The 57,116-nt window shown below is 73.5% G+C and carries 50 protein-coding genes (1 of these 50 running past the window's edge); 36 read left to right on the top strand and 14 right to left on the bottom strand.

Going from position 1 to position 57,116, the window contains the following annotated elements:
* Positions 1–146 precede the first annotated feature (146 nt).
* From AC069X_RS07560 to AC069X_RS07570, 3 genes are all read right to left on the bottom strand, one after another.
* Positions 147–1,067: an NADP-dependent oxidoreductase gene (locus AC069X_RS07560; RefSeq protein WP_478726117.1), complete on the bottom strand. Its 921-nt coding sequence runs from the start codon at positions 1,065–1,067 to the stop codon at positions 147–149.
* A 63-nt stretch (positions 1,068–1,130) separates the two neighbouring features.
* Positions 1,131–1,868 carry a DUF2470 domain-containing protein gene (locus tag AC069X_RS07565; RefSeq protein ID WP_478726119.1) on the bottom strand — a complete coding sequence of 246 codons (738 nt, stop codon included), beginning with the start codon at positions 1,866–1,868 and terminating at the stop codon, positions 1,131–1,133.
* 43 nt (positions 1,869–1,911) lie between these two features.
* Positions 1,912–2,577, bottom strand: a complete 666-nt coding sequence (locus tag AC069X_RS07570) for a TetR/AcrR family transcriptional regulator (RefSeq protein ID WP_478726121.1) — start codon at positions 2,575–2,577, stop codon at positions 1,912–1,914.
* Between the two features lie 98 nt (positions 2,578–2,675).
* Here AC069X_RS07570 and AC069X_RS07575 point away from each other — a divergent pair, with 98 nt between their 5' ends.
* The 4 genes from AC069X_RS07575 (at position 2,676) to AC069X_RS07590 (ending at position 5,577) form a co-directional block, all read left to right on the top strand.
* A complete protein-coding gene (locus AC069X_RS07575) occupies positions 2,676–3,071 on the top strand; it encodes a cell division protein SepF (RefSeq protein ID WP_478726123.1) in 396 nt (131 codons plus the stop codon).
* Positions 3,072–3,137: 66 nt separating this feature from the next.
* A complete protein-coding gene (locus AC069X_RS07580) occupies positions 3,138–4,547 on the top strand; it encodes an AAA family ATPase (protein WP_478726125.1) in 1,410 nt (469 codons plus the stop codon).
* A 77-nt stretch (positions 4,548–4,624) separates the two neighbouring features.
* Positions 4,625–4,966, top strand: coding sequence for a nucleotide pyrophosphohydrolase (locus tag AC069X_RS07585; protein ID WP_478726366.1), 342 nt, complete (start codon positions 4,625–4,627; stop codon positions 4,964–4,966).
* A gap of 122 nt (positions 4,967–5,088) precedes the next feature.
* A complete protein-coding gene (locus tag AC069X_RS07590; RefSeq protein WP_478726127.1) occupies positions 5,089–5,577 on the top strand; it encodes a DUF6099 family protein in 489 nt (162 codons plus the stop codon).
* A 107-nt stretch (positions 5,578–5,684) separates the two neighbouring features.
* Here AC069X_RS07590 and AC069X_RS07595 read toward each other — a convergent pair whose 3' ends face one another.
* Positions 5,685–5,966: a hypothetical protein gene (locus tag AC069X_RS07595; protein ID WP_478726129.1), complete on the bottom strand. Its 282-nt coding sequence runs from the start codon at positions 5,964–5,966 to the stop codon at positions 5,685–5,687.
* 203 nt (positions 5,967–6,169) lie between these two features.
* Between AC069X_RS07595 and AC069X_RS07600 the strand changes: the two genes are divergently transcribed.
* The 9 genes from AC069X_RS07600 (at position 6,170) to argF (ending at position 16,487) form a co-directional block, all read left to right on the top strand.
* Positions 6,170–7,093, top strand: coding sequence for an LLM class F420-dependent oxidoreductase (locus tag AC069X_RS07600; protein ID WP_478726131.1), 924 nt, complete (start codon positions 6,170–6,172; stop codon positions 7,091–7,093).
* Positions 7,094–7,106: 13 nt separating this feature from the next.
* Positions 7,107–7,973 carry a homocysteine S-methyltransferase gene (gene mmuM / locus AC069X_RS07605; protein WP_478726132.1) on the top strand — a complete coding sequence of 289 codons (867 nt, stop codon included), beginning with the start codon at positions 7,107–7,109 and terminating at the stop codon, positions 7,971–7,973.
* Between the two features lie 107 nt (positions 7,974–8,080).
* Entirely contained in the window at positions 8,081–8,311 is a 231-nt protein-coding gene (locus AC069X_RS07610) for a hypothetical protein (RefSeq protein WP_478726134.1), read from the top strand.
* Between the two features lie 129 nt (positions 8,312–8,440).
* The gene (locus AC069X_RS07615; protein WP_478726135.1) at positions 8,441–9,184 is read left to right on the top strand and encodes a hypothetical protein; all 744 of its coding nucleotides are present in this window, start codon (positions 8,441–8,443) and stop codon (positions 9,182–9,184) included.
* A 90-nt stretch (positions 9,185–9,274) separates the two neighbouring features.
* Positions 9,275–10,789 (top strand): 3' terminal RNA ribose 2'-O-methyltransferase Hen1, encoded by a 1,515-nt coding sequence (locus AC069X_RS07620; RefSeq protein WP_478726137.1) that lies wholly within the window; start codon positions 9,275–9,277, stop codon positions 10,787–10,789.
* Positions 10,786–13,368 carry a polynucleotide kinase-phosphatase gene (locus AC069X_RS07625; RefSeq protein ID WP_478726139.1) on the top strand — a complete coding sequence of 861 codons (2,583 nt, stop codon included), beginning with the start codon at positions 10,786–10,788 and terminating at the stop codon, positions 13,366–13,368. Before AC069X_RS07620 ends, AC069X_RS07625 begins: the two co-directional genes overlap by 4 nt.
* 276 nt (positions 13,369–13,644) lie before the next feature.
* On the top strand, positions 13,645–14,112 hold the full coding sequence (locus AC069X_RS07630; protein WP_478726141.1) for a hypothetical protein: 468 nt from the start codon (positions 13,645–13,647) through the stop codon (positions 14,110–14,112).
* Positions 14,113–14,167: 55 nt separating this feature from the next.
* Positions 14,168–15,394, top strand: a complete 1,227-nt coding sequence (locus AC069X_RS07635) for an arginine deiminase (RefSeq protein WP_478726143.1) — start codon at positions 14,168–14,170, stop codon at positions 15,392–15,394.
* Positions 15,395–15,476: 82 nt separating this feature from the next.
* Positions 15,477–16,487, top strand: coding sequence for an ornithine carbamoyltransferase (argF, locus tag AC069X_RS07640; protein ID WP_478726145.1), 1,011 nt, complete (start codon positions 15,477–15,479; stop codon positions 16,485–16,487).
* A gap of 75 nt (positions 16,488–16,562) precedes the next feature.
* Here argF and AC069X_RS07645 read toward each other — a convergent pair whose 3' ends face one another.
* Positions 16,563–16,988, bottom strand: a complete 426-nt coding sequence (locus AC069X_RS07645) for an ATP-binding protein (RefSeq protein ID WP_478726147.1) — start codon at positions 16,986–16,988, stop codon at positions 16,563–16,565.
* A gap of 220 nt (positions 16,989–17,208) precedes the next feature.
* Here AC069X_RS07645 and AC069X_RS07650 point away from each other — a divergent pair, with 220 nt between their 5' ends.
* Both AC069X_RS07650 and AC069X_RS07655 read left to right on the top strand, forming a co-directional pair.
* Positions 17,209–18,036 (top strand): enoyl-CoA hydratase family protein, encoded by an 828-nt coding sequence (locus AC069X_RS07650; protein WP_478726148.1) that lies wholly within the window; start codon positions 17,209–17,211, stop codon positions 18,034–18,036.
* A gap of 4 nt (positions 18,037–18,040) precedes the next feature.
* Positions 18,041–20,302 carry a bifunctional salicylyl-CoA 5-hydroxylase/oxidoreductase gene (locus AC069X_RS07655; RefSeq protein WP_478726150.1) on the top strand — a complete coding sequence of 754 codons (2,262 nt, stop codon included), beginning with the start codon at positions 18,041–18,043 and terminating at the stop codon, positions 20,300–20,302.
* 82 nt (positions 20,303–20,384) lie between these two features.
* On the opposite strand, the gene AC069X_RS07660 is transcribed toward AC069X_RS07655, so the two are convergent.
* The 3 genes from AC069X_RS07660 to AC069X_RS07670 form a co-directional block, all read right to left on the bottom strand.
* Complete coding sequence (locus tag AC069X_RS07660; protein ID WP_478726152.1) at positions 20,385–21,224, bottom strand: GNAT family N-acetyltransferase; 840 nt, start codon at positions 21,222–21,224, stop codon at positions 20,385–20,387.
* Positions 21,225–21,496: 272 nt separating this feature from the next.
* The gene (locus AC069X_RS07665; RefSeq protein WP_478726154.1) at positions 21,497–22,297 is read right to left on the bottom strand and encodes a PaaX family transcriptional regulator; all 801 of its coding nucleotides are present in this window, start codon (positions 22,295–22,297) and stop codon (positions 21,497–21,499) included.
* 4 nt (positions 22,298–22,301) lie between these two features.
* Positions 22,302–23,921, bottom strand: a complete 1,620-nt coding sequence (locus AC069X_RS07670; RefSeq protein WP_478726155.1) for an AMP-binding protein — start codon at positions 23,919–23,921, stop codon at positions 22,302–22,304.
* Between the two features lie 135 nt (positions 23,922–24,056).
* Here AC069X_RS07670 and AC069X_RS07675 point away from each other — a divergent pair, with 135 nt between their 5' ends.
* Positions 24,057–25,181: an acyl-CoA dehydrogenase family protein gene (locus AC069X_RS07675; RefSeq protein ID WP_478726157.1), complete on the top strand. Its 1,125-nt coding sequence runs from the start codon at positions 24,057–24,059 to the stop codon at positions 25,179–25,181.
* Positions 25,178–25,576: a RidA family protein gene (locus tag AC069X_RS07680; RefSeq protein WP_478726159.1), complete on the top strand. Its 399-nt coding sequence runs from the start codon at positions 25,178–25,180 to the stop codon at positions 25,574–25,576. The genes AC069X_RS07675 and AC069X_RS07680 overlap by 4 nt, the downstream gene beginning before the upstream one ends.
* Positions 25,577–25,579: 3 nt before the next feature.
* On the opposite strand, the gene AC069X_RS07685 is transcribed toward AC069X_RS07680, so the two are convergent.
* On the bottom strand, positions 25,580–25,789 hold the full coding sequence (locus AC069X_RS07685) for a tautomerase family protein (RefSeq protein WP_478726161.1): 210 nt from the start codon (positions 25,787–25,789) through the stop codon (positions 25,580–25,582).
* Positions 25,790–25,824: 35 nt separating this feature from the next.
* Positions 25,825–26,571: an SDR family NAD(P)-dependent oxidoreductase gene (locus AC069X_RS07690; RefSeq protein ID WP_478726163.1), complete on the bottom strand. Its 747-nt coding sequence runs from the start codon at positions 26,569–26,571 to the stop codon at positions 25,825–25,827.
* A gap of 115 nt (positions 26,572–26,686) precedes the next feature.
* Here AC069X_RS07690 and AC069X_RS07695 point away from each other — a divergent pair, with 115 nt between their 5' ends.
* The 15 genes from AC069X_RS07695 to AC069X_RS07765 all read left to right on the top strand — a co-directional run bounded on the left by AC069X_RS07695 (position 26,687) and on the right by AC069X_RS07765 (position 44,427).
* Positions 26,687–27,595 (top strand): LysR family transcriptional regulator, encoded by a 909-nt coding sequence (locus tag AC069X_RS07695; protein WP_478726165.1) that lies wholly within the window; start codon positions 26,687–26,689, stop codon positions 27,593–27,595.
* Between the two features lie 222 nt (positions 27,596–27,817).
* The gene (locus AC069X_RS07700; protein WP_478726167.1) at positions 27,818–30,214 is read left to right on the top strand and encodes a collagenase; all 2,397 of its coding nucleotides are present in this window, start codon (positions 27,818–27,820) and stop codon (positions 30,212–30,214) included.
* Positions 30,215–30,307: 93 nt separating this feature from the next.
* Positions 30,308–31,462: an NAD(P)/FAD-dependent oxidoreductase gene (locus tag AC069X_RS07705; RefSeq protein ID WP_478726168.1), complete on the top strand. Its 1,155-nt coding sequence runs from the start codon at positions 30,308–30,310 to the stop codon at positions 31,460–31,462.
* A 330-nt stretch (positions 31,463–31,792) separates the two neighbouring features.
* A complete protein-coding gene (locus tag AC069X_RS07710) occupies positions 31,793–32,107 on the top strand; it encodes a (2Fe-2S)-binding protein (protein WP_478726367.1) in 315 nt (104 codons plus the stop codon).
* Complete coding sequence (locus tag AC069X_RS07715; RefSeq protein ID WP_478726170.1) at positions 32,088–33,587, top strand: FAD/NAD(P)-dependent oxidoreductase; 1,500 nt, start codon at positions 32,088–32,090, stop codon at positions 33,585–33,587. The genes AC069X_RS07710 and AC069X_RS07715 overlap by 20 nt, the downstream gene beginning before the upstream one ends.
* 75 nt (positions 33,588–33,662) lie before the next feature.
* Complete coding sequence (locus AC069X_RS07720) at positions 33,663–34,595, top strand: dihydrodipicolinate synthase family protein (RefSeq protein WP_478726172.1); 933 nt, start codon at positions 33,663–33,665, stop codon at positions 34,593–34,595.
* A gap of 16 nt (positions 34,596–34,611) precedes the next feature.
* Positions 34,612–35,616: a proline racemase family protein gene (locus tag AC069X_RS07725; protein WP_478726174.1), complete on the top strand. Its 1,005-nt coding sequence runs from the start codon at positions 34,612–34,614 to the stop codon at positions 35,614–35,616.
* The gene (locus AC069X_RS07730) at positions 35,613–36,632 is read left to right on the top strand and encodes a proline racemase family protein (RefSeq protein WP_478726176.1); all 1,020 of its coding nucleotides are present in this window, start codon (positions 35,613–35,615) and stop codon (positions 36,630–36,632) included. Before AC069X_RS07725 ends, AC069X_RS07730 begins: the two co-directional genes overlap by 4 nt.
* Positions 36,629–37,615 (top strand): ornithine cyclodeaminase family protein, encoded by a 987-nt coding sequence (locus tag AC069X_RS07735; RefSeq protein ID WP_478726178.1) that lies wholly within the window; start codon positions 36,629–36,631, stop codon positions 37,613–37,615. The genes AC069X_RS07730 and AC069X_RS07735 overlap by 4 nt, the downstream gene beginning before the upstream one ends.
* A 56-nt stretch (positions 37,616–37,671) precedes the next feature.
* Entirely contained in the window at positions 37,672–38,382 is a 711-nt protein-coding gene (locus AC069X_RS07740; protein WP_478726180.1) for a GntR family transcriptional regulator, read from the top strand.
* A gap of 266 nt (positions 38,383–38,648) precedes the next feature.
* Positions 38,649–40,394 (top strand): ABC transporter substrate-binding protein, encoded by a 1,746-nt coding sequence (locus AC069X_RS07745; protein WP_478726181.1) that lies wholly within the window; start codon positions 38,649–38,651, stop codon positions 40,392–40,394.
* A 22-nt stretch (positions 40,395–40,416) separates the two neighbouring features.
* The gene (locus tag AC069X_RS07750; protein WP_478726183.1) at positions 40,417–41,406 is read left to right on the top strand and encodes an ABC transporter permease; all 990 of its coding nucleotides are present in this window, start codon (positions 40,417–40,419) and stop codon (positions 41,404–41,406) included.
* Positions 41,403–42,389 carry an ABC transporter permease gene (locus AC069X_RS07755; protein ID WP_478726185.1) on the top strand — a complete coding sequence of 329 codons (987 nt, stop codon included), beginning with the start codon at positions 41,403–41,405 and terminating at the stop codon, positions 42,387–42,389. The genes AC069X_RS07750 and AC069X_RS07755 overlap by 4 nt, the downstream gene beginning before the upstream one ends.
* On the top strand, positions 42,389–43,417 hold the full coding sequence (locus AC069X_RS07760; RefSeq protein ID WP_478726186.1) for an ABC transporter ATP-binding protein: 1,029 nt from the start codon (positions 42,389–42,391) through the stop codon (positions 43,415–43,417). The genes AC069X_RS07755 and AC069X_RS07760 overlap by 1 nt, the downstream gene beginning before the upstream one ends.
* On the top strand, positions 43,414–44,427 hold the full coding sequence (locus AC069X_RS07765) for an ABC transporter ATP-binding protein (protein WP_478726188.1): 1,014 nt from the start codon (positions 43,414–43,416) through the stop codon (positions 44,425–44,427). The genes AC069X_RS07760 and AC069X_RS07765 overlap by 4 nt, the downstream gene beginning before the upstream one ends.
* A gap of 94 nt (positions 44,428–44,521) precedes the next feature.
* Here the strand turns inward: AC069X_RS07765 and AC069X_RS07770 are convergent, their stop codons facing one another.
* On the bottom strand, positions 44,522–46,582 hold the full coding sequence (locus tag AC069X_RS07770; RefSeq protein WP_478726190.1) for a S9 family peptidase: 2,061 nt from the start codon (positions 46,580–46,582) through the stop codon (positions 44,522–44,524).
* Positions 46,583–46,763: 181 nt separating this feature from the next.
* Between AC069X_RS07770 and AC069X_RS07775 the strand changes: the two genes are divergently transcribed.
* Together AC069X_RS07775 and AC069X_RS07780 are read left to right on the top strand one after the other, a co-directional pair.
* A complete protein-coding gene (locus AC069X_RS07775) occupies positions 46,764–48,230 on the top strand; it encodes an MFS transporter (RefSeq protein WP_478726369.1) in 1,467 nt (488 codons plus the stop codon).
* A gap of 35 nt (positions 48,231–48,265) precedes the next feature.
* Positions 48,266–48,832: a hypothetical protein gene (locus AC069X_RS07780; RefSeq protein WP_478726192.1), complete on the top strand. Its 567-nt coding sequence runs from the start codon at positions 48,266–48,268 to the stop codon at positions 48,830–48,832.
* Positions 48,833–48,851: 19 nt separating this feature from the next.
* Here AC069X_RS07780 and AC069X_RS07785 read toward each other — a convergent pair whose 3' ends face one another.
* The 3 genes from AC069X_RS07785 to AC069X_RS07795 all read right to left on the bottom strand — a co-directional run bounded on the left by AC069X_RS07785 (position 48,852) and on the right by AC069X_RS07795 (position 52,614).
* Positions 48,852–50,222 carry a cytochrome P450 gene (locus AC069X_RS07785; protein ID WP_478726193.1) on the bottom strand — a complete coding sequence of 457 codons (1,371 nt, stop codon included), beginning with the start codon at positions 50,220–50,222 and terminating at the stop codon, positions 48,852–48,854.
* A gap of 106 nt (positions 50,223–50,328) precedes the next feature.
* Positions 50,329–51,000: an excalibur calcium-binding domain-containing protein gene (locus AC069X_RS07790; protein ID WP_478726195.1), complete on the bottom strand. Its 672-nt coding sequence runs from the start codon at positions 50,998–51,000 to the stop codon at positions 50,329–50,331.
* Positions 51,001–51,084: 84 nt separating this feature from the next.
* Positions 51,085–52,614, bottom strand: a complete 1,530-nt coding sequence (locus AC069X_RS07795) for a helix-turn-helix domain-containing protein (protein WP_478726197.1) — start codon at positions 52,612–52,614, stop codon at positions 51,085–51,087.
* A gap of 510 nt (positions 52,615–53,124) precedes the next feature.
* Here AC069X_RS07795 and acnA point away from each other — a divergent pair.
* A complete protein-coding gene (acnA, locus tag AC069X_RS07800; RefSeq protein ID WP_478726198.1) occupies positions 53,125–55,839 on the top strand; it encodes an aconitate hydratase AcnA in 2,715 nt (904 codons plus the stop codon).
* 321 nt (positions 55,840–56,160) lie between these two features.
* Positions 56,161–57,116: the 5' portion of an N-acetylglucosamine/diacetylchitobiose ABC transporter substrate-binding protein gene (gene ngcE / locus AC069X_RS07805; RefSeq protein ID WP_478726371.1), read on the top strand. Its footprint extends 469 nt past the window's final position; the window shows 956 of its 1,425 coding nt (coding positions 1–956); the start codon lies at positions 56,161–56,163; its stop codon lies beyond the right edge, outside the window.

A 57,116-nucleotide genomic window follows, 5' to 3' on the forward strand; every position in this document is an offset into this window, starting at 1 on the left:
CGCCCCCCCTTCCCTCCTCCACCCGCCACCCCGCCCCCCCGGGGAGAGGGGGGGGGGGGGGGGGCCCCCCCCCCCCCCCCCCCCGCCCCCCCCCCCCCCCCCCCCCCCCCCCCGCGTCCGGCCCCGCCTCCGGGGCCGGGCCCCGCTCAGACCGTGAGGACGATCTTGCCCTTGGTGCCGCCCGCGGCGCTCAGCTCCCAGGCCCGCGCCGCCTCCTCCAGCGGCAGTACGTGCCCGACGTTCACGGTCAGCCGGCCCGCGTCGGCGAGCTCCCCGAGGGCGGTGAGGTCGGCGCTGGAGGCCCGCGCCCAGATGTGCTTGGCGCCCTTGTCGCCCGCGTCGTTGTCGGCGACGGAGACCACCGGGCCGCCCGGCCGGACGACCGACTGGAGCATCTCGACGCCGCCCTCGCCGTAGAAGTCGAGCCCGACGTCCACGCCTTCCGGGGCCAGTTCCCGGATCCGGTCCTCGACGCCGTCCCCGTACAGCACCGGCTCGGCGCCCAGTCCGCGCAGGTAGTCGTGGTGGCGCGCGCCGGCCGTGCCGATGACCCGCGCCCCGAGCGAGACCGCGATCTGCACGCCGAGCGAGCCGACACCGCCGGCGGCCGAGTGGATGACCACGGTCCGCCCGGCCGCGACCCCGGCGCGGGTGACCGCCTGGTAGGAGGTGAGCCCGGCGAGCGGCAGGCCGGCCGCCTGCTCGAAGGTCAGGGTGCGGGGCTTGCGCGCGAGGGTGCGTACGGGGGCGGAGACCAGCTCGGCGTAAGTGCCCAGCTGTACCCACTCCTTGCGGACGTAGCCGTAGACCTCGTCGCCGACCGCGTAGTCGTCCGTGTCGGGGCCGACGGCCTCGACGACTCCGGCGACGTCCCAGCCGGGGATGACGGGGTGGCGGACCTCCAGGACGTGCCCGAGGAAGCCGGCGGCCAGTTTCCAGTCCACGGGGTTGACCCCGGCGGCCTTGACCCGGATGAGGACCTCTCCGGGTCCGACCTTGGGCTCGGGCACGTCAACGAGCTCCAGGGCGGTGGGGGTTCCGTAGGTGCTGTAGGTGATTGCCTTCATGTACAGCACAACGAACCAGCCGGTGAATGGAATTCCGCTTCGCGTGCGGGCTCCAGCGGTTCTCTAGGCGGGCAGCGAGTTGCGGTGCGAACGCCGCCGGGCGGCGCTGAGCAGGGCCTGGATCTGGGCGCCCGCCTGGTCGACGTCGTCGAGGACGGAGGGGAAGGGGAGCCGCACGTCGCGGTGGCCGGTCCGCTCCTCCAGGCGCAGGGTGATCCCGTACCGGTCCAGGGCGAGCGGCAGCGCGCGGACGACGGCGGCCGAGGGGGCGGGGCGCACCAGCCGCAGCAGCAGCGTGACCAGTTCGGGGTGGTCGTCGAGGAGGTGGGTGAGCATGCCCGCCTCGTAGTCGGCCAGCGGATCGGGCCAGGCGGAGTCCAGTTCGTCCAGCCCGATGTACGAGGTTCCGCGCGCGGTCTCCAGGACCGCCTGGCCGTACTCCACGCAGGTGCTGCTCCCCGGGGCGGGTTCCTCGCCGGTCCAGGGGGTCAGGAGGCGGCCGAGGACGGTGACGCGGGCGCGGACCCGGTCGCGTACGGGCGTCGGGGCGATGTCGGTGAACTCCAGCCGGATGGCGGGCAGTCCGTCGTTCGGCAGTGCGGCGGGGTGTCCGGCCAGGGGCGCGGCGGGGTGCAGGTGCAGCCGGCCGAGCACGTCGCCGCCGTCCAGCCGGCGGACCTCGTGGCGCACCCCGTCGACGACCACCGTCATCGAGTGGGCGGCGGCGAGGACGGAGCGGACCAGTTCGGCCTCGGTGGGCCGGGCGGGGGACGGGGCGGCGGGGGCACCGGGCAGGCGCATGCGGATCTCTCCCTCATCGGAGATTGACTTAGGTATGCCTAACCTAACCTATCTGTGGGTCGGGCAGTACCCCGCGTGCCAGCCGGCCGAGGGTTTCGGCGATCCGCGCGGGCGGGAAGCCGAGGGTGTGCCGCTGGAGCTGGTAGACCTCCGGGGCCAGCGGACTCAGCAGCGCGTCCACGCTGACGTCCGGATCCTCGGCGCCGGCCTCCACGAGCAGCCCCCGGACGTGCTCGCGCCAGTACCGGTACGTACCGCCCGCGAACCGGGCCGGGCCCGGCCCGATGCCCAGCGCCAGCGGGAGGTGCCGCTCCAGGTGCTCCAGGGCGGCCGAGTAGAAGGCCGCCAGCCGCTGCGCCGGGGGAGCGCCGGGCCCCAACGGCGGCGGACCGAACGCGAGCCGCTCCCGCAGGACCCGCTCGTGCTCCTCCAGGAGCGCGGCGGCGACGGAGGAGGGGTCGGGGAAGCGGCGGTACAGGGTGGCCCGGCCGACGCCCGCCGCCTTGGCTATGTGGTCCATCGTCACGCTGCGCGGATCCCGCTCGCCGAACAACTGCTCCGCGGCGGCGAGGATCTGCACCCGGTTGCGGATCGCGTCCTCGCGCCGCGGCGGCTGCGGTGACCTCCGTCCGGCCCCCTGCGTGCCCTGCCGGGCGGGACCGGCACCCGCGATGTCGCGTAGCGTGCGCACCTCGTCGCCATTGGTCATGGCGGCGACCCTACGTGCTTCGTGTCGGTGTTGGGCTGAACGGGTGAAACACGAGAGGATGGGGGGATGCACATGAAGCGCACGGCCGAGGCGGCCCGGTGAGCAGGTACGACGTCACCGACGAGCAGTGGGAGGGACTCGCGCAGGTGGTACCCCTGCGCAGTCGCAACGAATGGCCCTCCCGGGTGGACCACCGCACCATCCCCAAGGCCCCCGGAGCGGCCGCGGCGGAACAGCGGCGCTTCGTGGTGATCCGGGTTCAGGTCTTCGCCGACGCACGGGAGGTGGCGGAGTACCTGATCGCGCAGATCCCCGTACTGCTGGACCTCACCGGGGCGGACAGCGAAGTGGCCAAGCGGATCCTCGACTTCAGCAGCGGCGTGGTCTTCGGCCTCGGCAGCGGGATGCACCGCGTCGACCGCAACGTCTTCCTGCTGGCGCCGGTCGGGACCGAGGTCGAGGGGATCGCGGCCGCGGCCGTCCCCCGATCGTAGGAAGGTCGCGGCGAGGGAACGGTTCGGCGTGCCCCCGGGCGGCCCGGCGGACCGTACCGTCCGGCCATGGACGCCACCCTCGACGCCACCCCCGCCGCGCCGCTCGACGCCACCCGGCCCGCCGCACCCGTCGGCCCCGCCGCCCCGACGGTCGCACCGCCGCGCGCGGGCGGCGCGGCCGGCGCCGCGTTACGCGCGCACGCCGGGGACGGGACCGGCCCCGTCGGCCCCGCCGGCCCAGGCCCCGAAGCCTCCGCCGGCCCGGGCCCCGAAGCCTCCGCCGGCCGCCCCGGTACGCCGCCGCCCGCCGCCGGGGCCGCCCCCTCCGGCGGTGGCCGGGGCGGGGCGGGACCGGCCCGGCCCGCCGTGACCGAGCTGCGGCTGTCCGCCTTCGGGACGCACCGCTCGGCCGTGTTCCCGCTGGGCCCCGTCACCCTGTTCACCGGCCCCAGCGGCAGCGGCAAGTCCCAGGCCCTGGCCGCCTACGAGGCCCTGGCCGGGCTCGCCTCCGGGGCCACCCTGCGCGAGGTCTTCCCCGACCCGCCGGCCCGGGTGCCCGAGGGGGCCCTCCCCGACCGGGGCCGGCGCGGCTTCCGCATCGGCTGCACGGTCGACGGCCCGTGCGGCCCCGTCCGGCTCGACCTCGCCGTCCAGGCCGAGCCGGTGCTGCGCATCGCCGGGGAACGGCTCTCCCAGGACGGCCGGATCCTGCTCACCACCGCCCTGCGCGACCCGCGCCGCAGCACCCTGGAGGCCGCCTGGTTCACCGGCGGCACCGTCGGCGTGACCCGCGCCCCGCTGCCCGACGACCGGCTCGGTACCGGCCTGCTCCCGCTGCGCGTCGCCGGGTCCACCGCAGGGCAGCGCCGGGTGCTGGCCGCCGCCGAGCAGGTGGTGGTCGCGCTGCGCTCGGTGTTCCCCTGCGACCCCCGCCCCGGACGGATGCGAGCGCCCGTCCCGCCCGGGGAGGGCCGGCTGCGGACCGACTGCGGCAACCTGGCCGATGTCCTGCGCCGGACCCGTCACGAATGCGGCACCCGCCACGCCCTGCTCGCCGCGGCCGCGCGCACCGGCTGCGCGGGGGCGGTGGCGGGGCTGGACGTCCGGGCGCCCGCCGACGGCTCCGGGCTCGTGACCGCCGTACTGGACCGCGGCCCCGGCCGCCCCGCCACCGGACTGGACCGCCTCGGCGCGGGCGAGCTGCGCTTCCTGGCGCTGGCGCTCGTCCTGCTCACCGGACCCGGGGTGCTGGCCGTGGACCCGGCCGCCGAGCTGCTCTCCGCGCGCCAGGCCCTGACCGTCCTCGCCGACGGCCTCGACCGCGGTCTGGACCGGCGGCAGACCGCCGAACTGCTGCGCCTGGCCCTGCTGTCCGGCTCCCGCGGGCACATCCGGCTGGTGGCCTCGGTCGGCGAGGACGCCGCGGGAACCGGACGGGGGATCCCCGGCGTCTCAGTGGTAGACCTGTCCCCATGAGCGAGGCAGCACCCGCGGACGACTCCGCACCCACGCAGGACGGGCCCGGCCGACCCGCACGACCGCAAGGCGAACGGCTGTACCAACTCCAGCGACGGCTGGCCGATTTCGCGGCCGCCCGGGACTGGGCCCCGTACCACACGCCCAAGAACCTGGCCGTGGCCCTGAGCGTGGAGGCCTCCGAACTGGTCGAGATCTTCCAGTGGCTGACGCCGGAACAGTCGGCGGCGGTCATGGAAAGGCCCGAAAGCGCACACAGAGTGGCCGACGAGGTCGCCGACGTGATGGCGTATCTGCTGCAGTTCTGTGAGGTTCTCGGGGTGGATGTGCTGGATGCGCTGGCCGCGAAGATCGAGCGGAACGAGCACCGCTTCCCGGTAACCGGTACTTCGACACCAGATCGTCACTCTTCGGAGTGATGGCGTCTTCCACAACCATGTTTGTGTCCACAGATTTCCGAATACCCCTGGCTTTACTGGCTCGTTGCCTTCACTCTGGGTAGTGGAGAACGGCGGGATGTCGTGCGGACGGGGGACGGCATATGGATGCGGTACGGCTCATCGCGGCCGGCCGGCACGCGCTGGCACGGAGCGGGGAGGCATGGGACATCGTGGGCGAGGCCTGGCAGGCCCAGGCGCTCGCACAGGGCATGGGGAGCTGGCTGGCGGTCACCGGGCCGCCGGAGCTGAGAGCGGAGGCACGGGGACTGGGGGAATCCGGAGGCAGAGGGTGCGGGGTCATGGACCGGGCGGCGCTGCGCGGCGAGGGCAGACCGCCCGAACAGCCGCCGAGGGCGGCGCAGCTGAGCGGCGTGGCCGACGTACGGCAGGCACTGCTCGGGCTCCAGGAGCTGCTCGGCGAGGTCGGCATAGCCCTCGTCGGGGTGGCCTGCGCGACGGATGACGAGGGCCTGTACTGGCAGTGCATAGAGTCGATCGACGCGGCGGACGAGTCGAGCGACCGGGTGCGGGCCCTGCTCCGCCGGATGGCGGCCGTACGGGAACGGGGTTCGGCGTCGGGGGTGAGCTGATCCGGAGCCGGAGCCGGAGCCGGAGCCGGAGCAGCGGCGCGGGAGCGGCAGGGAGTGACGGGCGGGTGGCCCGGGGGTCCCGCCGGGGGCGACGGGACCCGGCGCGGTCAGAAGGTCCGGTCGGCGTGCCGGTCGGAGCGGAACTCGCCCTCGGTGGCGCGGCCGCCCGGGGCCGTCGGCGCGGTCGGGGCGGTGCGGTCCGCGGAGTGCTGGAGGTCGGCGTCGAGCTGGGAGAGGTCGGCGTTCAGCGCCGCCATCAGCTCCTCCATCTGCTGCAGCAGGCCCTTCGGCGTGCCGCCCTGGGCGGGTGCCGCGGACTCCTGGCGTGCGTGGTCGTGTGCTGCCTGTCCGGTCTGTCCTGGATGCTCGGGCACGGACTCGTGGGACATGGCGGCCTCCTCGGCCCTGGCCCTTCCGGTGCGGAAGGGGGCGGTGGACGCATCGGCGGGAGGCCGCCGGCGCGCGGGCCGGGCGGTCCGGCTCCGTCCGAGCCAACGATCCCCATCGGCGCTGGTCACTGGCGGGGCGGGGGGTGGACCTCCCGGTTGACGCAGATTCACCCGGCAGGGGTCGGAAGGGCAGGATGGGGAGCATGGATCTCCGCATCTTCACCGAACCGCAGCAGGGTGCCAGTTACGACACCCTCCTGACGGTCGCCAAGGCCACCGAGGACCTCGGCTTCGACGCGTTCTTCCGTTCGGACCACTACCTCCGGATGGGCTCCGCCGACGGCCTGCCCGGCCCCACCGACGCCTGGATCACCCTCGCCGGCCTGGCCCGCGAGACGAAGCGGATCCGCCTGGGCACCCTGATGACGGCCGGCACCTTCCGGCTGCCCGGCGTCCTCGCGATCCAGGTGGCGCAGGTCGACCAGATGTCCGGCGGCCGGGTGGAACTCGGGCTGGGCGCGGGCTGGTTCGAGGAGGAGCACAAGGCGTACGGGATCCCCTTCCCGGCCGAGCGGATGGCACGGCTGGAAGAGCAGCTGGCCATCGTCACCGGCTTGTGGGCCACCCCGCCCGGGGCCGCCTTCGACTACCGGGGCGTCCACTACCAGGTGGAGAACTCCCCGGCGCTGCCCAAGCCGGCCCAGGCCAAGGTGCCCGTCCTCATCGGCGGACACGGCGCGCGGCGCACCCCGCGCCTGGCCGCCCGGTACGCGGACGAGTTCAACATGCCGTTCGCGTCGGTCGAGGACAGCCGGCGGCAGTTCGCGCGGGTCCGCGAGGCGGCCGCCGAGGCCGGGCGCAAGGCGGACGAGCTCGTCTACTCCAACGCCCTGGTGGTGTGCGTGGGCAAGGACGACGCCGAGGTCGCCCGGCGGGCCGCGGCCATCGGCCGCGAGGTCGACGAGCTGAAGGCCAACGGTCTGGCCGGTTCACCGGACGAGGTCGTCGAGAAGCTCGGCACCTACGGCTCCATCGGCTCCTCGCGCGTCTACCTCCAGCTCCTCGACCTCGGCGACCTGGACCACCTGGAGCTGATCTCCGCCCGCGTCCTGTCCCAGCTCGTCTAGGAGGCCGTGCGCCGTGCCCCGTGCGACCGGCCCGCTCGCCGACGCCCTCGCCCGCAGGACCGTGCTCCTGGACGGCGGTCTGAGCAACCAGCTCGCCGACCAGGGCTGCGACCTGTCCGGGGGGATGTGGACGGGCCGGGTCCTCGCCGAGCGCCCCGGCCAGGTGGAAGCCGCCCACACGGCGTACGCGCGGGCCGGCGCCGAGGTGCTGATCACCGCGAGCTACCAGGTGGGCCACGATCCCGGCCTGCTGGAGCGGAGCGTGCGGGTGGCGGACCGCGCGGCGCGGGCCGCCGGGCACGAGGTCTGGGTGGCCGCCTCGGTCGGCCCGTACGGGGCGCTGCTGGCGGACGGCTCGGAGTACCGCGGCCGGTACGGGCTCACGGTGGCGGAGCTGGCCGCCTTCCACCGGCCCCGGACCACGGCGCTGCTGGCGGCCGGCCCGGACGTCCTGGCCCTGGAGACCGTCCCGGACGTGCGGGAGGCCGAGGCCCTGCTGCGGGTCCTGGCCGGGACGGGGGCCCGTGCCTGGCTCACGTACACGGTCGCGGGCGGCCGGACCCGGGCCGGGCAGCCCCTCGCCGAGGCCTTCGCCCTGGCGGCCGCCGCCCCCGAGGTGATCGCGGTGGGCGTCAACTGCTGCGACCCCGCCGACGTGCTGCCCGCCCTGGAGGCCGCCGCCTCCGTCACCGTCAAGCCGCTGGTCGCCTACCCCAACGACGGCTCCGTCTGGGACGCGGCCGCCGGGACCTGGAACGCCCCCGCCGTCCCCGCCCCCTGGCCCGTCGGGGCCTGGCGGGCGGCCGGTGCCCGCCTCGTCGGCGGCTGCTGCCGCATCGGGCCGGACCGCATCGCCGCCCTCGCCCCGCACCTGCCCTGACCGGCCCGGACCGCCCCGCCGCGGCAAAGGCAAGGACCTGCGGCTGACTGTCACTCGATCGAGTGAACAGTCTTTCTGGTCGGCTCCCGCTGGGATAGGCAGGAGAGATGAAGCGCACCAGCAGGACGGGCGCCGCCGCCAGGCGCCGCATCACCCGCTCCAGGGCGTGCGGGGAGAAGAAGCAGTTCGCGAACGGGGCCGCGGCGGAACACGCCGCCAGCGAGATGAACCGGATCCAGCCGTGGCAGCACGAGCGCGTCGCGTACCTGTGCCCCTACAGCGGCACCGAGCCGCACTGGCACATCGGGCGCCCGATGAACATCCCCAAGCAGCGCTGACGTGACGCCCGGGGCCGTCCCCGGCGGGCCGTGGCCGAAACACCCCCGGGGGCGGCGCGGCCGCCGTACCTCGGTCGGACCCGCTCGTTGTTCAGGGTCAGACATCCCCTACGGGCGAGAGGAACCCCCATGGGACGCAGGAAGCCCAACAAGCCGGGGCGCAGCCGCCAGGCGGTCTACACCCTCCAGCAGTTGCAGCCCCCCGGCTACGACGAGTGGATCAGGGTCGACCCGAAGTCCGCCGGCGCGGAGGCCGACGACCCGCGCCTGACCCCCGACGCCGCCGACCTCGTACGGCGCCTCGGGCGCCTGCGCGCGTACTACCCCGGCCGGATCCCCGTCCAGGCCGTGCACCTCGACGTCGCCATCGACGAGGGCACCATCCTGCTGCGCCAGGGCGACATGGTCGCGCCGCTGCCGGTCGCCGTCGCCGCCGAGATGCTCGGCGCCGACCCGTCCGGCGACCAGGTCCGCAGCAGCCTGCACGAACTGCACGCCTACGGGGGCGTCCTCGTCGACACCGAGACCGAGGCCACCCTGCTGCGGATCGTCGCCCAGCGCCCCGAACGCCCCGGCGACCCCTGGGTGTTCGCGGACACCCCGGAGGACACGCTGGTGCCGAAGGTCTGCGTCCCCGCCCACCCCGGCGACATCAGCCCCGACGAGTTCGCGGCCCTGGCCTTCATCAGGTCCCACATGGCCGTGGGGACCGAGGCCGACCCGGAGGAGTTCGCCGGACACGAGGGCATCGGATCCGCCGAGCGGGCCCGCGAACTCTTCGACGCCGTCGCCGACCTCGCCGGGGTCAAGGGCTGCTCCGCCTGCCCGTCGGGCCACATCTGCACCCGCGATCCCGACGCGTCCGACGACTGACTCCCGTGACCACGCGCTCGGCGACCGTCCGTCCGGGGGACGCGGAAATTCGTTCGCCCGGACGACCTCGCCGAGGTCATGCTGGAGCGCATGTTCCTGACGATCAGCACCACCGGCACGACGGAGAATCCGGCCACTGACCTGGGGTTCCTGCTGCACAAGCATCCCGGGAGGACGCAGGCCTTCTCCACCTCGCACGGCACCGCCCACGTGTTCTACCCCGAGGCCACGGCCGAGCGGTGCACCGCGGCGCTGCTGCTCGAGGTGGACCCCGTCGCGCTCGTGCGGCGGGGCCGGGGCAAGGGACGGGGCGGGGCGCCCGACGCCGCGCTCGCCCAGTACGTCAACGACCGCCCGTACGCGGCCTCCTCGCTGCTCGCCGTCGCGCTCGGCGCCGTCTTCCGCACCGCCCTCAAGGGCCAGTGCGCCCTGCGGCCGGAACTGCCCGGGCGGCCGCGCCCGCTGCGGATCGAGATCCCGGCGCTGCCCGCCCGGGGCGGCACCGGCCTGGTGTCCCGCCTGTTCGGCCCGCTGGGCTGGGACCGGGTGGACAGCGAGCCGGTCGTACTCGACGAGCGCTTCCCCGAATGGGGCGACAGCCGCTACGTGCGGCTCGTCCTGGAGGGCGAGGCCAGGCTGGAGGACGCCCTGCGCCAGCTGTACGTCCTGCTGCCGGTGCTCGACGACGCCAAGCACTACTGGATCGCCCCCGACGAGGTCGACAAGCTGCTGCGCGCCGGAGAGGGCTGGCTGGCCGGGCACCCCGAGCACGTGCTCATCACCGCCCGCTACCTGGCCCGGCGCAAGGAGCTCACCCGCGACGCCATGGAGCGCCTCGAACTGGCCCGGCTGGCCGAGGCCGACGGGAGCGAGGCCGAGGAGCTCGACAACGCGGTGGACGGAGCCGACCACGCGGTGGACGGAGCCGACGGCTCCGCCGCCGACGGCCGGGACCCCGCTCCGGAGCGGGCCGTGCCGCTCGCCGTGCGCCGGCGCGAGGCGATCCTCGGTGCCCTGCGCGAGGCCGGCGCCCAGCGGGTGCTCGACCTCGGCTGCGGCGAGGGACACCTGGTCCAGGCCCTGCTCAAGGATCCGGCGTACACCGAGATCACCGGTGTCGACGTCTCCGTCCGGGCGCTGGCCATCGCCGCCAGGCGGCTGCGGCTGGAGCGGATGGGGGAGCGCCAGAGTTCCCGCGTCCGGCTGCTCCAGGGCTCGCTCGCCTACACCGACAAGCGGCTGGCCGGCTACGACGCGGCCGTGCTGAGCGAGGTGATCGAGCACCTGGACCTGCCCCGGCTGCCCGCGCTCGAATACGCCGTCTTCGCCTCGGCCCGCCCCCGCACGGTCCTCGTGACCACCCCGAACGTCGAGTACAACGTCCGCTGGGAGTCCCTGCCCGCCGGACACGTCCGCCACCGCGACCACCGCTTCGAGTGGACCCGCGAGGAGTTCCGTGCCTGGGCCGCCCGCGTCGCCGCCCGGTACGGCTACACCGTCACCCACGCACCCGTCGGCGACGAGGACCCCGAGGTCGGACCGCCGACCCAGATGGCCGTCTTCACCGCCGCCACCGAGACCCCGAAGGAGGGCGAGGCAGCATGACCACCCCCACCACCCCGGCCGCCCCGGCCACCGGGCGCGCGGCCCGCCGCGTCCTGCCCGTCACCGACCTGTCCCTCGTCGTCCTCATCGGCGCCACCGGATCGGGCAAGTCCACCTTCGCCCGCAAGCACTTCAAGCCCACCGAGATCCTCTCCTCGGACTTCTGCCGGGGCCTGGTCGCCGACGACGAGAACGACCAGAGCGCCAGCAAGGACGCCTTCGAGGTCCTGCACCACATCGCCGGCAAGCGGCTGGCCGCCGGACGCCTCACCGTCGTGGACGCCACCAGCGTGCAGCGGGAGGCCCGCGCCGAGCTGGTCCGCCTGGCCCGTGAGCACGACGTCCTGCCCATCGCGATCGTCCTCGACATGCCCGAGGCGGTCTGCGCCGAACGCAACGCCGCCCGCCCCGACCGGGCCGGGCTGCCGCGCCGGGTCGTCCAGCGGCACCGCTCCGAACTGCGGCGCTCGCTGCGCGGGCTGGAACGCGAGGGCTTCCGCAAGGTGCACGTCCTGCGCACCGTCGAGGAGGCGGACTCCGCCGAAGTGGTGCTGGAGAAGCGCTTCAACGACCTCACCCACCTCACCGGCCCCTTCGACGTCATCGGCGACATCCACGGATGCTCCTCCGAGCTGGAGACCCTGCTCGCCAAGCTCGGCTACGAGGACGGCGTCCACCCCGCCGGCCGCACCGCGGTCTTCGTCGGCGACCTCGTCGACCGCGGCCCCGACAGCCCCGGCGTGCTGCGCCGGGTCATGGGGATGGTCACGTCCGGCAACGCCCTGTGCGTGCCCGGGAACCACGAGAACAAGCTCGGCCGTTACCTCAAGGGCTCCAAGGTCCAGCAGACCCACGGCCTCGCCGAGACCGTGGAGCAGCTCTCCCGCGAGAGCGACGAGTTCGTGAAGGAGGTCAGGGAGTTCATCGCCGGCCTGGTCAGCCACTACGTCCTCGACGGCGGCAAGCTGGTCGTCTGCCACGCCGGGCTGCCCGAGAAGTACCACGGCCGCACCTCCGGCCGGGTCCGCTCGCACGCCCTCTACGGCGAGACCACCGGCGAGACCGACGAGTTCGGCCTGCCCGTGCGCTACCCGTGGGCCGAGGACTACCGGGGCAAGGCGGTCGTGGTCTACGGCCACACCCCCGTCCCGGACACCACCTGGATCAACAACACCATCTGCCTCGACACCGGCGCCGTCTTCGGCGGCCGGATGACCGCCCTGCGCTGGCCCGAGCGCGAACTGGTCGACGTGCCCGCCGAGAAGGTCTGGTACGAACCGGTCAAGCCGCTCGCCGCCGAGGTGCCGGGCGGCCACGAGGGGCGCCCGCTCGACCTGGCCGACGTCCACGGCCGCCGCGTGGTGGACACCCGCCACCTGGGCAACGTCGGCGTCCGCGAGGAGAACGCGGCCGCCGCCCTGGAGGTCATGAGCCGCTTCGCGGTGGACCCCCGGCTGCTGCCGTACCTGCCGCCCACCATGGCGCCGACGGCCACCTCCCGGGAGGAGGGCTGGCTGGAGCACCCCGCCGAGGCCTTCGCCCAGTACCGGGACGACGGCATCGGCCGGGTCGTGTGCGAGGAGAAGCACATGGGATCCCGCGCCACCGTCCTGCTGTGCCGGGACGCCGCCGCGGCCCGCGAGCGGTTCGGGGCCGACGACGGAGCCACCGGCTCCGTCTACACCCGCACCGGCCGGCCGTTCTTCCCGGATCCGGAGCTCACCGAGGAGTTCCTCGCGCGGCTGCGCGCCGCGGCCGACGGGGCGGGGCTGTGGGAGGAACTCGGCACCGAGTGGCTGCTGTTCGACGGTGAGCTGCTGCCCTGGTCCCTGAAGTCCACGGGGCTGCTGCGCAACCAGTACGCGGCCGTGGGCGCCGCCTCCCGCGCCGTCCTCCCGGACGCCGTCGCCGCCCTGGAGGCGGCCGCGGCCCGGGGCGTGGACACCGGAGCCCTGCTGGAGCGCCAGCGCGGGCGGGCCGCCGACGCCGCCGCCTTCACCGAGGCGTACCGGCGCTACTGCTGGACCACCGACGGGCTGGACGGCGTACGGTTCGCGCCGTTCCAGCTGCTGGCGGCGGCCGGGCGGTCCCTGGCGGCCGTACCGCACGACGAACAGCTGGCCTGGCTGGACCGCCTCGCCGACGCCGACGGGCGGGCCCCCGCGCCGCTGCTGCGCCGCACCCGCCGGGTGTACGTGGACACCGGCGACGCGGACTCCGTCCGGGCGGGCACCGACTGGTGGCTGGAGCTCACCGCCGCCGGCGGCGAGGGCATGGTCGTCAAGCCGCTCCAGGCGTACGCCCGGGACGGCAAGGGCCGGCTGGTCCAGCCGGGGCTGAAGGTCCGCGGGCGCGAGTACCTGCGGATCATCTACGGTCCGGAGTACGCGCGTCCGGATCAGCTGGAGCGGCTGCGCCAGAGGTTCCTCGGGCACAAGCGCTCGCTCGCCCTGCGCGAGTACGCGCTCGGGCTGGAGGCGCTGGACCGGCTGGCGGCGGGGGAACCGCTGTGGCGGGTCCACGAGCCGGTCTTCGCCGTGCTGGCCCTGGAGTCGGAGCCGGTCGACCCGAGGCTGTGAGCCGGCCCGGGGTGACCCGGGCCGGTGGGGCGCGGCGTGGAGGGGCGGTGTGGAGGGGCGGTATGGAGGGGCGGTGTGGAGGCCCGGTGTAAAGGGGCGGCGTAAAGCGGTGGCCCCCGTACGGCCTCGAATTAGGTCGTATGGGGGAACTTTCGCCCGGAAGCCCCGGGAAAGCGGCGGCGGGATCGTTCATCCAGGGCAGCGGAGTGTCCGCGACCCAGGAAGGACGGAACGTCACCTATGAAGATGACCGCGCGCGGAAGCATTGCGGCGCTCATGACCTGTATGGCAGCGGCCGGCGCGGCCTCCCCGGCCGTGGCGGACGCGGTCCCGGTGGGTGTCCCGCTGGAGGCGGTGGAGACCACGCTGGGCGTGCCGGCCCCGCAGCTGGCGACCGGGGTGCCGGTGCCGCTCGTGGGCGCCCCGGAGGCGCCCCGGTTCCACCAGGGCGACCTGCTGCCGTCCCCGCTGCTGCCGGCGGTCCCGATCGCCGCCGACCTCGGGGCCACCCGGGTCGCCTCCACGGTCCCCAACCTGCTGGGCGAGCCGGAGACCGACGGAGAGGGCTTCCTGGAGTCCCCGGCGACCACCCTGCTCACCAGCACGCCCGGCGCGGTCGCCCGTGCCCCGCTGACGATGCCGGACGCGGGGAACAAGGGCGTCCCGAACCTGGCCGTCCCGGACCTGGGCCTGGCCGCCCCGAACGTGATCGGCACCCCGACGGCACTTCTCGGCCTCCGCTGAGCCGGGATATCCGACGCGAGGTCAAAAAGCCGTCCGGTCTGGGAACGTGTACGGCATGGGATTCCATGTCGACTCCGAGACCGGGCGGCTGCGCCGCGTCATCCTCCACCGGCCCGACCTGGAGCTGAAGCGGCTCACACCAAGCAACAAGGACGCCCTGCTCTTCGACGACGTGCTGTGGGTGCGCCGGGCCCGCCAGGAGCACGACGGCTTCGCGGACGTGCTCCGCGACCGGGGCGTCGCCGTCCACCTCTTCGGCGACCTGCTCCGCGAGGTCCTCGACATCACCGAGGCGCGGCACCTCGTACTGGACCGGGTCTTCGACGAGAAGGAGTACGGGCCGCTCGCCACCGACCACCTGCGCTCGGTCTTCGACGGGCTGTCCTCGGCCGATCTCGCGACGGCACTGGTCGGCGGGATGACCAAGCGGGAGTTCCTGGAGCAGCACGCCGAGCCGGTGTCGGTGCGCTTCCACGCCCTGGACACGGACGGCTTCCTGCTGGGGCCGCTGCCCAACCACCTCTTCACCCGCGACACCTCGGCCTGGATCTACGACGGGGTGTCGATCAACGCCATGCGCTGGCCCGCCCGGCGGCGCGAGACGGTGCACTTCGAGGCGATCTACCGGCACCACCCGCTCTTCACCGGCTCCGGTCCCTTCCACTACTGGTCGCAGGGCCAGGCGGACTACCCGTCGACCATCGAGGGCGGGGACGTCCTGGTCATCGGCAACGGCGCCGTGCTGATCGGGATGAGCGAGCGGACCACCCCGCAGGCGGTGGAGATGCTGGCCCGCGGCCTGTTCGCGGCCGGTTCGGCGACGGTCATCGTGGCCCTGGACATGCCCAAGAGCCGGGCGTTCATGCACCTGGACACGGTGATGACGATGGTCGACGCAGATACGTTCACCCAGTACGCCGGGCTCGGCATGCTGCGCTCCTACACGATCCGGCCGGGCGACGGCCCGAGCGAGCTTCGGGTCAGCGACCATCCGCCGGAGCACATGCACCGGGCCATCGCCTCCGCCCTCGGCCTGGAGAGGGTGCGGGTGCTCACCGCCCGGCAGGACGTGCACTCGGCGGAGCGCGAGCAGTGGGACGACGGGTGCAACGTGCTCGCCGTGGAGCCGGGGGTGGTGGTCGCGTACGAGCGGAACGTCACCACCAACACCCATCTGCGCAAGGAGGGCATCGAGGTGATCGAGATCCCCGGCAGCGAGCTGGGGCGCGGACGGGGCGGGCCGCGCTGCATGAGCTGCCCCGTGGAGCGGGACGCCGTGTGACGTGATCCACGTTCCGTATATCAATGCAGAGGATCGTATAGACTTCCACCATCCCCTGTCAGCGCCACACTGGAGCGTCCCCATGGCCACCGACCTCTTCGGCCGCAGTTTCCTCAAGGAGCTCGACTTCACCGCCGCCGAGTTCCGCGGCCTGGTCGAGCTCGCGGCCGAACTCAAGGCGGCCAAGCGGGCCGGGACCGAGCAGCGCGGGCTCCAGGGGAAGAACATCGCGCTGATCTTCGAGAAGACCTCCACGCGCACCCGCTGCGCCTTCGAGGTCGCCGCCGCCGACCAGGGTGCCCATACCGTCTACCTCGACCCCTCCGGCTCCCAGATGGGGCACAAGGAGTCCGTCCGGGACACGGCGCGGGTGCTCGGCCGGATGTTCGACGGCATCGAGTACCGGGGCGACAGTCAGCAGGCCGTCGAGGACCTGGCCGCGCACTCCGGCGTGCCCGTCTTCAACGGCCTCACGGACGACTGGCACCCCACCCAGATGCTCGCCGACGTGCTCACCATGACCGAGCACTGCGCCAAGCCGCTGGAGCGCATCTCCTTCGCCTACCTGGGCGACGCCCGTTTCAACATGGGCAACTCCTACCTGGTGACCGGTGCGCTGCTGGGCATGGACGTGCGCATCGTCGCGCCGGAGGCCTACTGGCCGGCCGCGGACGTCGTGGCGCGGGCCCGGGAGCTGGCGGCGGTCAGCGGGGCCCGGATCACCCTGACGGAGGAGGTCGCGGAGGGCGTGGCGCAGGCCGACTTCGTGGCCACGGACGTGTGGGTCTCCATGGGCGAGCCCAAGGAGGTCTGGGACGAGCGGATCGGGGCCCTCGCCCCGTACGCCGTCACCATGGACGTGCTGCGCGCCACCGGGAACCCGGACGTGAAGTTCATGCACTGCCTGCCCGCCTACCACGACCTGGGCACGAAGGTGGCCCGGGAGGTCCACGAGCGGCACGGGCTGGACTCGCTGGAGGTCACGGACGAGGTGTTCGAGTCCCAGCACTCCGTCGTCTTCGACGAGGCCGAGAACCGGCTGCACACCATCAAGGCCGTGCTCGTCGCGACCCTCGCGAAGCCCGCCGCATAGTCATACGCGGCCGGGCGGCCGGGCCTTCGGGGGCGGGCCCGGGGGCCGTCCCCGGCTCCGGGCGGGCGCCGGCGGTCAGGCGGTGGCCGCCGACCCGTCCGGGAGGGTGAACCAGACCGCCTTCCCGCGCGGGGTCGGCCGGTGGCCGCAGGCGGAGCTGAGGGCCCGGATCAGCAGCAGCCCGCGGCCGTGCTCCAGCCAGGGATCGGGATGGGGCCCGGTGTGTCCGGGGGTCAGGTCGCCGGGCGGCTGCGGATCGCCGTCGTGCACCTCGACCTGGCAGCCGCCCGCCAGCAGTTCCACGACCAGCTCGATCGGGTCCCCCTCGGCCGTGTGCTCCACGGCGTTGGCCACCAGTTCGGCGGTCAGCAGCTCCGCGGTGTCGCTGTCGGCGCCGCACCGGCCGAGGCCGTTGAAAGCGCTGCGGATCAGGGCGCGGGCCATCGGGACGGCGGCGGTCGTGTGCGGGAGGGCGATCCGCCAGGCGGAGGCGTCGTGCACGGCGGGTCCGTCCTTCCGTGAGGGGGCGTGGGGGAAGTCCTACATTCAACGATACGAAGCGGAGTGGAGGCTCCGTAGGGCACCCCGGTGCAACGGCGCGGGACCAGGGCCGGAGCCGCTCGGGACCTACGCCTCCTGCGCCGCCGCCCGGGGTGTCACCCGGCGCGAACTTGTCGCGTTTCTCTGACGGCGGTCACGATTCGGTGATAGCTTCGTCGGTGTGAGCCCCTTCACCGGTTCCACCCCAGAGACCGGACGGTGGCGCCACCTGCGGGTGACCCGGCAGGACGGCGTGGCCACCGTCACCCTCGACCGCCCCGAGAAGCTGAACGCGCTCACCTTCGGCGCCTACGCCGACCTGCGCGATCTGCTCGCCGAACTCTCCCGCACCCGATCCGTGCGCGCCCTCGTCCTCGCCGGCGAGGGCCGCGGCTTCTGCTCCGGCGGGGACGTGGACGAGATCATCGGCGCCACCCTCGCCATGGACACCGCCCAGCTCCTCGACTTCAACCGGATGACCGGCCAGGTGGTCCGCGCGATCCGCGAATGCCCCTTCCCGGTGATCGCCGCCGTGCACGGGGTGGCCGCCGGAGCCGGAGCCGTCCTCGCCCTCGCCGCCGACTTCCGGATCGCCGACCCCTCCGCCCGCTTCGCCTTCCTCTTCACCCGGGTCGGCCTCTCCGGCGGGGACATGGGCGCCGCCTACCTCCTGCCCCGGGTCGTCGGCCTCGGCCACGCCACCCGGCTGCTGATGCTCGGAGAGCCCGTACGCGCCGCGGAGGCCGAGCGGATCGGCCTGCTCAGCGAACTCGTCGACGAGGGCAAGGCCGACGCCCGGGCCGCCGAACTGGCCGCCCGCCTCGCCGCCGGCCCCGCCCTCGCCCACGCCCAGACCAAGGCCCTGCTCACCGCCGAGCTGGACATGCCCCTGGCCGCCTCCGTGGAACTGGACGCCAACACCCAGGCCCTGCTGATGAACGGCCAGGACTACGCCGAGTTCCACGCGGCCTTCACCGCCAAGCGGCCCCCGGAGTGGAAGGGCAGGTAGCCGCATGTCCGCGAGCGCCATGAGGACGGCCGTCGTCGGCGGCGGCCCCGGCGGCCTCTACGCCGCCGCACTGCTCGCCCGCCGGGGACACACCGTGGACCTCTGGGAACGCAACGCCCCCGACGACACCTTCGGCTTCGGAGTGGTGCTCTCCGACGAGACCCTCGGCGGCATCGAACGGGCCGACACCGTCGTCCACGCCGCCCTCGCCGCCGAGTTCGTGCGCTGGGACGACGTGGACGTCGTCCACCGCGGCCGGCTGCTCACCTCCGGCGGTCACGGCTTCGCCGCCCTCGGCCGCCGCCGGCTGCTGGAGATCCTGCACGAACGCTGCGCCGGCCTCGGCGTCCGCCTCCGCTTCCGCACCGAGGCCCCCGACGCCTTCGCCCTGGCCGACGCGTACGACCTGGTGGTCGCCGCCGACGGGGTGCACAGCGCGACCCGCGCGCGCGGCGCCGACCGGTTCCGGCCCACCGAGACACCCGGGCGGTGCCGGTACGTCTGGCTCGCCGCCGACTTCGCCTTCGACGCCTTCCGCTTCGAGATCGCCGAGACCGAGCACGGAGTCATGCAGCTGCACGGCTACCCGTACGCGGCCGACTCCTCCACGGTGATCGTGGAGATGCGCGAGGAGGTGTGGCGGGCGGCGGGCCTCGACCTGTGCGACGAGACCGAATCGGCGTCCCGCTGCGCCAAGACCTTCGCCGAGGCCCTGCACGGCCGGCCGCTCCACGGCAACCGCTCGGCGTGGACCCGCTTCCGCACCGTCGTCAACGAGCACTGGTCGCACGGCAACGTGGTGCTGCTCGGCGACGCCGCGCACACCGCGCACTTCTCCATCGGCTCCGGCACCAAACTCGCCGTCGAGGACGCCCTCGCCCTCGCCGAAGCCCTCGACCGGCACCCGGACGTCCCCACCGCCCTCACCGCCTACGAGGAGGAACGGCGCCCGGCGGTGGCCAGCACCCAGCGCGCCGCCGCCGCCAGCCGGCGCTGGTTCGAGGACCTCGCCGGGTACGTGGACCAGCCCGCCCGGCAGTTCGCCTTCAACCTGCTCACCCGCAGCCGCCGCGTCACCCACGGCAACCTGCGGCTGCGCGACGAACGGTTCACCCGCGCGGTGGAACGCGACTTCGGCTGCCCCGAGGACGCCGACGGGACGGGAACCCCGCCCATGTTCACCCCGTTCACCCTGCGGGGCCTCACCCTGCGCAACCGCGTCGTGGTCTCGCCGATGGACGTGTACTCGGCCCGGGAGGGCGTCCCCGGCGACTTCCACCTCGTCCACCTGGGCGGACGCGCCCTCGGCGGAGCCGGGCTGGTCATGACGGAGATGGTGTGCGTCAGCGCCGAAGGCCGCATCACCCCCGGCTGCGCCGGCCTGTGGACGGCGGAGCAGGCGGCCGCCTGGAAACGCGTCGCCGACTTCGTCCACACCTCCGCACCCGGTACGGCCCTCGGCGTCCAGCTCGGCCACTCCGGCCGCAAGGGCTCCACCCGCCTGATGTGGGAGGGGATCGACGAACCGCTCCCGGACGGCAACTGGCCCCTGGTCGCCGCCTCCGCGCTGCCCTACAAGGCCGGGGTCTCCGCCGTCCCGCGCGCCCTGGAGGCCGCCGACCTCGCCGCGATCCGCTCCGACTTCGCGGCCGCCGCCGTACGGGCCGCCGACTGCGGCTTCGACCTGCTCGAACTGCACTGCGCCCACGGCTACCTGCTGTCCGGGTTCCTGTCACCGCTCACCAACCACCGCGAAGACGCCTACGGCGGCCCCCTGGAGAACCGGCTGCGCTTCCCCCTGGAGGTCTTCGACGCGGTCCGCGAGGTCTGGCCCCAGGACCGCCCCATGACGGTCCGCCTCTCGGCCACCGACTGGGCTCCCGGCGGCACCACGCCCGAGGACGCCGAGCGGATCGCGGCCGCCTTCGCCGCCCACGGTGCCGACGCCGTCGACGTGTCCACCGGCCAGGTGGTGTCCGACGAGACCCCCGAATACGGGCGCTCCTACCAGACCCCCTACGCCGACCGGATCCGCAACGCACTGGGGATCCCCGTCATCGCCGTCGGCGCCATCTCCTCCTGGGACGACGTCAACTCCGTCCTGCTGGCGGGCCGCGCCGACCTCTGCGCGCTGGGCCGCCCGCACCTGTACGACCCGCACTGGACGCTGCACGCGGCCGCCGAACAGGGGTACGAGGGCCCCGGCGCGCCCTGGCCCGACCCGTACCGGGCGGGCAGCCGGAAGCCGCCGACCGGGAAGGGGTAGGCCGGCGCCTCGCGGCGGCCCGCCCGGTGCCTGGTGCCTGGTGCCCGATGCCCGCGGCCCGCCCGGTGCCCACGGCCCGGGGTCAGACCGCCTCCAGTACGACGCGGTCCTCTACCGGGGCGTAGCCGAGGCGCTGGTAGATCCCGTTGCTGGTGGGGTTGGCCAGGTCGGTGAAGAGCAGCACCTGCTCCGCGCCGGCCGCGTACGCCGCCCCGCTCGCCGCGTGCGTCACCCCGGCGGCGTAACCGCGGCCCCGGTCGGCGGGCGGCGTGTAGACGGGGCCGATGCGGGAGGCGGAGCCGATCGGGCGGGAGAAGCCGGCGAGCGACACCGGCCGGCCGTCGTGTTCCCAGAGCAGGAACCCGCCGTAGGAGAGCCGGTCGCGCAGGGCGGCCTCGGAGGGGGTGGCGGGGATCCCGCACTCCCGGTCGAAGGCCTCGACCCACTCCAGCAGCAGCGGCAGGTCCGCCTCGGTGGCGCGCCGGGCCCGGCCCTCGGGGGCGGGGTCGGGAGCGGCCAGGGTGCCCAGCCGGTAGAGGCGGAGCTCCTCGGCGACGCGGGTCGGCGTCCCCCAGGCCGCCGCCAGCTCGGTGGCGTCGGCGCGGCGGGCGTTGAAGCCGGTGACGCGGGTGCGCAGCGGTTCGGTGCCGAGGGCGCCGCCCAGTTCGCGGACCGCCTCGGCGGGCACCGCCCCGAGCAGCAGCGGGAAGGGCGGGGTGCACAGCAGGGCCCCGGCCACGGAGCCGTCGGCCGCCGTCCACCAGCCGAAGACGGGGTCGGTGGGGCCGAATGCCCTCGGGCCGCGCCGCTGCAGCGCGTCGATGACGGTCAGCAGGGTGGTGTTGACGACGGGATGCGCGGCCACGGCGGGGCGCGCGGCGTCCAGATAGGCCGCCAGGTCAGTGCTGAAGGTCCATGTCATGCCCCATCGTGACCGGGCGTGGGCGGCGGCCGCACCGGGTTTTCCCGGGGCGCGTCCGGGGCGGCGGGCGCTCCCCCGGGCGGGGGAGGAGATCCCCCCGCGTGGGGGAGGGGCGGGGGGCGGGGCGCTGGGATCTTGGGAGGACGAACGGGAAAGGGGCCCCGCCGGCCGTGGCGGGCGGGGCCGTGGGACGAGGAGGAACCACCATGAGCAGGTACACCGCGCCGGTGACGCCGTACCCCGCCGCCGGGGCCCGCCGGGGCGTGCGGCCGCTACGGCTGGACGAAGCGGGCGCCCGTGTCGCGCAGCCGGGAGTGGAGCTCGGCGAAGACCGCCGCGGACCGGTCGCCCGGCCAGTCCGCCGGGAGCAGTTCGCGCGGCAGGCCCGGATCGGCGTACGGGAGCCGGCGCCAGCTGTCCAGGGCCGGCAGGTAGGTCCGGTAGGCGGCCTCCGGGCCGGGCTCGGGACCCGAGTGGAGGGCGCGCAGGGCCGGCTCGTGCAGGTCGAGGAACTCCTCGTGCTGCTTGGCCAGCGCCGCCAGGTCCCACCAGCGGGCCACCGCCTCGGCGGTGGGGGCGAAACCGGCGTGGGCCCCCTGGAAGAGCTCGACGTAGGGCGTCAGGTGCAGCCGCTCCAGGGTGTTCCGGGTCTCCCGGGCCACCTGGGCCGGGGCGATCCAGACCCCCGGGGCCACCGAGCCGAAGCCGAGCCGGGCCAGCCGCGAGCGCAGCAGGTGCCGCTTGTGCCGCTCCTGCTCGGGCACGGAGAAGACCGCGACCAGCCACTCCCGCGACACGGCGTCGGCGCCGTAGATCCGCCGGTCGCCGTCCTCCAGCAGCAGCCGGGCCTCCTCCGAGAGCGCGTAGGCGGCCGAGCCGTCCGCGGACTTCGCGGGCTCCAGGAAGCCGCGCCGCTTCAGCCGGGACACCGAGGAGCGGACGGAGGGCGCGTCGACCCCGGCCGCGCCCAGCAGGCGGACCAGTGCCGACACCGGGACGGGCCCGTCGAAGGACCGCCCGTAGGCTCCGTAGAACGTGACGATCAGAGATCGCGGGGTGTGCTGCTCGACCACGGCTTCACTTTAGATCGCGGAGCCGGAAGCGCTGAAGCTTGCCGGTGGCGGTGCGGGGCAGGGAGGGCAGGAAGACGAAGGAGCGCGGGCACTTGTGCGGGGCCAGCTCCCCCTTCATGAAGGTCCGCAGGTCCTCCTCGGTGAGCACCACCCCGTCCCGCAGGACGGTGTAGGCCACCACGACCTGCCCGCGCCGTTCGTCGGTGCGTCCGACCACCGCCGCCTCCACCACGTCGGGGTGGCGCAGCAGGGCCTCCTCCACCTCGGGTCCGGCGATGTTGTAGCCCGAGGAGATGATCATGTCGTCGGCGCGGGCGACGTAGCGGAAGTAGCCGTCGGGGTCGCGGACGTAGGTGTCCCCGGTCAGGTTCCAGCCGTCGCGGACGTACTCGCCCTGCCGGGGGTCGGCCAGGTAGCGGCAGCCCACCGGTCCGCGTACCGCCAGCAGGCCCGGCTCGTTGTCGGCTACGGGCCGTCCTGAGGGGTCCACCACCCGCGCCTCCCAGCCGGGCACCACCCGGCCGGTGGTGCCGGGGCGGATGTCGCCGTCGGCGGCGGAGATGAAGATGTGCAGCAGCTCGGTGGCCCCGATGCCGTTGATGATCCGCAGTCCGGTGCGCTCGTGCCAGGCGTGCCAGGTCGCGGCGGGCAGGTTCTCGCCGGCCGAGACGCAGCGGCGCAGTGCCGACAGGTCGTAGGCGCCCGTGTCGTAGGGGCCCAGGGTGTCCAGCATCGACCGGTAGGCGGTGGGCGCGGTGAACAGCACCGTGACCCGGTGTTCGGCGAGGGCGGGCAGCAGCACCCGGGGCGTGGCCTGTTCCAGCAGCAGCGCGCTGGCGCCGGCGCGCAGCGGGAAGACGACCAGTCCGCCGAGGCCGAAGGTGAACCCGAGTGGCGGACTGCCGGCGAACACGTCGTCGGGGCGCGGGCGCAGGACGGTGCGGGAGAAGGTGTCGGCGACGGCGAGGAGGTCGCGGTGGAAGTGCATGCACCCTTTCGGGCGGCCCGTGGTCCCGGAGGTGAAGGCGATCAGGGCCACGTCGTCGGCGGAGGTCTCGACGGCCCGGTAGGGGGCGGTGCGGGCCTCGGCCAGCCGCAGCAGGTCGTCCTCGTCCCGGCCGCCGTAGGGGGTGATCCGCAGTCCGGGTACCGCGGCCTTGGCCAGGTCGTCGAGGGCGCTGACATGGCACAGGGCGTGCCGCACCCGGGCCATGGAACAGACGGTGGCCAGCTCCTGGGCGCGCTGCTGGGCCAGTACGGTGACGGCCACCGCGCCCGCCTTCATCACGGCGAGCCAGCAGGCCGCGAGCCAGGGGCCGGTGGGCCCGCGCAGCAGCACCCGGTTGCCGGGGACGACGCCCAGGTCGAGGGTGAGGACGTGGGCGAGGGCGTCGACGCGCTCGCGCAGTTCCCCGTACGACCACACCCCGCCGGCGCCGTCGCGGAAGGCGGGCCGGTCCGGTCCGAACCGCTCGACGGTGGCGTCGAGCAGCTCGGCGCCGCAGTTCAGCCGGTCGGGGTAGGCCAGTTCGGGCAGCTCGAAGAGGAGCTCCGGCCAGGCGTGGGCGGGTGGCAGGTGGTCGCGGGCAAAGGTGTCGGCGTGAGCGGATGGCTTGAGCTCCAAGGCGGGTTCGCCCCCTTGCAACGTCCGGATTTTTGGGGTGGAGCCGGCCGTGCGAATGCCTTCCGAGCGTATCGTGATGGTGACGGCAGTCAACAGGACGCGATAAGAGTGTCGACAGGACTTGGGGGCATTCGGATGGCCGGATTCGCGCTCGGGGCGGAACAAGAGGAATGGTGCGGCCGGTTGCGCGCCCTGTCGCGCGAGCGGCTGAGGCCGCTCGCCGAGAAGGGCGAGCCCGGACGGGTGAACCGTCCCCTGCTCGCCGAGCTGGGGGAACTGGGCCTGCTGGAGAAGGTCTTCGGCTCGGGGGCGCTGGAGCTGTGCCTGCTGCGGGAGTCCCTCGCCTACGGGTGCACCGAGGCGGAGACGGCCCTGGCCCTCCAGGGGCTCGGAGCCCATCCCGTGCTCAAGTCGGGCAGCGCGGCCCAGCGGGAGCGGTGGCTGCCCGGGGTCCGGGCGGGGAGGCACGTGGCGGCGTTCGCGCTCAGCGAGCCGGGCGCCGGCTCCGACGCCGCCGCCCTCGCCCTGGCCGCGCACCCGGACGGCCCCGGCTGGCGGCTGGAGGGCGGAAAGTGCTGGATCTCCAACGCCCCCGAGGCGGACTTCTACACCGTCTTCGCCCGTACGGGCGAGGCCCCGGGGGCGAAGGGCATCACCGCCTTCCTGGTCCCGGCCGGCCGGCCGGGGCTGACGGGCGAGGCCCTGGAGATGCTCTCCCCGCACCCGATCGGCTCGCTCGCCTTCGACGGCGTGCCCGTCGGCCCCGAGGACGTACTGGGCGTGCCCGGGCAGGGGTTCCGCGTCGCGATGGACACGCTGAACCTCTTCCGGCCCAGCGTGGGCGCCTTCGCGGTCGGCATGGCGAGGGCCGCGCTCGACGCGACCCTCGCCCACACGGCCGGCCGCACCGCCTTCGGCGGGGTCCTCGCCGACCTCCAGGCGGTCGCGCACCGGGTGGCGGAGATGGCCACCCGCACCGAAGCCGCCCGGCTGCTGGTGTACGCGGCGGCCGGCGCCTACGACGGAGGCGCGCCGGACGTCCCCCGGCGGGCCGCCATGGCCAAGCTCCTCGCGACGGAGACGGCCCAGTACGTGGTGGACCACGCCGTCCAGCTGCACGGCGCGGCCGCCCTGCGCCGCGGCCACCTGCTGGAGCACCTCTACCGGGAGGTGCGCGCCCCCAGGATCTACGAGGGTGCCAGCGAGGTGCAGCGCACCGTCATCGCCAGGGAGCTCTACCGGGAAGCGGGGGCGCGATGAACCCCGAGCGCATCAACCCGCCGGAGCTCTCCCCGGCCACCGGGTTCTCCCACGCGGTGGCCGCCACCGGCTCGCGGATCGTCTTCCTGGCCGGCCAGACCGCACTGGACGGCTCCGGGAAGGTGGTCGGCGACACCCTCCCCGAGCAGTTCGAACGCGCCCTGGCCAACCTGCTGGCCGCCCTCGCGGCCGCCGGCGGCACCCCCTCCGACCTGGCCCGGGTGACGGTGTACGCGGTGGACGTGGAGGCCTACCGCGCCCACGCCGCCGAGCTGGGCCGCGTCTGGCACCGCCTCGCGGGCCGCGACTACCCGGCGATGGCCGTGGTCGGCGTGGTCCGCCTCTGGGACACCGAGGCCCAGCTCGAACTGGACGGCATGGCGGTCCTCCCGTAGGCGCTACGCGGTGGCCGTCCTGCGGCGGTACTCCGCGGTCGGGACCCCGCCCACGCCCCAGTCCTCCAGGGCGACCTCGTCGATGAGGACGAAGGTGGTGGCGGGGTCCTTGTCGAGGACCCTGACCAGCAGGTCGGTGACTCCGGCGATGATCTCGGCCTTCTGGGCGGCGGTGGCGCCCTCCCGGGTGATCCTCACGTTGACGTACGGCACGGCGGTGCTCCTTTCGTACAGGGGGTGGCGGGGGGTCAGGGGCGGCCGGTCACGTGGCCGCCGTCGACGCGCAGGGCGTGGCCGGTGACGAAGGAGGCGCCCGCCAGGTACAGCACCGCCTCGGCGACCTCCGAGACCTCGCCGACCCGGTCCAGCAGGGCGAGACCGCCGAAGGAGTCCACGTCCGCCCCCGCGTGCAGCGGGGTGCGGATGATCCCCGGCGCGACGAGGTTGACGCGGATGCCGTCCGCCGCGAGCTCGGCGGCGAGGCTGGTGGTCAGCGCGTGCACCCCGGCCTTGCTGACCACCGGCGCCGAGGCCGGGAAGCCGGCGATGGCGTGGTCCACCAGGGTGGTGCCGATGTTGACGACGCTGCCGCCCCGGCCCTGCGCCCGCAGGGCCCGCACCACGGCCTGCGTGGTGAGGTAGGTGCCCTTGAGGTTCCCGGTGAGGAAGCCGTCGAGCTCCTCCTCGGTCACCTCGGTGAAGGGCTTCGGGGCGAACGTGCCGGCGTTGTTGACCAGGACGTCGATCCGGCCGAAGCGCTCCAGCGCGGTGCGCACGAGCAGTTCGCCGGTCTCCGGTGCCGCGATGGCCCCCGAGGCCCAGGCCGTGCGGCCGGGCTCTCCGAGATCGGCCGCGGCCTTGGCGAGGCGGTCGGGATCGCGCCCGTTGAGGACGACGTTGGCCCCGTCGGCCAGGAAGGCCCGGGCGATGTCCAGGCCGATGCCGCTGGAGGAGCCGGTGATCAGGGCGGTGGGGCGGCTGGTGGTGTCGGTCATGTTCCTGATGCCTTTCGGGCCGGATCGGTGTGCCGCGAGGGGCGGCACCAGAAACGTATGAGCCCTCAACCGATAACACCACGACGGAAATTGGAGCATGAGATAATCCGGCGTTATGGATGTGGATCTGCGGGACCTGGAACTCCTCGACGCCACCGCCGAGACGGGTTCGCTGACCGCCGCCGCCGAGCGGCTCTACGTCAGCCAGCCCGCGCTCAGCCAGCGGCTGACCCGGCTGGAGGACCGTCTCGGGACACGGCTGTTCGACCGGCGGGGCCGCCGCCTGGTGCCCAACGCGGCGGGCCGCCGGATGCTCGTCGCCGCCCGCCACGTCCTGCTCGAACTGGACTCGGCCGCCCGCGACCTGCGGGACATCCGCGACGGCCACGACCGCCGGGTCCGCTTCGCCGCCCAGTGCAGCACCACCTTCCCGTGGCTGCCGCCCGTGCTGCGCGCCTTCCGCGAGCGCGAGCCCGGCATCGAGGTGCGGATCGACACCGTCCCCGACGACGCCCCGATCCCGGCGCTGCTCGAGAACAAGGTCGACGTCGCCCTCGTCACCAAGCCGGACGCGCAGATGGACCGGGTGACGCTGACCAGGCTCTTCGACGACGAGATGGTCGCGGTCGTCCCCGCCGGCCACCCCTGGGCGGCGCTGCCGCATCTGACCGCCCGTGACTTCGACGGCGCCAGCCTGGTCCTCTACGACTTCTACGACCAGAAGCGGATCCCCGCCGTCCCGCTGCCGGTGCCCCCCGGGGCCCGGCCCGGCCGGATCACCACCATGCCGGTGGTGACCGACCTGGTGGTCGAGATGGTGGCGGGCGGCCAGGGGGCGACGGTGCTGCCCAACTGGGTGGCCGCCCCGTACGCGGCCTCGCACGGCCTGGCGCTGGTCCGGATCGGCGAACGGCCCCTGACCCGCACCTGGTTCTGCGCCACCCGGCCCGGCCCCCACCCGCCCCACCTGGAGAGCTTCGTGGCGGAGCTCCTCGCCCAGCTGAAGACCCCCTTCACCGGCTGATCCCCGGAGGGGCCGGACGGGGCTGAACCGGCAGGCCGGGGCTGCCGGTCGCGGAGGTTCCCTCAAGAAGTACTGAACTGGTGTGCGCACAGGTCTTGCCAGTGCAATTTCACATTACTATGTTACAGCTCACATCGCGGCACGTTAATCCCCGTCAAACGCCGTGTGACGCAAGCCAGTTCACGCACCTTTCCCCCACCTCCCTCCCAACAGGAGTCATCGGTGTTCCAGCACAGAGCCGTGCGTACCTCCCTGCTCTCCACCGCCGTCGCGGTCACCCTGGTCGCCACCGCGGGCCAGGCCTCCACCCAGGCCGCCGAGCGGTCCACCCCGGCCGCCGCCGCGGGCACCTTCTCCGCCGGGGCCCGGGCCGCGGAGGCCACCGCGCCCAACCCCTTCGACGAGGTCGACCGCCTGGCCGACGCGAAGCCGCTCGTCCCGGCGCCCGCACCGGCCCCCGGTGGCGGGGCCGTCACCGACGGCCGGGTCCCCGGCGCCGTTCCGGTCGTGGAGGCCCCGGGTTCCACCGCGAGCGCCGAACGCACGGAGAAGAGCCGCGAGTCCGCCCAGGCCGCACCCACCGCGAAGAGCGTCGCGGGCGGCGTCCCCTGCACCCTCGACGGGATCAAGAACCTCACCCCGGAGCAGTTCGCCGACTTCCTCGGCGACCCGGCCGTCACGGCCGACGGCTGCCTGCGCGGGCTGATCTGGACCTGGGACGCCCGTCTGGCGCCCGTCATGTCCGACGCCCACGTCCAGGCCGTCTCCCGCCGGATATCCGGCCTGGCCGCCGCCCACGACGGCCGCAACTCCTCCCACCTGGAGGAGATGTTCACCTACCTGCACGCCGTCGCCTACCACGACTTCTCACGCGACGAGATCGACGTCACCGACGCCCCCACCACCGCCGCGATACGCCAGGCCATCGACGCCTTCGGCACCGCCGCGCGGACCTTCGACGTCACCCCGTCCAACGCCCGCACCCTGCGCGAGGCCCTCTACGCCGCCGGCCCGGGCCTGCGCCAGCACCAGCTCGGCCTGGTCAAGAAGGTCCTGGCCACCATGGACCCGGCCCACCCCGCCACCCACCTCGACGCCGGCTGGGCCGGGGCCGTCCTCGCCGCGCTGTCCACCAACTACCTGGGCGTCTACCCGGGCAACCAGGACACGGCCTTCCACGCGGCGGTCGCGGGGGACGCCTCGTACCGCGCCGCCTTCAAGGCCTTCGCCGATTACACCCACCTCAAGGGCACCGGCAACGCCTGGGTGGTGCGCGACGCCCTCAGCGAATACGCCCGCTTCGGCCAGGTGGAGGGCCTGCGGGACCAGGTCGTCGCCGACCTCGGCACCATGCTGGAGCGCGTCAAGGCGAACTTCGGCAGCGAACCCTGGGCCAAGATCGTCTCCTGGCTCAACTTCTACGGCGCCTGCAAGCAGTACGGGGTCTGCAAGGAGGACATCGAGAAGCAGATCTTCCCGTACACCTACACCTACGACAACGGCGCCATCAAGGTCCGGACCGCCCTCGACAAGACCACCGTCGACCAGCTCTACTACGCGAGCAAGCAGGTCAAGTCGCAGTTCCACCGGGTCATAGGCACCGATCAGCCTCTCGCCGGGGACCCGAACGACACCCTCAACATCGTGCTCTACGCCTCCCGCGCCGACTACGAGAACTACCACCCGATCCTGACCGGCTACGGCACGGACAACGGCGGCATCTACATCGAGAACGGCGCCACCTTCTACACCTACCAGCGCCGCGTCCCGCAGGACTCCTCCCTCACCCTCGAAGAGCTCTTCCGTCACGAGTACACGCACTACCTCAACGGCCGCTTCGCCGTCCCCGGCTTCTTCGGCCAGGGCCCCTGGTACGAGGGCGACCGCACCACCGCCATGGACGAGGGCACCGCCGAGTTCTTCGACGGCGCCACCCGCGACAACGGCATCGCCGTCCGCAAGTCCCTGGTCAAGAGCATCATCAACGACACCGCCGGCGGCGGCCCCCGCATGACCGTCGAGCAGGTCCTGAACGCGACCTACGACGGCGACGGCTTCCGCTTCTACAGCTACGCGGGCACCTTCTTCGAGTTCCTGTGGACCGAGAAGCCCTCGCTGCTCCGTGAGATGTACGGGTACCTGCGCGCCAACGACGTCGCCGGGTACGACGCGTGGCGCCACCGCACGGGCGCGGACACCTACCTCCAGCGCGACTACGACCGCTTCCTGGACGCCCAGATCGCCAAGGTGGACCAGCTCTACGTCCCGAACACCACCTTCACCCCGAACGAGCGGCTGCGCGACACGGCGCTCGCCTCGGTGAAGTCCTCCTTCGCGACGGCCACGTACAACACCCCCGACTGCGTGGAGAACGGCGACCCGAACAAGCGCCGTTTCACCTGTACGGGCCGGATCACCGCGAACCTGAAGAACTGGCGCAGCGACGACCAGAACTTCAAGGACATGTCCGAGACGGTCGACTACTTCATCCTCGACCGGGCCGGCGCGGCCTCCAACAACCTGGCCGACATGAACTGTTCCTTCGGTCCGGTGGAGATCTGGGACAACAAGGCGGCGGGCACCTCCTCCTACAGCTGCGAAGGCCCGCTCCGCAGCTGACCGCGCGTCCGGCCGGCCCCTTGCCGGGACGGGGGGAGGGGCCGGCCGGGCACACCCTAGGCACCCTCAAAAGAATGTGACATATTACTGACCATGGACGTCGTGATCATTGGCGCCGGCGTCGTCGGAGCCGCGTGCGCGTACTACGCCGGCCGCTCCGGCCTCTCCGTGGCGGTGGTGGACCGGGGCCCCGTGGCGGGCGGCACCACCGGCGCGGGGGAGGGCAACCTGCTCGTCTCCGACAAGGAGGCGGGCCCCGAACTCGACCTCGCGCTCCTCTCGACGCGGCTCTGGCGGGACCTCGCGGCCGAACTCCCCCGAGCCGTCGAGTACGAGCCCAAGGGCGGCCTGGTCGTCGCCCCGGACGACACCACCCTCAAGGCGCTGCGCCACTTCGCCGAGGGCCAGCGCACCGCCGGGGTCGTCTCCACCGAGGTGGGCCCTGATGCCCTGCACGACCTCGAACCCCACCTCGCCCCGGGCCTGGCGGGCGGCTTCCACTACCCCCAGGACGCCCAGGTCCAGCCCGCCCAGGCGGCGGCCCGGCTCCTGAAGGCCTCGGGCGCCACCCTCCACGTGGGCGAAGAGGTGACGGAACTCCTCACCCGCGACGGCAGGATCAGCGGCGTCCGCACGCCCCGCCGAACCCTCCGCGCCCCCCACGTCGTCAACGCGGCGGGCACCTGGGCCGGTGCCGTCGCCGGTCTCGCGGGCACGCACCTCCCGGTCCTCCCCCGCCGGGGCTTCGTCCTGGTCACCGAACCCCTGCCCCGGGTGGTCCGGCACAAGGTCTACGCGGCCGACTACATCGCCGACGTGGCGAGCGACTCGGCGGCACTCCAGTCCTCGGCGGTGGTGGAGGGCACCCCCTCGGGCCCGGTCCTCATCGGCGCCACGCGCGAACGCGTCGGCTTCGACCGCACCCTCTCGACCGAAGCCCTCCGCCGCCTCGCCGGCCAGGCCGCGGCCCTCTTCCCCGTCCTGGCGGACGTCCGCGTCATGCGCGCCTACCACGGTTTCCGCCCCTACCTCCCCGACCACCTCCCGGCGATCGGCCCCGACCCCCGGGTGCCGGGCCTCTTCCACGCCTGCGGCCACGAGGGCGCGGGCATCGGCCTCGCCCCGGCGACGGGCGCCCTCATCGCGGCCGCCCTGACCGGAGCCGAGCCCCCGACGGCCCCGCACCCGTTCCGCCCGGACCGGTTCCCGGAGGGGGCGGGGACGGGGCGGGGTGCCGTCCGGGACTAGGGCCTGTCGTCAAACTTCCGTCTGCCCCGCGACGCCTGGCACGCGCTCTCGCCGCACCGGGCGGAAGCCCGAGTACGTCCAGTACGAGGGCTGCCGCCCGGCACGCCGAGAGCACGCACCAGACGCCGCGGGGCCGCCCTCCGGGCGACGACGGCAGTTTGACGACAGGCCCTAGAACGAGACGAATGCGGCGCGTGGTACCGCTCCGCGACCGGGCCCGGAACGGGAGCCGGACATCCAGGCCCGTCCCGGACGGCACCCCACCCCGGCATCGCCCCCGACCCACCACACCCCCGCCCGGCCAGGGCAGACGCACCCCCGAGGAGATCCCTGATGCGCAGCCCGCGCGAGCTGGTGGGCGGCAGCCCGGCGGCCACGTTCCGCCTGGCCTTCGACGGCCGGGAACTCCCGGCCCAGGAGGGCCAGTCCATTGCCGCCGCGCTCTGGGCCGCCGGCGTCCTGGCCTGGCGCACCACCCGCGAGGGCGGCACCCCCCGCGGCGCCTTCTGCGGCATCGGCGCCTGCTACGACTGCCTCGTCACCGTCAACGGCCGCCCCAACCAGCGGGCCTGCCTCGTCCCCGCCCGCCCCGGGGACTCCGTCACCACCCAGGAAGGCACCGGCCATGCCGACCTCACCGTCTGACAGCACCACCCCCGCCGACCTCGCCGTCGTCGGCGCCGGCCCCGCCGGCCTGGCCGCCGCCGTCACCGCCGCACGCCTCGGCCTGCGCGTCACCCTCCTCGACGCCGCCGACCGCCCCGGCGGCCAGTACTACCGCCACCCCGCACCCGGCCTCGGCGCCACCCGCCCCCAGGCCCTGCACCACGGCTGGCGGGCCTTCGCCACCCGCGAAGCCGCCCTCCGCGCGCACCGGGCGGCGGGCCGCATCACGTACCTGCCCCGGCACCACGTCTGGACGGTGGTACCCGACGGGGCGCGGTGGACGCTCCACGCCGTGGCGGGCCACGGCCCCGACGAGGCGCCGGCGGCCGTCCGCGCCCGCCACGTGCTCCTCGCCACCGGTGCCTACGAGCGGCAACTGCCCTTCCCCGGCTGGACCCTCCCCGGAGTCGTCGGAGCCGGCGGCGCCCAGGCCATGCTGAAGAACAACCTCGTCCTGCCCGGCCGCCGCGTCGTCGTCGCGGGCTCGGGCCCGCTCCTCCTCGCCGTGGCCGGCTCCCTCGCCGCCGCCGGAGCCGCCGTCCCCGCGGTCGTCGAGGCCGCCTCGTACACCGCGTACGCCCCCCAGGCGCCCGCCCTCCTGCGCAACCCGGCCAAGCTCGCCGAAGGCGCCACGTACGGTGGTGCCCTGCTGCGCCACGGCATCCGCCTGCTCACCCGGCACGCCGTCACCGAGGCGCACGGCGGCGACCGGGTCGAGGCCGTCACCGTCGCCCGGCTCGACGGCGACTGGCGCCCCCTGCCCGGCACCGCCCGCCGGATCCCCTGCGACGCCCTGGCGGTGGGCCACGGCCTGGTGCCCCAGCTGGAGCTGGCCACCGCCCTCGGCTGCGTCACCCGCGGTGCCGCCGACGGCACCGCCGCCCTGGAGGTGGACGCCGAGCAGCGCACCTCCGTCCCCGGCATCTGGTCCGCGGGCGAGACGGGCGGCATCGGCGGCGCCGAACTCGCCCTCGCCGAAGGGGAGATCGCCGCCCACTCGATCGCAGCCCACGCGATCGCGGCCGAAGCCCGCACCGCGCCCCCCGCCCCCGCCGCCCTCGTCCGCCGCCGCGCCCGGCTGCGCGCCTTCGCCGCCGCCATGGCCGCGGCCCACCGCCCCGGTCCGGGCTGGCCGGACTGGCTGCGCGAGGAGACCGACGTGTGCCGCTGCGAAGAGGTCCCGGCGGGCCGGATCCGCGAGGCCGTGGAGGAGCTGGGCGCGCGGGACGGCCGTACGGTCAAGCTGCTCACGCGGGCCGGGATGGGCTGGTGCCAGGGCCGGATGTGCGGTCCGGCCGTGGCGGCGCTGGCCGGCGGCGACGGGGCCACCGCCGCCGCCGACCGCCGTCCCCTGTCCTGCCCGGTCCCGTTGCGCCACCTCGCGCGGCTGGAGCCGCCGGCCGAGCCCGCCGCCGGGCCGGCCCGTCCGGACCCCCAACTTCCCGCCCCGGGCGCCTGATCGGCCCGTCCGGACCCTTGTGGCCGACTCGCACCCACTAGTAAAATGTCACACACCACACTAGGGAGTCCTTCGATGAACCACGCGCCCACCCCCACCCCCGCGCCCAGCCCCGACACCCGCACCCGCCCCTGGCACGGCATCATGGTCGCCACCGCCCTGCCCCTGCGTGCGGACCTCTCCGTCGACTACGACGCCTACGCCGAGCACGTCGCCTGGCTCGTCGCCAACGGATGCGACGGCGTCGTCCCCAACGGCTCCCTCGGCGAGTACCAGACCCTCACCGACGAGGAGCGGGCCCGCGTCGTCCGCACCGCCGTCGAGGCCGCGGGCGACGGAGCCCGCGTCATGCCCGGCGTCGCCGCGTACGGCAGCGCCGAGGCCCGCCGCTGGGCCGAACAGGCCGCCGAGGCCGGGGCGGGGTCCGTCCTGCTGCTGCCGCCCAACGCCTTCCGCGCCGACGAGGAGACCGTCCGCGCCCACTACGCCGAAGTGGCCCGGGCAGGCCTCCCCGTCGTCGCGTACAACAACCCGTACGACACCAAGGTGGACCTGACGCCCGCCCTCCTCGCCCGGCTCCACTCCGACGGCAGCATCGTCGCCGTCAAGGAGTTCAGCGGCGACGTCCGCCGCGCCTACGAGATCGCCGAACTCGCCCCCGGCCTCGACCTGCTGATCGGCGCCGACGACGTCCTGCTCGAACTCGCGCTCGCGGGCGCCGTCGGCTGGATCGCCGGCTACCCCAACGCCCTGCCGCGCTCCTGCGCCAGGCTGTACCGGGCCGCCGTCGAGGGGGACCTCACCACCGCGCTGCCGCTCTACAAGTCCCTGCACTCCCTGCTCCGCTGGGACTCCAAGACCGAGTTCGTCCAGGCCATCAAGCTCTCCATGGACCTCGCCGGACGCCCCGGCGGCACCACCCGCCCGCCCCGCTCCCCGCTCACCGGGGAGACCGAGGCGGCCGTACGGGCCGCCACCGAAAAGGCCCTGGCCGAGGGCCTCGACTAAGCACAGGGGGACCGGAATGCGCACGCGCCACGTCTACCACGCGGTGGACTCCCACACCGAGGGCATGCCGACCCGGGTGATCACCGGGGGAGTCGGGGTGATCCCCGGCGCCACCATGGCCGACAAACGGCTCCACTTCATGGAGCACATGGACCACGTCCGCACCCTGCTCATGTACGAGCCGCGCGGCCACGCGGCGATGAGCGGCGCCATCCTGCAGCCCCCGACCCGGCCCGACGCCGACTTCGGGGTGCTGTACATCGAGGTGTCGGGCCTGCTGCCCATGTGCGGGCACGGCACGATCGGGGTGGCCACGGTCCTGGTCGAGACCGGCATGGTCCCGGCCGTCGAGCCGGTCACCACGGTGCGGCTCGACACCCCGGCCGGACTGGTGAGCGTGGACGTGCGCGTGGAGGACGGCGCGGCCACCGCCGTCACGCTCACCAACGTCCCCTCCTTCTGCGTCGGCCTGGGCCTGAAGACCGAGGTCCCCGGCTTCGGCACGGTCGCCTACGACCTCGCCTACGGCGGGAACTTCTACGCCTTCGTCGAACTCGACGCCCTCGGGCTCCCCTTCGACCGGTCCCGCAAGGACGACCTGATCGCCGCCGGACTGGCCGTCATGGAGGCGGTCAACGCCTCGCCCGACCGGCCGGTCCACCCGGAGGCCCCCTCCATCGGCGGGGTCAAGCACGTCTACCTCACCGCCCCCGGCTCCGACGCCCGCCGCTCCCGGCACGCGATGGCCATCCACCCCGGCTGGTTCGACCGCTCGCCCTGCGGTACGGGGACCAGCGCGCGCATGGCCCAGCTGCACGCCCGGGGGCTGCTGCCCCTCGGTACGGACTTCGTCAACGAGTCTTTCATCGGCACCGAGTTCACCGGCCGGCTCGTCGGGGAGACCACCGTCGCGGGGCGTCCGGCCGTCGTGCCCACCGTCACCGGGCGGGCCTGGATCACCGGCACCGCCCAGTACTTCCTCGACCCGTCCGACCCCTTCCCCGGAGGGTTCCTCCTGTGACCACCGTCCGCACCACCGACTACCACACGGCGGGGGAGCCCTTCCGGATCGTCGACACCACCTCGGGCGGGCTGCCCCCCGTCCCCGGTGACACCGTCGCCGAGCGCTGCGCCACCGCCATCGGCCCCGGAGGCTCCGGGACCGCCCCGCGGCGGAGCGCGCTGGACGAGGTGCGGCGCCTGCTGGTGCAGGAGCCGCGCGGGCACGCCGGGATGTACGGCGGGTTCGTGGTGCCGCCGGACGACGACGGCGCCCACCTGGGGGTGCTGTTCTGGCACAAGGACGGCTACTCCACCGCCTGCGGCCACGGCACCATGGCGCTCGGAGCCTGGGCCGTGGACACCGGCCTGGTCGCGGCGCCCGACGACGGGGACGTCCCGGTCCGCGTCGACGTGCCCTCCGGCCGGGTCACCGCCACCGTGCACCGGGCCCAGGGCCGCACCACCGGGGTCACCTTCCGCAACGTCCCGGCGCGGGTGGCGGCCCGCAAGGTCCCGGTGGCCACCAGCCTGGGCATCGCGGAGGTGGACATCGCCCACGCCGGCGCCTGCTACGCCTCGGTCGCCGCACGGGACCTCGGCCTGGGGGTCACCCGGGCCGCGCTGCCGGCCCTGGTGCGTGCCGGCCAGGAGATCCGGACCGCGCTGGCCGCCCACCCCGCGACCTGGCACCCGGGCGGGCCCCTGCTGTCCGGGGTGTACGGGGTGGTCCTCCACGAGGAGCTGCCCGACACGCCTTTCGGGCCGCACCAGCGCAACGTCACCGTCTTCGCCGACGGGCAGACCGACCGCTCCCCCTGCGGCTCCGGCACCTCGGCTAGGCTCGCGCTGCTGGCGGAGGACGGCCGGCTCGGGGCGGGGGAGGACCTGCTGCACGAGTCGGTGATCGGCACCGTCTTCACCGGGCGGATGCTGGCGGACGGTGTCACCGAGGTCACCGGGACGGCCTACCGCACCGGCGAGCACACCTTCACCGCCGATCCGTACGACGCCCTCGGCGCGGGCTTCCTGCTGTGACGCCCCCGTTCCCCCCGGCCGGCACCGCCGAAGCCGCGCTCCCGCAGTTCGGCGCCGGTGAGACGGCCCGGCTGCTCACCCCGGCGGCGGCCGCCGACGCCCTGGCCGCTGCCCTGCGCGCCGGGCTGGACCCGGAGGCCTGCCCGCAGCGCACCAGCGTCCCCGCCCCGGCGGGCGAGCTGCTGCTGATGCCGGCCGCGGCGGGCGCGTACGCCGGGGTCAAGATCGCCGGGGTGGCCCCGGGCAACCCGGCGCGGGGGCTGCCCCGGATCACCGGCAGCTACCTGCTGCTCGACGGCCCGACCCTGCGCCCGCTGGCCCTGTTCGACGGCGCGGCCCTGACCGCCCTGCGCACCCCGGCGGTCTCCGTGCTCGCCCTGCGGTACCTGACCGGGCAGGGGCGGCCGCTGCGACTGCTGCTGTTCGGCTCCGGCCCGCAGGCGTACGGCCACCTCGAAGCGGTGCGGGAGCTGCGGGAGCTCGCGGAGGCGGTGGTCGTGGCCCGCGACCGGGGCCGCGCGGAGCGGCTGGCCGCGCACGCCCGGGCCCTGGGCGTTCCGGCGCGCACCGGGACGCCGGACGACGTGGCCGACGCCGACCTGGTCCTGTGCTGCACCACCGCCCGCGAGCCGCTGTTCGACGGGCGGCTGGTGGCGCCCGGGGCGGTGGTCGTCGCGGTCGGCTCGCACGAGCCGGACGCCCGGGAGACCGACACCGCCCTCGTGCGACGCGCGGCGGTGTACGTGGAGTCGAGGGCGGCCGCGCTGCGCGAGGCGGGGGACCTGCTGGTGCCGGAAGCAGAGGGGGCGATCGGGCCCGGTCATATCAGCGGCACCCTCGCCGACCTGGTCGCGGGCCGGAACACCCCCTCGGCGCGGCAGGGTTGTCCACAGCTCTTCAAGAGCGTGGGCATGGCCTGGGAGGATCTGGCGGTGGCGGTGGCGATCTACCGGGCGGCGGCCGGGTCCAGCGGCGAAACGTGACATTGTACGCTGTTCCCCTGCCCGTCGCTGGTGTGCGGGGTCTCGGAGGAAGAGCAATGGGTGACCTGAAGCAGCACAGTCTCATCAAGGCGCAGGAGCGGCTCCGCGACCAGGTCGGCCATGCCCTCAGGGCGGCCCTGATAGCGGGCGAACTCCGCCCGGGCAGCGTCTACTCGGCGCCCGGCCTGGCCGCCGAGCTCGGGGTCTCCGCCACCCCGGTCCGCGAGGCCATGCTGGACCTCGCCCGCGAGGGGCTGGTGGAACCGGTCCGCAACAAGGGCTTCCGGATCACCGAGGTCAGCGAACGCGACCTCGACCAGTACACCGAGCTGCGCACGATGATCGAGGTCCCGACCGTCGGCCGGGTCACCCGGATGGCGACGGCCGAGCAGCTGGAGCAACTGCGCCCGGTCGCCGAGGAGATCGTCAGCAGCGCCCGCGAGCACAACCTCATCGGCTACCTGGAGGCGGACCGCCGCTTCCACCTCGGGCTGCTGGCCCTCGCGGGCAACGAGCGGCTGGTCGAGACGGTCGGCGACCTGCGCAAGCGCTCCCGGCTGTACGGCCTCACGGGCCTGGACGAGGCCGGCAAGCTGGTCTCGTCCGCCGAGGAGCACATCGAACTGCTCGACCTGATGATCGCCGGTGACGCGGAGGCGGCCGAGGCGTGCATGCAGCGTCACCTCGGCCACGTCCGCTCCCTCTGGGCGCAGGGCCGTGACGAGCCCGTGGGCCGCACCCCGGGCGGCCTCGGCTCGGGCGTCTGAGCCGCACACCCGAGACGGGGGCCGCACACCCGAGACGGGCGGGGCCGCACACCCGAGACGGGCGGGGCCGCTCCCCCGGGGCGGGGGCGGCCCCGGCCCTGTGCACCCGTTGGGCCCGGACCTGGTGGTCCGGGCCCAACTCGCTTTTCCCCGGGCCGGATTCGGACACGGCTGGATAACGGCGGCGGCTACCTCTTGTCAGTGCAATTTCACATTACTATGTTACCGGTCACACCCTAAAGCGCGGCCCTTCCCTGGAGTGACCCATGACCAAGCGCACCCAGCTCACCCTCGCCACCGCCCTGGTGGCGACGCTCGTCCTCGGCGCCACGGGCTGCTCCGACACCGGGAAGGGCCCCGCGGCCGGCGGCGGAGCCTCCAACCCGGCCGCCGCCAACGACGGGAAGGTCCTCGGCGGCACCCCCGTCAAGGGCGGCACCCTCACGGTCCTGTCCAACCAGGACTTCGCCCACCTCGACCCCGCCCGCAACTGGGTGATGCCGACGATGGACTTCGCGACCCGGCTCCTCTACCGCACCCTCGTCACCTTCAAGGCCGAGCCCGGCAAGGCCGGCGGCGAACTGGTCCCCGACCTCGCCACCGACCTCGGCACCCCCTCCAACGGCGGCCGCACCTGGACCTTCACCCTCAAGGAGGGCCTGAAGTACGAGGACGGCAGCCCCGTCAAGGCCCAGGACGTCAAGTACAACGTCGAGCGCTCCTTCGCCCCCGACCTCACCGGCGGCCCCGACTACGCCGCCCAGTACCTGGCCGGCACCGAGGGCTACAAGGGCCCCCTCCAGGGGCAGCACCTCGACTCGGTGAAGACCCCCGACGACCGGACGATCGTCTTCGAACTCAAGCGCCCCGTCGCCGAGTTCTCCGCCACCGCCACCCTGCCGACCTTCGCGCCCGTCCCGCAGTCCCAGGAGAAGGGCACCCAGTACGACGCCCGCCCCTTCTCCTCCGGCCCGTACAAGATCGAGAGGTACGACCGGGACAAGAAGCTCGTCCTCGTCCGCAACGAGCACTGGGACCCGAAGACCGACACCGTCCGCAAGGCCTACCCCGACAGGTTCGTGGTCGTGATGGGCCTCAAGGGCGGCCAGATCGACGACCGGATCATCGCCGGAGAGGGCGCCGACGCCTCCGCCGTCGAGTACCAGGACATGCGGCCCGAGAGCGCCCCCAAGGTGCTGCCCAAGCCCGACGTCAAGGCGCGCCTGCTCGCCGAGTCCCAGGGCTGTACCGAGATGCTCCACCTGAACAACTCCCGCGCCCCCTTCGACGACCCCAAGGTCCGCGAGGCCATGCAGTACGCCGTCGACAAGGAGGCCGTCGTCACCGCCGGCGGCGGCCCCGCCCTCAACGAGGTCGCCACCGCCTACCTGCCCCCGGCCCTGTCCGGCGGCAAGCAGGCCGACACCCTCAAGATCGCCCCGTCCGGCGACCCCGCCAAGGCGAAGGAACTCCTCAAGGCGGCGGGCAAGGAGAACCTGAAGGTCTCCCTGTCCGTCTCCACCGGCGACAAGGCCAAGGCCGAGGCCATCCAGCAGGGGCTGTCCCGGGCCGGCGTCCAGGTGGTCATCGACACCGTCGACCCCGGCGCCTACTACGACGTCATCGGCGACCTCTCCACCACGCCCGACATGACCCTCACCGGCTGGTGCCCCGACTACCCCTCCGGCTCCACCTGGATCCCCTTCGTCTTCGACGGACGCACCATCAAGGACAAGGGCAACCAGGGCAACTACTCCCAGTTCCGCGACGAAGCCGTCATGAAGCGGATCGACGAGATCAACGCCATGGCCGACGCCAAGCAGGCCAACCAGGCCTGGATCGACCTCGACGCCGAGATCATGAAGAAGTCGCCGTCCGTCCCGGTGCTGCTGGAGCGCAAGCCGCTGCTCGTCGGCACCAACATCGCCGGCGCCTACGGCCACCCCGTCTGGACCGGCACCATCGACTACGGCACCATCGGCCTCAAGGACCCCTCGAAGAGCCAGGGCTGAGGCGTCCGGAGCCCACGACACCATGGCCACCACCGCACCCGCCCCGGACGGCCGCGCAGCCGGCCCCGACGGCACCCCGGCCCCCGCCACCCCGCGGCCCCCGGCGCCTCCCCCCGGCAGCAGTCCCTGGCAGCTCGCCCGGCGGGAACTGCGCCGCCGCCCCGCCGTCCGCGTCAGCGCCCTCGTCGTCCTCCTCTTCGTCCTGATGGCCGTCACCGCCCCCTGGCTGGGCGCCCTCGGCGGCTGGTCCCCGGAGGAGTTCGACAAGAGCGCCGTCGACCCCTACCTCGGCGGCCTGCCGCTCGGCCCCCTCGGCGGGATCAGCCCCGAGCACTGGCTCGGCGTCGAACCGGTCACCGGACGCGACCTGTTCGCCCGCGTCGTCCACGGCGCCCAGGTCTCCCTCCTCATCGCCTTCGCCGCCACCGCCATCGTCGTCCTCACCGGAACCGCCGCCGGCATCGCGGCCGGCTACTTCGGCGGCCGCACCGACGCCGTCCTGTCCCGGCTGATGGACCTCACCATGTCCTTCCCCTCGCTGATCTTCATGATCGCGATGCTGTCGGTGGCCAAGGACGTCAACCGCATCGTCCTCATGACCGCCGTCATCGGGCTCTTCGGCTGGCCCGGCGTCGCCCGCGTCGTCCGCGGCCAGACCCTCTCCCTCAAACACCGCGAGTACGTCGACGCCGCCCGCGTCGGCGGCGCGAGTGCCTGGCGCATCCTGACCCGCGACATCCTCCCGGGCGTCTCCGGCCCGGTCATCGCCTACACCACCCTGCTCATCCCCGGCATGATCAGCACCGAGGCCGCGCTCAGCTACCTCGGCGTCGGGGTCCGCCCGCCCACCCCGTCCTGGGGCCAGATGATCGCCGAGTCCGTGGCCTTCTACGAGACCGACCCCATGTACTTCGTCATCCCGAGCGCCTTCCTCTTCCTCGCCGTCCTCGCCTTCACCCTCCTCGGCGACGCCCTGCGCGACATCCTCGACCCGAGGGGCGGCCGCAGTTGATCCTCTACCTGCTGCGCCGCCTGCTCGCACTGAGCGGCGTGCTCCTCGCCATCGCGGCCGTCACCTTCCTCATCTTCCACGTCCTGCCCTCCGACCCGGCCGCCGCGGCCTGCGGCAAGACCTGCAGCGCCGAACGGCTGGCCGACGTACGGGCCTACCTGGGCCTCGACCAGCCCCTGTGGAAGCAGTTCGCCGACTTCCTCACCGGCATCTTCACCGGCCGCACCCTCGGCTCCGGCCAGTACGCCGTCCAGTGCGACTTCCCGTGCCTGGGCTACTCGTACGAGAACTCCCTGCCGGTCTGGGACCTGCTGATGGACCGCCTCCCCGTCTCCGCCTCGCTCGCCGTCGGCGCCGCCGCACTCTGGCTCCTGCTCGGCCTCGGCGCCGGCGTGACCGCCGCCCTGCGCAAGGACACCGCCACCGACAAGGCCCTCATGGTCGGCGCGGTCGCCGCCGCCTCCCTGCCCGTCTACTTCACCTCCGTCCTGCTCATCTACGGAGTCATCCGCACCGCCGGCCTGCTGCCCTACCCCGCCTACCAGGCCTTCACCGACGACCCGCTCGCCTGGGCCGCGAACCTGCTCCTGCCCTGGACCGCGCTCGCCCTGCTCTACGCCGCCATGTACGCGCGCCAGAGCCGCGGCTCGATGATCGAGGCGATGGCCGAGCCGTACATCCGCACCGCCCGCGCCAAGGGCATGCCCGAGCGGACCGTCGTCGTCAAACACGGGCTGCGCTCCGGCATGACCCCGATCCTCACCATCTTCGGCATGGACCTCGGCGGGCTGCTCGCCGGAGCCGTCATCACCGAGTCCATCTTCGGACTCCCCGGCATCGGCAGGCTCTTCTACGGGGCGCTCGTCAGCTCCGACCAGCCCGTGGTCCTCGGGGTCACCCTGCTCGCCGCCTTCTTCATCGTCGTCGCGAACCTCGCCGTCGACCTCCTGTACGCCGTGGTCGACCCGAGGGTGAGGTACTGATGACCACCCCGCTGCTCGAAGTGCGCGACCTCAGCGTCACGTTCACCACCCCGCGCGGCACCGTACGCGCCGTCGACTCCCTCGGCTTCGCCGTCGAAGCGGGCCGCACCCTCGGCATCGTCGGCGAATCCGGCTCCGGGAAGTCCGTCACCTCCCTCGCCGTCATGGGCCTGCACCGCACCGGTGCCCAGGTCAGCGGCTCCGTCACCCTCGCCGGCCAGGAGCTCACCGGCCTCCCCGAGAAGGAACTGGCCAAGGTCCGCGGCCGCAGGATGGCCATGATCTTCCAGGACCCGCTGTCCAGCCTGCACCCCTACTACACCGTCGGCGAGCAGATCGCCGAGCACTTTCGGGTGCACTTCCGGGCCGGCCGGTCCGCCGCGCGCAAACGCGCCGTCGACATGCTCGGCGAGGTAGGCATCCCCGAACCGGCCCGGCGGGCCGGGGAGTACCCGCACCAGTTCTCCGGCGGCATGCGCCAGCGCGCGATGATCGCCATGGCCCTGGCCTGCGAACCCGACCTGCTCATCGCCGACGAGCCGACCACCGCCCTCGACGTCACCGTCCAGGCGCAGATCCTCGAACTGATCGCCCGCCTCCAGGAGGAACGCGGCCTCGGCGTCGTGATGATCACCCACGACCTCGGGGTGGTGGCCCGCGTCGCCCACGAGGTCCTCGTCATGTACGGCGGCCGGGCCGCCGAACAGGCCCCGGCCGACGAACTGTTCGCCGACCCCGCCCACCCCTACACCCGGGGCCTGCTCGACTCCCTGCCCCGCCTCGACAGCCCCGACGACGCACCGCTGCCCTCCATCCCCGGCTCCCCGCCCTCGCTCCTCAACCGGGAGCCCGGCTGCGCCTTCGCCCCCCGCTGCCCGCGCGCCGCCTCCGGCCCGCCGGGGGAGCGGGACCGCTGCACGGGCGAACTGCCCGAGCTGCGCCCGTTCGGGTCCCCCGCCCGGACGGCGGCCTGCCACTTCGCCGGCCCCGCACCGGCCCCCGCCCCCACCACGGAGGTGCCCCGATGACCGCCCCGGCCACCGGCCAGGACCGGGCCGCACGGCCGGACGCCCCGGCCGGCCCGCTGCTCTCCGTACGGGACCTCACCATGACCTTCCCCGGCAAGCGGTCGCTGACCGGGCGCCGGGCCGCGAGCGTCCGGGCCGTCGACGGGATCTCCTTCGACCTGGAGGCCGGGCACACCCTCGGCCTCGTCGGGGAGTCCGGCTGCGGCAAGTCGACCACCGGCCGGATGCTCGTACGCCTGCTGGAACCCACCTCCGGCAGCATCACCTTCGACGGACAGGACATCAGCCGGCTCTCCCAGGCGGCTCTGCGGCCCATGCGCCGGAACGTCCAGATGGTCTTCCAGGACCCGCACTCCTCCCTCAACCCCCGCCAGACGGTGGCCCGGATCATCTCCGATCCGCTGCTGGTGCAGGGCTGGAGCGCGGCCGACGCCCGGCGGCGGGCCGCCGAGCTGATGGAGCTGACCGGGCTGATCCCCGAGCACATCGACCGCTACCCGCACGAGTTCTCCGGCGGCCAGGCCCAGCGCATCGGCATCGCCCGCTCGCTGGCCACCAGCCCCCGGCTGGTGATCGCCGACGAGCCGGTCTCCGCCCTCGACGTCTCCGTCCAGGCGCAGATCGTCAACCTGATGGAGCGGCTGCGCGCCGAACTGGGCCTGGCCTACGTGTTCATCGCGCACGACCTCTCGGTGGTCAAGCGGGTCAGCGACCGCGTGGCGGTCATGTACCTCGGCCGGATCGTCGAGACCGGGGACAAGAAGTCCCTGTACGAGAACCCGCAGCACCCGTACACCCGGGCGCTGCTGTCCGCCGTACCGCTGCCCGACCCGGAGGCGGAACGGCGGCGCGAGCGGATCGTGCTGCTCGGCGACCCGCCGAGCCCGGCCGCCCCGCCCCCGGGCTGTACCTTCCACCCGCGCTGTCCGCTGGCGCAGGAGATCTGCCGCACCGAGCGGCCGCCGCTGCGGCCCGTCGCCTCGCGCGAGGTGGCCTGTCATCTGGTGTAGGCGAAAGGGCCCGGGTGCCGACGGGGACCCCGGGGAAAAGGGGAGGGCCCCGCGGACGACGCCGTCCGCGGGGCCCTCCTCGTGTCCGCGGCGGCTACAGGCCCAGTTCGCGGCGGAAGAACTCCAGCTCCAGCGCCATGATCTTCTCCCGCGTGCCGCCCGGGGTCATGTGCGTGACGCCGGGCAGCGCCAGCAGCTGGTGCGGGCGCCCCGCGTCGGTGAGGGCGCGGGACAGCCGCAGGGTGTGCGAGGGGTGGACGTTGTCGTCGGCCAGGCCCGTGACCAGCAGCAACGGCCGGGTCAGCCGGGGCGCGTCGGGGATCAGCGAGTCCCGCTCGTACACCTCGGGCTGGTCCTGCGGGAGTCCGAGGTAGCGCTCGGTGTACGCGGTGTCGTAGTGGCGGAAGTCGGTCGGGGCGGCGCCGGCGGCCGCCGCGTGGAAGACGTCGGGGCGGCGCAGCACGGCCATCGCCGACAGGTAGCCGCCGTAGGACCAGCCGCGGATCCCGACCCGGCCGAGGTCGAGGTCGCGGTGGCGTTCGCCGAGCGCGTGGAGGGCCGCGACCTGGTCGTCCAGGGTGACCTCGGAGAAACCCCGGTACACGGCGTGGGTGTGGGCGGGGGAGACGTACGGGGTGCCCCGGTTGTCGGCGGTGACCACGGCGAAGCCCTGGTCGGCCCACCACTGCCGGGCCTGCCAGCGGCGCGGCTCGGCGGACACGTCCTGGAAGCCGGGGCCGCCGTAGCCGTCCACCAGTACGGGCAGCCGCCGCCCGGGGACGTGGCCGCGGGGCAGGACGAGGGCGGTCGGGATGCCGTGCTCGGTGACCCGTTCCAGGAGCGGCCGCACCCGGTAGGGCAGCGGGGCGGACAGGTCGGCGGGGCTGGACTCCCGCCCGTCGGGGGTGCGTACGGTGCGCCGGATCCCGTCGGCGTCGGCGGCGGTCAGCAGCAGCGTCCCGGCCGAGGCGGACACGGTGTGCACCCCGGGGCCGTCGGCGAGCGGGGTGAGCTGCCCGCCGTCGGGGTCCAGCAGCAGCACCTGCTGCTCGGCGGGGTCGCGGAGCCCGGCCTCGATCAGCAGCCGGCCCCCGTGGAGCCCGGCCACCCGGCGGACCTGGACGCCCTCGCCGGTGAGGGGCTTCCCGTCCAGGGCGAGGCCGCGCGCGGCCCCGTCCGGGCTGTCGGCGGCGGTGAGCATCCGCCCGTCGGGCAGCCGTGCCGGGGTGCCGGGGACGAGGGGGTCCACCCACTGGGGATGCGTGGTGCGGGACAGCTCCGTGGTGCGGCCGGTGGCCGGGTCGGCGCCGAGCAGGAGCACGTTCCGCTGGAGCCGGTCCTGGACGGTGAGCAGGATCTCCGTCGGGGAGTCCCAGCCCGCGTCGGAGACGTACGGGTAGGCGGCGGCGTCCCAGTCGAGCCGGACCCGGTTCCCGTCCGGGCCGAGCACCCAGAGCTGTACGTCGGCGTTGGGGCCGCCCGCCTCGGGGTACGCGAAGTCCTCGGCCGGCAGCTCCGGGTGCGCCGGGTCGGCGAAGTGGCGGCGCTGGAGGGCGCTCTCGTCGACGCGGGCGGCGAGCAGGGTGATCCCGTCGGGGGACCACCAGTGGCCCCGGGCGCGCCCGAGTTCCTCGGCGGCGGCGAACTCCGCGATGCCCCAGCGGGCCCCGTCGGCGGGGCTGACACGGCCGCCCGGGTGGACGTACAGGGCGTCGTCGACGACGTACGCGGTGCGCGAGCCGTTGGAGTTGGGACGCGGGTCGAGGGCGGGGCCGGGGGCGGGGACCGGGGCGGGCGTGCCTCCGTCGTCGGGGGAGACCCCGTACAGCTTCCCGTGGAGGGGGAAGACGGCGCGGCGGCCGTCGCCGGAGAGGGCGTACGAGCCGATCCCGGCGGCGACGAGGCGGGTGCGTTCGCGCAGGCGGCGTTCGGCGAGGGGGAGTTCACCGGGCTCGGGGGAGAGTGCGCGGGGGTCGGCGAGCCGGGTTTCGGCGCCGGTGGCGGTGTCGAGGACCCAGAGGCTTTCGAGGGCGTCGGTGGGGCCCGTGGAGCGCAGGAACCAGAGGAGGCGGCCGTCGTCGCCGAAGGAGAAGGCGCGGGGTGAGCCGTGGGTGAAGCGGCCCGTGTCGGCGGACAGCGCGAGGAAATCGTCCATGATCTCAGTGTGGCATGTGCAATATCACATAGCATAGACCATTCGAGTGGTGACCCCTGGTCCACGGGCATAGCGTCGACTAGTGGACCCGAACGCGCTGCCGAAGAACAACGGGACCGACGGCAAGGTCCGAGGGAGCGGAAACGGGCTGGCCCTGTTCGTGATTGCCAGCTGTCAGCTCATGGTCGTGCTCGACATCACCATCGTGAACATCGCGCTACCACACATCCAGACCGCCCTCGACTTCTCCACCGAGAGCCTCTCCTGGGTCGTCAACGCCTACACCCTCACCTTCGGCGGCCTGCTCCTGCTCGGCGGCCGCACCGGCGACATCCTCGGCCGCAAGCGCGTCTTCGTCTTCGGCGTCCTCCTCTTCGGCCTGGCCTCCCTCCTCGGCGGACTCGCCCAGAACGCCGGCCAGCTGATGGCCGCCCGCGCCCTCCAGGGCGTCGGCGGCGCCATCGCCTCCCCGACCTCGCTCGCGCTGATCACCACCACCTTCCGCGAAGGCCCGGCACGCAACCGGGCCTTCGGCGTCTTCGCCGCCGTCTCCGCGGGCGGCGGCGCGATCGGGGTCCTCGCGGGCGGGGTGCTCGTCGAATGGCTCGACTGGCGCTGGGTGCTCTTCGTGAATGTCCCCATCGCCCTGCTCATCGCCGTACTGGCCGCCCGCGTCCTGCGCGAGTCCGCACGCCACCCCGGACACTTCGACCTCACCGGCGCGCTGCTCGGCACCTGCGGCATGGTCGCCCTCGTCTACGGCTTCATCCGCGCCTCCCAGCAGGGCTGGCGCGACGGGTTCACCCTCGGCTCCTTCGCCGCCGCGGTGGTCCTGCTGCTCCTGTTCGTCCTCAACGAGCGGCGCTCGCCCCAGCCCATCACCCCACTGCACATGTTCGCCGACCGCAACCGGGCCGGGACGTACGGGATCATGCTCTTCCTCGCCTGCGCGATCTTCGGCATGTTCTTCTTCCTGACCCTGTTCGTGCAGAACGTCCTCGACTTCAGCCCGCTGCGGGCCGGACTGGCCTTCCTGCCGGTCAGCGTCATGGTCGCCCTCGCCGCCGGGGTCACCTCGCGGCTGCTGCCCAGGTTCGGGCCCAAGCCCTTCATGGTCGCCGGCGCGCTGTGCTGCGCGGCGGGACTGGGCTGGATGACCCTCACCGACGCCCACTCCACCTACGCGGGCAGCATTCTCGGCCCGCTCCTGCTGTTCGCCACCGGCATGGGACTGCAGTTCGTCTCGCTCACCCTGATGGCACTCTCCGACGTCCCCGACCGGGAGTCCGGCGCCGCCTCCGGGCTGCTCAACTCCATGCAGCAGGTCGGCGGCTCGCTCGGACTGTCGATACTCGTCACCGTCTTCGGCACGGCCAGCCGCAACGAGGCGAAGGAACTGGTCCCGGCCTTCCTCGCCACGGCCGGCCCCGAACAGAAGGCCCTCTTCGCCCGCACCGGCCGGCTCCCCGACCCCTGGGCCGACCAGGTGCTCACCTCGGGGATCAGCGCCTCCTTCGTGGCGGCGTCGCTCTTCACGCTCGCCGGCGCGGTCATCGCGCTCTTCGCCATCCAGGTCCGGCCCTCCGACCTGGCACGGCTCCAGGGCAACCACACCCCGGCGGCCGTCCCGGAGGAAGACGCCAGGTAGGCTCGGCGGCTCATCGCAAACCGGGGGGAAAACCGATGTTCCGATCCACCGTGCGCGGCGCCGCCGCCGCAGCCCTGACCGTCACCCTGGCGGCCTTCACCGTCTCCTGCGGGAGCGATGCCGAGCCGAAGGCGAAGGCCTCGGCGGCCCCGTCGTCGCCCGCCTCGCCTTCCGCGCCGGCCCCCGCCGCCGCGTCCCCGAGCGCCCCTAGCACCGGCACGCCGGCCACGGGCACGCCCGGTCCGGCCGCGACGCCCGGCCCGAGGACCTCCGCCAGTTCCCTGCCCTCCCCGCCGCCCGAGCTCGTCCGGGACGCCTTCGCCGGACTCCAGGCCACCCTGAACGACTCCTGCACCCCGGGCAACTGCGCCTACTTCCTCGGCCGCGTCCACGACGAGCTCCACCGCCTGGACCGGGCGATGAAGGCCGACCCCAAGGGGCCGGGCCACTTCCCCGAGCCGATCGCCCTCATCGCCAAGCTCGACAAGGAACTGGGCGGCGACCGCGGCTTCGAGAACCTGAAGAAGCACCAGAGCGCCCTGACCGGTACCCGGGACCAGATCAACACCTGGATGCAGGACCACCCGGACGACTACCGCTAGCCCGGCCTGATCCCGACGCCTAGACCTCCACGCGGCGGATCCGGCAGCGCGCCGGGCCCTCCGCCCGCAGGGTGATCCCGGCGCTGACCGGGACCTCCCGGTCCACGGCCTCGAACTCGTACGCCCGCAGCAGCATCGCCAGGGCGATCACGGACTCCAGCATCGAGAAGTGCTGGCCGATGCAGGCGCGCGGCCCGCCGCCGAAGGGGAACCACGCGTAGCGGTGCCGCCCGGCCTCGGCCTCCGGCGCGAAGCGGCCGGGGTCGAAGCGCTCCGGGTCGCTCCAGTACCGGGGATGGCGGTGCGTCACCCAGGGCGCCAGGATCACGTCGGCGCCGGCCGGGATGGTGTGGCCCCCGACCTCCGTGGCGGCGACGGCCTTGCGCCCGATCACCGGGGCGGCCGGGTAGAGCCGCATGGCCTCCTTGAGCACCTGGGTGAGATAGGGCAGGCGTTCGAGGTCCGAGGCCTCGGGGGTGCGCCCGGTGCCCAGCACGTCCAGGACCTCCCGCCTGGCCCGGGCCTGTTCCTCGGGGTGGCGGCCGAGCAGGTGCAGGGCGAAGGCCAGCGAGGTGGCGGTCGTCTCGTGCCCGGCCAGCAGGAAGACCAGCACCTGGTCGCGGAGTTCGGCGGGGTCGAAGACGGCGTCGTCCTCGCCGCGCGCACCGGCGAGCAGCGTCAGCAGGTCATCGCCCCCGGCAGGCCCGGAGGAAGCCCCGCGCCGCTGGGCGATGATCCCGTCGCAGACGGCGTACAGCTCGTCCAGCGCGGCGGCCGCCCGCCGGTTGCCCGGGGTCGGCCAGGCGCGCGGGAGGTTGGCGGGGGAGTAGCCGCGGCGCAGCACGTACTCGGTGAGGACGGGGAAGCACCGGTGCACGACGTCCACGGTGGTGTCGACGTCCGCTCCGAACAGGATCCGGGAGACCGCGCGCAGGGCCAGGTGCATCATCTCGGCCGAGACGTCGACGACCCCGTCCCGGGCCTCGGCCCACGCGGTGAGGGTGTCCTCGGTCTCGGCGGCGACGGCCCCGGCGTAGCCGTCCACCCGCCTGCGGGTGAACAGCGGCTGGACCAGCCGCCGCTGGCGCAGGTAGTCCTCGTCCTGGCTGGTCAGCAGGCCGTTGCCGAAGGAGTCCCGGAGCTCTTGGTAGAAGGGGTTGTCCTTGCGGAAGTTGGCCGCCTCCGAGGCCAGCACCCGCTGGGCGCCCTCGGCGGAGAACACGCAGTACAGCTCGGCGCGCAGCCCGGGCGGCCCTGCGCTGATCCGTACGACGTCCCCGTGCCGCTGCCGGGCCCGCTCGTAGGTCCCGAGGGAGTCCGCCTTGAGGTCGAAGAGCGACCCGATCAGCGGCACCCCTTCCAGTCCCGGAACCTCCGCCGTACCGGCCATTCGCCGCCCCCGCCTCTAGACACCGTCCGACGAGGGCGATTCTGCCCGCAGCCCCCTCGCGGATCGACCCCCGCCCAGCCATCCGGCCGAATATCGCCGCACTGGCCTACTTGTCGCAGGCGATGCCGTCCTTGTCCCGGTCGAGGGCCTCGCGGTAGCCGGGCTGGCCGCGCCGGATGGGCGCCGCCCCGGCCGCCTTCGCGGCGTCACAGTTCTTGTAGTAGACGCTGCCGCCCGCGCCGCTGCCGCCGGTGGAGGTGTCGGTCGGCCCCTGGGTGGCGGGCTTGGGCCTGGGGGTGGTGGGCGCGGGCGCCGGCACGGACGGGGACTTCGGCGCCGTCGAGGACTTCGCCGGGGCGCCGGGCGCGTCCGGGCAGGAGGTCCCGGGTTTGACGAGGGACAGCTCGACGGCGGCGTCGGCGGCGACCGCGGTGCCCGCCGCCGGCGTCTGGAAGCACACCTCCCACTGACCGTGGTCCGGGGCCACTATGACAGCGGCGTTCGCCCCACGGGCCTGGACCTGCCCGCTGCTGACCACCTGCCGCACGAGCGCCTCGGCGTCGGTGAACTTCTGCCCGACCACCGCCGGCATCACGGCCGGCGCCGACGCACTGGCCGACGCCGACGCCGACGCCGACGCCGACGCCGGGACGGAGGCCGCCGCACCGGGCTTCCCGCCGCCCGCGCCCTTCTCCGCAGCCCCGCCCCCACACCCGCCGGCCAACAGCACGACGGCCCCCACGACACCGGCCACGGCGACACCCCGACGCTGGAACACGATCAACCCCCGAGATCGACAACGGAAACCGCCGCAGCCTAAACGCGCGACCCCGCCCGAGTCAGGGGTTTCCCATCACGCCCGTCAGATGTCGCGGAAGATCTCGATCTGGGCGCCCACCGAGTTGAGGCGCTCGGCGAGCTCCTCGTAGCCGCGGTTGATGACGTAGACGTTGCGCAGGACCGAGGTGCCCTCGGCGGCCATCATCGCGAGGAGGACGACCACGGCCGGGCGGAGGGCCGGGGGGCACATCATCTCGGCGGCGCGCCAGCGGGTGGGGCCCTCGACCAGGACGCGGTGGGGGTCCAGGAGCTGGAGGCGGCCGCCGAGCCGGTTGAGGTCGGTCAGGTAGATGGCCCGGTTGTCGTACACCCAGTCGTGGATCAGCGTCTTGCCCTGGGCGACCGCGGCGATGGCGGCGAAGAACGGGACGTTGTCGATGTTCAGCCCCGGGAAGGGCATCGGGTGGATCTTGTCGATCGGGGCTTCGAGCTTGGAGGGGCGGACCGTGAGGTCGATCAGCCGGGTGCGGCCGTTGTCGGCCACGTACTCCGCCGAGCGGTCGTGGTCGAGGCCCATCTCCTCCAGGACCGCGAGCTCGATCTCCATGAACTCGACCGGGACGCGGCGGATGGTGAGTTCGGACTCCGTCACCACCGCGGCGGCCAGGAGGCTCATCGCCTCGACCGGGTCCTCGGAGGGGGAGTAGTCGACGTCCACGTCGATGACGGGAACACCGTGGACGGTCAGGGTGGTGGTGCCGATGCCCTCGACCTTGACGCCGAGCGCCTCCAGGAAGAAGCACAGGTCCTGGACCATGTAGTTGGAGGACGCGTTGCGGATGACGGTGACGCCGTCGTGGCGGGCCGCGGCCAGCAGGGCGTTCTCGGTGACCGTGTCCCCGCGCTCGGTCAGGACGATCGGGCGGTCGGGGGCGACCCCCGCCTCGACCTTCGCGTGGTAGATGCCCTCGGTGGCGGTGATGGCCAGGCCGAAGCGGCGCAGGGCGATCATGTGGGGCTCGATGGTGCGGGTGCCGAGGTCGCAGCCGCCGGCGTACGGCAGGCGGAACTGGTCCAGGCGGTGCAGCAGCGGGCCCAGGAACATGATGATGCTGCGGGTGCGGACGGCCGCGTCCGCGTCGATGGCGTCCATGTCGAGGCGGGCCGGCGGGACGATCTCCAGGTCCACGCCCTCGTTGATCCAGCGGGTGCGGACGCCGATGGAGTTCAGGACCTCGAGGAGCCGGTAGACCTCCTCGATGCGGGCCACCCGCCGCAGGACGGTGCGGCCCTTGTTCAGCAGGGAGGCGCACAGCAGCGCCACGCAGGCGTTCTTGCTCGTCTTGACGTCGATGGCGCCGGACAGCCGGCGGCCGCCGACGACGCGCAGGTGCATCGGGCCGGCGTAGCCGAGGGAGACGATTTCGCTGTCGAGCGCTTCGCCGATCCGGGCGATCATCTCAAGGCTGATGTTCTGATTGCCGCGCTCGATCCGGTTCACGGCACTCTGGCTGGTGCCGAGGGCGTCGGCGAGCTGACTCTGCGTCCAGCCGCGGTGCTGCCGGGCGTCACGGATGAGCTTGCCGATGCGTACGAGGTAGTCGTCTGCCATGGGTGCACCGTATCTCAGATATGAGATGTGATCCGCGTGGGGTGTGGCGTACGGGTGTTATCGACCGTCAGATTCCACCCCCGGCCCAACCCGGCTTGAGCCGCGCGGACTCCACGGCCGACGCGTCAACTCCCCTTTGTCCCGGTACGCGCGAAATTCCACCCATGGGCGCGTCTCGCGTCCGGCGGGTCGGGGGCGGTGTCGCACGCCGTGGCGGCCGGGGCCGGGGCCGGGTCGCGCGTACTGTCGTCCCGCCGCCCGGCCGGTGTCCGGGCATGCCGAAGCGGCCGCCTGGTGGACGGCTCCGGCGGGCCGCGAGGTGCGCACCTCGTCCCCGCCCCCGGACATGTACTAGAGTTATCTCGACATCGAGATATCTGCCGAAGGCGTACCGCAGCCGCCCCCGCTGGTAAGGGTTACCTAACTTAGCCTTACCTTAGCGGATTGGCCACAGGGCGTGGCGGCAGGATTGCGGTTATACGCGCGAGATCATGCATGAAGGAGACTGTCGTGTCGGCGAACAGCTTCGACGCCCGCAGCACGCTGCAGGTGGGCGACGAGTCGTACGAGATCTTCCGGCTGGACAAGGTTGAGGGCGCCGCCCGCCTTCCCTACAGCCTGAAGGTCCTGCTGGAGAACCTGCTCCGCACCGAGGACGGCGCGAACATCACCGCCGACCACATCCGGGCGCTCGGCGGCTGGGACTCCCAGGCGCAGCCCAGCCAGGAGATCCAGTTCACGCCGGCCCGCGTGATCATGCAGGACTTCACCGGCGTGCCCTGCGTCGTGGACCTCGCCACCATGCGCGAGGCCGTGAAGGAGCTCGGCGGCGACCCGGCGAAGATCAACCCGCTCTCGCCCGCCGAGATGGTCATCGACCACTCCGTCATCGCCGACAAGTTCGGCACCAAGGACGCGTTCGCCCAGAACGTCGAGCTGGAGTACGGCCGCAACAAGGAGCGCTACCAGTTCCTGCGCTGGGGCCAGACCGCCTTCGACGACTTCAAGGTCGTCCCCCCGGGCACCGGCATCGTCCACCAGGTCAACATCGAGCACCTGGCCCGCACCGTCATGGTCCGGAACGGCCAGGCGTACCCCGACACCCTCGTCGGCACCGACTCGCACACCACCATGGTCAACGGCCTCGGCGTGCTGGGCTGGGGCGTCGGCGGCATCGAGGCCGAGGCCGCGATGCTCGGCCAGCCGGTCTCCATGCTGATCCCGCGCGTCGTCGGCTTCAAGCTGACCGGCGAGCTGCCCACCGGCACCACCGCCACCGACCTCGTGCTCACCATCACCGAGATGCTGCGCAAGCACGGCGTCGTCGGCAAGTTCGTCGAGTTCTACGGTGAGGGCGTCGCCGCCACCTCCCTCGCGAACCGCGCCACCATCGGCAACATGTCGCCGGAGTTCGGCTCCACCGCCGCGATCTTCCCGATCGACGGCGAGACGCTGAAGTACCTCAAGCTCACCGGCCGCTCCGAGCAGCAGGTCGCGCTCGTCGAGGCGTACGCCAAGGAGCAGGGCCTGTGGCTGGACCCGGCCGCCGAGCCGGACTTCTCCGAGAAGCTGGAGCTCGACCTCTCCACGGTCGTCCCCTCCATCGCCGGCCCGAAGCGCCCGCAGGACCGCATCGTCCTGGCGAACGCCGCCCAGCAGTTCGCGGTCGACGTCCTGAACTACGTGGACGACGCCGACGAGGCGGGCAAGGAGTCCTTCCCGGCCTCCGACGCCCCGGCCGCCACCAACGGTGTGCCGACCCGCCCGACCCAGGTCACCCTGGCCGACGGCACCTCCTTCGAGATCGACCACGGCGCCGTCACCGTCGCCGCGATCACCTCTTGCACCAACACCTCGAACCCCTACGTCATGGTCGCCGCGGCGCTCGTGGCCAAGAAGGCGGTCGAGAAGGGCCTGACCCGCAAGCCGTGGGTCAAGACCACCCTGGCCCCGGGCTCGAAGGTCGTCACCGACTACTTCGACAAGGCCGGCCTGACCCCGTACCTCGACAAGATGGGCTTCAACCTCGTCGGGTACGGCTGCACCACCTGCATCGGCAACTCCGGTCCGCTGGACGAGGAGATCTCGAAGGCGATCAACGAGCACGACCTCGCGGTCACCTCGGTCCTCTCGGGCAACCGCAACTTCGAGGGCCGCATCAACCCCGACGTCAAGATGAACTACCTGGCCTCCCCGCCGCTGGTCGTCGCGTACGCCATCGCGGGCTCCATGAAGGTGGACATCACGACGGAGGCCATCGGCACCGACGCCGAGGGCAACCCGGTCTTCCTCAAGGACATCTGGCCCTCCGAGGCCGAGGTCAACGACGTCGTGGCCAACGCCATCGGCGAGGACATGTTCTCGAAGTCCTACGAGGACGTCTTCGCGGGTGACGCCCAGTGGCAGGCGCTGTCGATCCCGACCGGCAACACCTTCGAGTGGGACCCGCAGTCCACCTACGTGCGCAAGCCCCCTTACTTCGAGGGCATGACGATGGAGACCACCCCGGTCTCCGACATCGCCGGCGCCCGCGTGCTGGCGAAGCTGGGCGACTCGGTCACCACCGACCACATCTCCCCGGCCGGTGCGATCAAGGCCGACACCCCGGCCGGCAAGTACCTCACGGAGCACGGCGTCGAGCGCCGCGACTTCAACTCGTACGGTTCCCGCCGCGGCAACCACGAGGTCATGATCCGCGGTACGTTCGCCAACATCCGCCTGCGCAACCAGATCGCGCCGGGCACCGAGGGCGGCTTCACCCGCGACTTCACCGTCGAGGGCGCGCCGGTCTCCTTCATCTACGACGCCTCCCAGAACTACCAGGCCGCCGGCATCCCGCTGGTCATCCTGGCGGGCAAGGAGTACGGCTCCGGCTCGTCCCGCGACTGGGCGGCCAAGGGCACCGCGCTGCTCGGCGTCAAGGCCGTCATCGCCGAGTCCTACGAGCGCATCCACCGCTCGAACCTGATCGGCATGGGCGTCCTGCCCCTGCAGTTCCCCGAGGGCGCCACCGCGGCCTCCCTGGGCCTCACCGGCGAGGAGACCTTCTCCTTCTCCGGTGTGGAGGAGCTGAACAACGGCACCACCCCGCGCACGGTCAAGGTCACCACCGACACCGGTGTCTCCTTCGACGCGGTCGTCCGCATCGACACGCCGGGTGAGGCCGACTACTACCGCAACGGCGGCATCATGCAGTACGTCCTGCGGAACCTCATCCGCGGCTAAGGGCGCGCCAGGCGGAGCGATCCGCCGTCTGTCGGCACCATAGGGCCGTACCCCCGTCAAGGGGGTGCGGCCCTTCCGCTTTTCGCGGCGGCGGTCCCAGGTGACGGACAGGTCTCAACTCGGAAAAGCCGGGAACGATCCTTGCGCACGATCTTGCTGAGCCGAGCGGAAGTGGACTATACCTGTGCGCGTCCGGGCCACCGCGTGAGAAGCGGCCCCGGGCCGGGGGGAAGCCGGGGGACCTGCGGCGATGCCCGCATGCACGGAACTGCCGCGATTTCCGGCCTCCTTCACACACCTGACGAAGGCGAGGACATGAGCATGGGATCCACCGGTGAGGGCCTCGGCCGCCGTGATCTGATCAAGCGTTCCGCGGCGCTCGGACTGATCAGCGTGCCGACGATGAGCTTCCTGTCCGCCTGCGCCTCCGGCGGCGGGGACACCACGAAAGGCCCCGACAAGGGGGTCGTGTCCAAGGAGAACCCCTTCGGCCTCGCCAAGGGCGGCAAGCTCGACGTGGTCATCTTCAAGGGCGGCTTCGGCGACGACTACGCCAAGGCCTGGGAGGCCGCGTTCGACAAGAAGTGGGGCACCGCCAGCTCCCACCTCGGCACCCAGGAGATCGCGGCCAAGCTCCAGCCCCGCTTCAACGCCGGCAACCCGCCGGACGTCGTCAACGACTCCGGCGCCCAGATGATCAAGATCGACGTCCTCGCCAAGGGCGGCCAGCTCGCCGACCTGTCCCCGCTCCTCGACGCCCCCTCGCTCGACGACCCGAACAAGACGATCCGCGACACCCTGATCGCCGGCACGGTCCAACAGGGCAGCCAGGGCGGCAAGTTCGTCGCCCTCAACTACGTCTACACCGTCTTCGGCCTCTGGTACTCCGGCAAGCTCTTCAAGGAGAAGGGCTGGACCGAGCCCAAGACCTGGGACGAGTTCCTGGCCGTTTGCGCCAAGGCCAAGGAAGCCGGCATCGGCGGCCTGGCCCACCAGGGGAAGTACCCGTACTACATCAACGTCGTCATCATGGACCTGATCGCCAAGAAGGGCGGTCTGGAGGCCATGAAGGCCATCGACAACCTCGCGCCGAACGCCTTCGAGGGCAACCCCGCCGCCCTGGCCGCCGTCGAGGCCGTCTACGAGGTGGTCGAGAAGGGCTACCTCATGCCCGGCACCAACGGCCTCACCCACACCGAGTCCCAGACCGCCTGGAACCAGTACAAGGCGGCCTTCATCCCCTCCGGCTCCTGGCTGGAGAACGAGCAGCTCAAGCA

The sequence above is a fragment of the Streptomyces sp. NPDC043896 genome (assembly GCF_056435605.1).

What these genes read in the sequence shown, in the direction of transcription:
- AC069X_RS07625 (WP_478726139.1), top strand. Translation starts at nt 10,786, where the DNA reads ATGACCACCCCCACCACCCCGGCCGCCCCGGCCACCGGGCGCGCGGCC.
- AC069X_RS07785 (WP_478726193.1), bottom strand. Translation starts at nt 50,222, where the DNA reads ATGGCCGGTACGGCGGAGGTTCCGGGACTGGAAGGGGTGCCGCTGATC.
- AC069X_RS07615 (WP_478726135.1), top strand. Translation starts at nt 8,441, where the DNA reads ATGGGACGCAGGAAGCCCAACAAGCCGGGGCGCAGCCGCCAGGCGGTC.
- AC069X_RS07725 (WP_478726174.1), top strand. Translation starts at nt 34,612, where the DNA reads ATGCGCACGCGCCACGTCTACCACGCGGTGGACTCCCACACCGAGGGC.
- AC069X_RS07590 (WP_478726127.1), top strand. Translation starts at nt 5,089, where the DNA reads ATGGATGCGGTACGGCTCATCGCGGCCGGCCGGCACGCGCTGGCACGG.
- AC069X_RS07655 (WP_478726150.1), top strand. Translation starts at nt 18,041, where the DNA reads ATGTCCGCGAGCGCCATGAGGACGGCCGTCGTCGGCGGCGGCCCCGGC.
- AC069X_RS07560 (WP_478726117.1), bottom strand. Translation starts at nt 1,067, where the DNA reads ATGAAGGCAATCACCTACAGCACCTACGGAACCCCCACCGCCCTGGAG.
- AC069X_RS07750 (WP_478726183.1), top strand. Translation starts at nt 40,417, where the DNA reads ATGGCCACCACCGCACCCGCCCCGGACGGCCGCGCAGCCGGCCCCGAC.
- AC069X_RS07705 (WP_478726168.1), top strand. Translation starts at nt 30,308, where the DNA reads ATGGACGTCGTGATCATTGGCGCCGGCGTCGTCGGAGCCGCGTGCGCG.
- AC069X_RS07780 (WP_478726192.1), top strand. Translation starts at nt 48,266, where the DNA reads ATGTTCCGATCCACCGTGCGCGGCGCCGCCGCCGCAGCCCTGACCGTC.
- AC069X_RS07775 (WP_478726369.1), top strand. Translation starts at nt 46,764, where the DNA reads ATGGTCGTGCTCGACATCACCATCGTGAACATCGCGCTACCACACATC.
- AC069X_RS07765 (WP_478726188.1), top strand. Translation starts at nt 43,414, where the DNA reads ATGACCGCCCCGGCCACCGGCCAGGACCGGGCCGCACGGCCGGACGCC.
- argF (WP_478726145.1), top strand. Translation starts at nt 15,477, where the DNA reads ATGGCCACCGACCTCTTCGGCCGCAGTTTCCTCAAGGAGCTCGACTTC.
- AC069X_RS07690 (WP_478726163.1), bottom strand. Translation starts at nt 26,571, where the DNA reads ATGACCGACACCACCAGCCGCCCCACCGCCCTGATCACCGGCTCCTCC.
- AC069X_RS07680 (WP_478726159.1), top strand. Translation starts at nt 25,178, where the DNA reads ATGAACCCCGAGCGCATCAACCCGCCGGAGCTCTCCCCGGCCACCGGG.
- AC069X_RS07715 (WP_478726170.1), top strand. Translation starts at nt 32,088, where the DNA reads ATGCCGACCTCACCGTCTGACAGCACCACCCCCGCCGACCTCGCCGTC.
- AC069X_RS07740 (WP_478726180.1), top strand. Translation starts at nt 37,672, where the DNA reads ATGGGTGACCTGAAGCAGCACAGTCTCATCAAGGCGCAGGAGCGGCTC.
- AC069X_RS07600 (WP_478726131.1), top strand. Translation starts at nt 6,170, where the DNA reads ATGGATCTCCGCATCTTCACCGAACCGCAGCAGGGTGCCAGTTACGAC.
- AC069X_RS07570 (WP_478726121.1), bottom strand. Translation starts at nt 2,577, where the DNA reads ATGACCAATGGCGACGAGGTGCGCACGCTACGCGACATCGCGGGTGCC.
- AC069X_RS07745 (WP_478726181.1), top strand. Translation starts at nt 38,649, where the DNA reads ATGACCAAGCGCACCCAGCTCACCCTCGCCACCGCCCTGGTGGCGACG.
- AC069X_RS07720 (WP_478726172.1), top strand. Translation starts at nt 33,663, where the DNA reads ATGAACCACGCGCCCACCCCCACCCCCGCGCCCAGCCCCGACACCCGC.
- AC069X_RS07795 (WP_478726197.1), bottom strand. Translation starts at nt 52,614, where the DNA reads ATGGCAGACGACTACCTCGTACGCATCGGCAAGCTCATCCGTGACGCC.
- AC069X_RS07695 (WP_478726165.1), top strand. Translation starts at nt 26,687, where the DNA reads ATGGATGTGGATCTGCGGGACCTGGAACTCCTCGACGCCACCGCCGAG.
- AC069X_RS07760 (WP_478726186.1), top strand. Translation starts at nt 42,389, where the DNA reads ATGACCACCCCGCTGCTCGAAGTGCGCGACCTCAGCGTCACGTTCACC.
- AC069X_RS07580 (WP_478726125.1), top strand. Translation starts at nt 3,138, where the DNA reads ATGGACGCCACCCTCGACGCCACCCCCGCCGCGCCGCTCGACGCCACC.
- AC069X_RS07610 (WP_478726134.1), top strand. Translation starts at nt 8,081, where the DNA reads ATGAAGCGCACCAGCAGGACGGGCGCCGCCGCCAGGCGCCGCATCACC.
- AC069X_RS07635 (WP_478726143.1), top strand. Translation starts at nt 14,168, where the DNA reads ATGGGATTCCATGTCGACTCCGAGACCGGGCGGCTGCGCCGCGTCATC.
- AC069X_RS07620 (WP_478726137.1), top strand. Translation starts at nt 9,275, where the DNA reads ATGTTCCTGACGATCAGCACCACCGGCACGACGGAGAATCCGGCCACT.
- AC069X_RS07660 (WP_478726152.1), bottom strand. Translation starts at nt 21,224, where the DNA reads ATGACATGGACCTTCAGCACTGACCTGGCGGCCTATCTGGACGCCGCG.
- AC069X_RS07595 (WP_478726129.1), bottom strand. Translation starts at nt 5,966, where the DNA reads ATGTCCCACGAGTCCGTGCCCGAGCATCCAGGACAGACCGGACAGGCA.
- AC069X_RS07770 (WP_478726190.1), bottom strand. Translation starts at nt 46,582, where the DNA reads ATGGACGATTTCCTCGCGCTGTCCGCCGACACGGGCCGCTTCACCCAC.
- AC069X_RS07630 (WP_478726141.1), top strand. Translation starts at nt 13,645, where the DNA reads ATGACCTGTATGGCAGCGGCCGGCGCGGCCTCCCCGGCCGTGGCGGAC.
- AC069X_RS07675 (WP_478726157.1), top strand. Translation starts at nt 24,057, where the DNA reads ATGGCCGGATTCGCGCTCGGGGCGGAACAAGAGGAATGGTGCGGCCGG.
- AC069X_RS07565 (WP_478726119.1), bottom strand. Translation starts at nt 1,868, where the DNA reads ATGCGCCTGCCCGGTGCCCCCGCCGCCCCGTCCCCCGCCCGGCCCACC.